The 57,671-nt window shown below is 54.9% G+C and carries 49 protein-coding genes, 1 tRNA gene and 1 pseudogene (2 of these 51 cut by a window edge); 22 read left to right on the top strand and 29 right to left on the bottom strand.

Annotation, left to right across the window (positions count from 1 at the left end):
• The 4 genes from FEM41_RS01135 to hemW all read left to right on the top strand — a co-directional run.
• Positions 1 to 216: the 3' end of a YggT family protein gene (locus tag FEM41_RS01135; RefSeq protein WP_138093589.1), read on the top strand. The gene continues 339 nt to the left of window position 1, outside the view; the window shows 216 of its 555 coding nt (coding positions 340-555); its start codon lies off the left edge, out of view; it ends in the stop codon at positions 214 to 216.
• On the top strand, positions 213 to 545 hold the full coding sequence (gene yggU / locus FEM41_RS01140) for a DUF167 family protein YggU (RefSeq protein WP_138093592.1): 333 nt from the start codon (positions 213 to 215) through the stop codon (positions 543 to 545). Before FEM41_RS01135 ends, yggU begins: the two co-directional genes overlap by 4 nt.
• Positions 546 to 642: 97 nt before the next feature.
• Positions 643 to 1,236, top strand: coding sequence for an XTP/dITP diphosphatase (locus FEM41_RS01145; protein ID WP_138093595.1), 594 nt, complete (start codon positions 643 to 645; stop codon positions 1,234 to 1,236).
• Positions 1,229 to 2,365 (top strand): radical SAM family heme chaperone HemW, encoded by a 1,137-nt coding sequence (gene hemW / locus FEM41_RS01150; RefSeq protein WP_138093598.1) that lies wholly within the window; start codon positions 1,229 to 1,231, stop codon positions 2,363 to 2,365. The genes FEM41_RS01145 and hemW overlap by 8 nt, the downstream gene beginning before the upstream one ends.
• Before the next feature lie 41 nt (positions 2,366 to 2,406).
• Here the strand turns inward: hemW and ansB are convergent, their stop codons facing one another.
• The gene (ansB, locus tag FEM41_RS01155; protein WP_138093601.1) at positions 2,407 to 3,453 is read right to left on the bottom strand and encodes an L-asparaginase 2; all 1,047 of its coding nucleotides are present in this window, start codon (positions 3,451 to 3,453) and stop codon (positions 2,407 to 2,409) included.
• A 78-nt stretch (positions 3,454 to 3,531) separates the two neighbouring features.
• Positions 3,532 to 5,409, bottom strand: a complete 1,878-nt coding sequence (locus tag FEM41_RS01160; protein WP_138093604.1) for a hypothetical protein — start codon at positions 5,407 to 5,409, stop codon at positions 3,532 to 3,534.
• 145 nt (positions 5,410 to 5,554) lie between these two features.
• Between FEM41_RS01160 and FEM41_RS01165 the strand changes: the two are divergent.
• Positions 5,555 to 5,913: pseudogene (locus FEM41_RS01165) on the top strand (endonuclease domain-containing protein); the annotation flags it as partial.
• Between the two features lie 406 nt (positions 5,914 to 6,319).
• Here the strand turns inward: FEM41_RS01165 and FEM41_RS01170 are convergent.
• From FEM41_RS01170 to trmB, 3 genes are all read right to left on the bottom strand, one after another.
• On the bottom strand, positions 6,320 to 7,036 hold the full coding sequence (locus FEM41_RS01170) for a YggN family protein (protein WP_138099074.1): 717 nt from the start codon (positions 7,034 to 7,036) through the stop codon (positions 6,320 to 6,322).
• A 61-nt stretch (positions 7,037 to 7,097) separates the two neighbouring features.
• Complete coding sequence (locus FEM41_RS01175; protein WP_138093610.1) at positions 7,098 to 7,424, bottom strand: YggL family protein; 327 nt, start codon at positions 7,422 to 7,424, stop codon at positions 7,098 to 7,100.
• Positions 7,424 to 8,143, bottom strand: a complete 720-nt coding sequence (gene trmB / locus FEM41_RS01180; protein WP_138093613.1) for a tRNA (guanosine(46)-N7)-methyltransferase TrmB — start codon at positions 8,141 to 8,143, stop codon at positions 7,424 to 7,426. Before trmB ends, FEM41_RS01175 begins: the two co-directional genes overlap by 1 nt.
• A 156-nt stretch (positions 8,144 to 8,299) precedes the next feature.
• Between trmB and mutY the strand changes: the two genes are divergently transcribed.
• From mutY to mltC, 3 genes are read left to right on the top strand one after another with little or no spacing between them, the layout of a single operon-like run.
• Positions 8,300 to 9,367 (top strand): A/G-specific adenine glycosylase, encoded by a 1,068-nt coding sequence (gene mutY, locus FEM41_RS01185; protein ID WP_138093616.1) that lies wholly within the window; start codon positions 8,300 to 8,302, stop codon positions 9,365 to 9,367.
• Between the two features lie 12 nt (positions 9,368 to 9,379).
• A complete protein-coding gene (locus FEM41_RS01190; RefSeq protein WP_138099075.1) occupies positions 9,380 to 9,652 on the top strand; it encodes an oxidative damage protection protein in 273 nt (90 codons plus the stop codon).
• A gap of 48 nt (positions 9,653 to 9,700) precedes the next feature.
• Complete coding sequence (gene mltC / locus FEM41_RS01195; protein ID WP_138093619.1) at positions 9,701 to 10,783, top strand: membrane-bound lytic murein transglycosylase MltC; 1,083 nt, start codon at positions 9,701 to 9,703, stop codon at positions 10,781 to 10,783.
• A gap of 35 nt (positions 10,784 to 10,818) precedes the next feature.
• Here the strand turns inward: mltC and FEM41_RS01200 are convergent, their stop codons facing one another.
• Positions 10,819 to 12,954, bottom strand: a complete 2,136-nt coding sequence (locus tag FEM41_RS01200) for an ornithine decarboxylase (RefSeq protein ID WP_138093622.1) — start codon at positions 12,952 to 12,954, stop codon at positions 10,819 to 10,821.
• Between the two features lie 407 nt (positions 12,955 to 13,361).
• Between FEM41_RS01200 and FEM41_RS01205 the strand changes: the two genes are divergently transcribed.
• Positions 13,362 to 13,437: transfer RNA gene (locus FEM41_RS01205), tRNA-Phe, on the top strand.
• Between the two features lie 190 nt (positions 13,438 to 13,627).
• Here the strand turns inward: FEM41_RS01205 and FEM41_RS01210 are convergent.
• The 3 genes from FEM41_RS01210 to FEM41_RS01220 all read right to left on the bottom strand — a co-directional run bounded on the left by FEM41_RS01210 (position 13,628) and on the right by FEM41_RS01220 (position 17,841).
• Complete coding sequence (locus tag FEM41_RS01210; RefSeq protein WP_241666554.1) at positions 13,628 to 13,792, bottom strand: helix-turn-helix domain-containing protein; 165 nt, start codon at positions 13,790 to 13,792, stop codon at positions 13,628 to 13,630.
• Positions 13,793 to 13,845: 53 nt separating this feature from the next.
• A complete protein-coding gene (locus FEM41_RS01215; protein WP_138093625.1) occupies positions 13,846 to 14,307 on the bottom strand; it encodes a hypothetical protein in 462 nt (153 codons plus the stop codon).
• Positions 14,308 to 14,625: 318 nt separating this feature from the next.
• Positions 14,626 to 17,841, bottom strand: a complete 3,216-nt coding sequence (locus FEM41_RS01220) for an RNA-directed DNA polymerase (protein WP_138093628.1) — start codon at positions 17,839 to 17,841, stop codon at positions 14,626 to 14,628.
• A 265-nt stretch (positions 17,842 to 18,106) separates the two neighbouring features.
• Between FEM41_RS01220 and FEM41_RS01225 the strand changes: the two genes are divergently transcribed.
• Both FEM41_RS01225 and FEM41_RS01230 read left to right on the top strand, forming a co-directional pair.
• Positions 18,107 to 18,889, top strand: a complete 783-nt coding sequence (locus FEM41_RS01225; RefSeq protein ID WP_196240475.1) for a type IV toxin-antitoxin system AbiEi family antitoxin domain-containing protein — start codon at positions 18,107 to 18,109, stop codon at positions 18,887 to 18,889.
• Positions 18,876 to 19,805, top strand: a complete 930-nt coding sequence (locus FEM41_RS01230) for a nucleotidyl transferase AbiEii/AbiGii toxin family protein (RefSeq protein ID WP_138093631.1) — start codon at positions 18,876 to 18,878, stop codon at positions 19,803 to 19,805. Before FEM41_RS01225 ends, FEM41_RS01230 begins: the two co-directional genes overlap by 14 nt.
• A gap of 618 nt (positions 19,806 to 20,423) precedes the next feature.
• Here the strand turns inward: FEM41_RS01230 and FEM41_RS01240 are convergent.
• From FEM41_RS01240 to FEM41_RS01250, 3 genes are all read right to left on the bottom strand, one after another.
• Positions 20,424 to 20,873: a lipocalin-like domain-containing protein gene (locus FEM41_RS01240; protein WP_138093637.1), complete on the bottom strand. Its 450-nt coding sequence runs from the start codon at positions 20,871 to 20,873 to the stop codon at positions 20,424 to 20,426.
• A 625-nt stretch (positions 20,874 to 21,498) separates the two neighbouring features.
• Positions 21,499 to 22,326, bottom strand: a complete 828-nt coding sequence (locus FEM41_RS01245) for a phosphoenolpyruvate hydrolase family protein (RefSeq protein ID WP_138093640.1) — start codon at positions 22,324 to 22,326, stop codon at positions 21,499 to 21,501.
• The gene (locus tag FEM41_RS01250; RefSeq protein WP_138093643.1) at positions 22,326 to 23,579 is read right to left on the bottom strand and encodes a Tm-1-like ATP-binding domain-containing protein; all 1,254 of its coding nucleotides are present in this window, start codon (positions 23,577 to 23,579) and stop codon (positions 22,326 to 22,328) included. Before FEM41_RS01250 ends, FEM41_RS01245 begins: the two co-directional genes overlap by 1 nt.
• 126 nt (positions 23,580 to 23,705) lie before the next feature.
• Here FEM41_RS01250 and FEM41_RS01255 point away from each other — a divergent pair, with 126 nt between their 5' ends.
• Both FEM41_RS01255 and FEM41_RS01260 read left to right on the top strand, forming a co-directional pair.
• The gene (locus FEM41_RS01255; RefSeq protein WP_138093646.1) at positions 23,706 to 24,320 is read left to right on the top strand and encodes a TetR/AcrR family transcriptional regulator; all 615 of its coding nucleotides are present in this window, start codon (positions 23,706 to 23,708) and stop codon (positions 24,318 to 24,320) included.
• 252 nt (positions 24,321 to 24,572) lie between these two features.
• On the top strand, positions 24,573 to 25,409 hold the full coding sequence (locus FEM41_RS01260; RefSeq protein WP_138093649.1) for an alpha/beta fold hydrolase: 837 nt from the start codon (positions 24,573 to 24,575) through the stop codon (positions 25,407 to 25,409).
• Between the two features lie 53 nt (positions 25,410 to 25,462).
• On the opposite strand, the gene FEM41_RS01265 is transcribed toward FEM41_RS01260, so the two are convergent.
• Positions 25,463 to 26,065: a TetR/AcrR family transcriptional regulator gene (locus FEM41_RS01265; RefSeq protein ID WP_138093652.1), complete on the bottom strand. Its 603-nt coding sequence runs from the start codon at positions 26,063 to 26,065 to the stop codon at positions 25,463 to 25,465.
• Positions 26,066 to 26,226: 161 nt separating this feature from the next.
• Here FEM41_RS01265 and FEM41_RS01270 point away from each other — a divergent pair, with 161 nt between their 5' ends.
• Positions 26,227 to 27,069, top strand: coding sequence for an alpha/beta fold hydrolase (locus FEM41_RS01270; RefSeq protein WP_138093653.1), 843 nt, complete (start codon positions 26,227 to 26,229; stop codon positions 27,067 to 27,069).
• Positions 27,070 to 27,125: 56 nt separating this feature from the next.
• On the opposite strand, the gene FEM41_RS01275 is transcribed toward FEM41_RS01270, so the two are convergent.
• A complete protein-coding gene (locus FEM41_RS01275; RefSeq protein ID WP_138093656.1) occupies positions 27,126 to 28,253 on the bottom strand; it encodes an FAD-binding oxidoreductase in 1,128 nt (375 codons plus the stop codon).
• A 323-nt stretch (positions 28,254 to 28,576) separates the two neighbouring features.
• Between FEM41_RS01275 and FEM41_RS01280 the strand changes: the two genes are divergently transcribed.
• The gene (locus tag FEM41_RS01280; protein WP_138093659.1) at positions 28,577 to 29,899 is read left to right on the top strand and encodes an aromatic ring-hydroxylating oxygenase subunit alpha; all 1,323 of its coding nucleotides are present in this window, start codon (positions 28,577 to 28,579) and stop codon (positions 29,897 to 29,899) included.
• A 154-nt stretch (positions 29,900 to 30,053) separates the two neighbouring features.
• Here the strand turns inward: FEM41_RS01280 and etfB are convergent, their stop codons facing one another.
• Genes etfB through FEM41_RS01310 form a run of 6 tightly spaced genes read right to left on the bottom strand, consistent with a single transcriptional unit; the run spans position 30,054 to position 37,791 of the window.
• Positions 30,054 to 30,857 carry an electron transfer flavoprotein subunit beta gene (gene etfB, locus FEM41_RS01285; RefSeq protein ID WP_138093662.1) on the bottom strand — a complete coding sequence of 268 codons (804 nt, stop codon included), beginning with the start codon at positions 30,855 to 30,857 and terminating at the stop codon, positions 30,054 to 30,056.
• Positions 30,847 to 32,085: an electron transfer flavoprotein subunit alpha gene (etfA, locus tag FEM41_RS01290; protein ID WP_138093665.1), complete on the bottom strand. Its 1,239-nt coding sequence runs from the start codon at positions 32,083 to 32,085 to the stop codon at positions 30,847 to 30,849. Before etfA ends, etfB begins: the two co-directional genes overlap by 11 nt.
• Positions 32,085 to 34,043 (bottom strand): (Fe-S)-binding protein, encoded by a 1,959-nt coding sequence (locus FEM41_RS01295; protein ID WP_138099077.1) that lies wholly within the window; start codon positions 34,041 to 34,043, stop codon positions 32,085 to 32,087. The genes etfA and FEM41_RS01295 overlap by 1 nt, the downstream gene beginning before the upstream one ends.
• 16 nt (positions 34,044 to 34,059) lie before the next feature.
• Entirely contained in the window at positions 34,060 to 36,123 is a 2,064-nt protein-coding gene (gene dgcA / locus FEM41_RS01300) for a dimethylglycine demethylation protein DgcA (RefSeq protein ID WP_138093668.1), read from the bottom strand.
• Between the two features lie 57 nt (positions 36,124 to 36,180).
• Entirely contained in the window at positions 36,181 to 36,711 is a 531-nt protein-coding gene (locus FEM41_RS01305; RefSeq protein WP_138093671.1) for a 4-vinyl reductase, read from the bottom strand.
• A gap of 21 nt (positions 36,712 to 36,732) precedes the next feature.
• Entirely contained in the window at positions 36,733 to 37,791 is a 1,059-nt protein-coding gene (locus FEM41_RS01310; protein ID WP_431810057.1) for a dipeptidase, read from the bottom strand.
• A 233-nt stretch (positions 37,792 to 38,024) separates the two neighbouring features.
• Here FEM41_RS01310 and vapB point away from each other — a divergent pair, with 233 nt between their 5' ends.
• Positions 38,025 to 38,255 carry a type II toxin-antitoxin system VapB family antitoxin gene (gene vapB, locus FEM41_RS01315; RefSeq protein ID WP_138093674.1) on the top strand — a complete coding sequence of 77 codons (231 nt, stop codon included), beginning with the start codon at positions 38,025 to 38,027 and terminating at the stop codon, positions 38,253 to 38,255.
• On the top strand, positions 38,252 to 38,668 hold the full coding sequence (locus tag FEM41_RS01320) for a type II toxin-antitoxin system VapC family toxin (protein WP_138093677.1): 417 nt from the start codon (positions 38,252 to 38,254) through the stop codon (positions 38,666 to 38,668). Before vapB ends, FEM41_RS01320 begins: the two co-directional genes overlap by 4 nt.
• 44 nt (positions 38,669 to 38,712) lie before the next feature.
• On the opposite strand, the gene gbdR is transcribed toward FEM41_RS01320, so the two are convergent.
• Together gbdR and FEM41_RS01330 are read right to left on the bottom strand one after the other, a co-directional pair.
• Positions 38,713 to 39,867, bottom strand: coding sequence for a choline metabolism transcriptional regulator GbdR (gbdR, locus tag FEM41_RS01325; protein WP_138093680.1), 1,155 nt, complete (start codon positions 39,865 to 39,867; stop codon positions 38,713 to 38,715).
• Between the two features lie 286 nt (positions 39,868 to 40,153).
• A complete protein-coding gene (locus FEM41_RS01330) occupies positions 40,154 to 41,530 on the bottom strand; it encodes an L-serine ammonia-lyase (RefSeq protein WP_138093683.1) in 1,377 nt (458 codons plus the stop codon).
• 287 nt (positions 41,531 to 41,817) lie between these two features.
• Between FEM41_RS01330 and FEM41_RS01335 the strand changes: the two genes are divergently transcribed.
• From FEM41_RS01335 to FEM41_RS01350, 4 genes are all read left to right on the top strand, one after another.
• Positions 41,818 to 43,473, top strand: a complete 1,656-nt coding sequence (locus FEM41_RS01335) for a BCCT family transporter (RefSeq protein ID WP_138093686.1) — start codon at positions 41,818 to 41,820, stop codon at positions 43,471 to 43,473.
• A 3-nt stretch (positions 43,474 to 43,476) separates the two neighbouring features.
• Positions 43,477 to 45,363 carry a DUF294 nucleotidyltransferase-like domain-containing protein gene (locus tag FEM41_RS01340; RefSeq protein ID WP_138093689.1) on the top strand — a complete coding sequence of 629 codons (1,887 nt, stop codon included), beginning with the start codon at positions 43,477 to 43,479 and terminating at the stop codon, positions 45,361 to 45,363.
• A 3-nt stretch (positions 45,364 to 45,366) separates the two neighbouring features.
• Positions 45,367 to 46,128 (top strand): 3'-5' exonuclease, encoded by a 762-nt coding sequence (locus tag FEM41_RS01345; protein WP_138093692.1) that lies wholly within the window; start codon positions 45,367 to 45,369, stop codon positions 46,126 to 46,128.
• A gap of 389 nt (positions 46,129 to 46,517) precedes the next feature.
• Complete coding sequence (locus FEM41_RS01350; protein WP_138093696.1) at positions 46,518 to 46,817, top strand: hypothetical protein; 300 nt, start codon at positions 46,518 to 46,520, stop codon at positions 46,815 to 46,817.
• A 133-nt stretch (positions 46,818 to 46,950) separates the two neighbouring features.
• On the opposite strand, the gene FEM41_RS01355 is transcribed toward FEM41_RS01350, so the two are convergent.
• The 4 genes from FEM41_RS01355 to budA form a co-directional block, all read right to left on the bottom strand.
• Positions 46,951 to 48,558, bottom strand: a complete 1,608-nt coding sequence (locus FEM41_RS01355) for a cholesterol oxidase substrate-binding domain-containing protein (RefSeq protein WP_138093699.1) — start codon at positions 48,556 to 48,558, stop codon at positions 46,951 to 46,953.
• 594 nt (positions 48,559 to 49,152) lie between these two features.
• Positions 49,153 to 49,923: a (S)-acetoin forming diacetyl reductase gene (locus FEM41_RS01360; protein WP_138093702.1), complete on the bottom strand. Its 771-nt coding sequence runs from the start codon at positions 49,921 to 49,923 to the stop codon at positions 49,153 to 49,155.
• Between the two features lie 20 nt (positions 49,924 to 49,943).
• Positions 49,944 to 51,623 carry an acetolactate synthase AlsS gene (gene alsS / locus FEM41_RS01365; protein ID WP_138093705.1) on the bottom strand — a complete coding sequence of 560 codons (1,680 nt, stop codon included), beginning with the start codon at positions 51,621 to 51,623 and terminating at the stop codon, positions 49,944 to 49,946.
• 25 nt (positions 51,624 to 51,648) lie between these two features.
• Positions 51,649 to 52,428, bottom strand: coding sequence for an acetolactate decarboxylase (gene budA, locus FEM41_RS01370; RefSeq protein ID WP_138093708.1), 780 nt, complete (start codon positions 52,426 to 52,428; stop codon positions 51,649 to 51,651).
• A 145-nt stretch (positions 52,429 to 52,573) separates the two neighbouring features.
• Between budA and FEM41_RS01375 the strand changes: the two genes are divergently transcribed.
• Positions 52,574 to 53,446 (top strand): LysR family transcriptional regulator, encoded by an 873-nt coding sequence (locus FEM41_RS01375; RefSeq protein WP_138093711.1) that lies wholly within the window; start codon positions 52,574 to 52,576, stop codon positions 53,444 to 53,446.
• A gap of 110 nt (positions 53,447 to 53,556) precedes the next feature.
• On the opposite strand, the gene FEM41_RS01380 is transcribed toward FEM41_RS01375, so the two are convergent.
• The 3 genes from FEM41_RS01380 to FEM41_RS01390 form a co-directional block, all read right to left on the bottom strand.
• Positions 53,557 to 56,301, bottom strand: a complete 2,745-nt coding sequence (locus FEM41_RS01380) for an autotransporter outer membrane beta-barrel domain-containing protein (RefSeq protein WP_168198749.1) — start codon at positions 56,299 to 56,301, stop codon at positions 53,557 to 53,559.
• Positions 56,302 to 56,746: 445 nt separating this feature from the next.
• Positions 56,747 to 57,220 carry a hypothetical protein gene (locus tag FEM41_RS01385; RefSeq protein WP_138093717.1) on the bottom strand — a complete coding sequence of 158 codons (474 nt, stop codon included), beginning with the start codon at positions 57,218 to 57,220 and terminating at the stop codon, positions 56,747 to 56,749.
• 5 nt (positions 57,221 to 57,225) lie between these two features.
• Positions 57,226 to 57,671: the 3' portion of a winged helix-turn-helix domain-containing protein gene (locus FEM41_RS01390; protein WP_138093719.1), read on the bottom strand. 406 nt of this gene lie beyond the right edge of the window; only the last 446 of its 852 coding nucleotides appear in the window; its start codon lies off the right edge, out of view — the gene reads right to left on this strand; the stop codon is at positions 57,226 to 57,228.

Raw genomic sequence — 57,671 nt, forward strand, 5'->3', positions numbered from 1 at the left:
ATCCTGATCCGCGCCATTATGAGCTGGGTCAGTCAGGGGCGTAGCCCGTTCGATTTCGTGCTGATGCAGCTCACTGAGCCGCTGATGGCGCCGATTCGCCGTATCCTGCCGGCTATGGGCGGTATCGACTTTTCCGGGATGGGGGTGATTCTGGTGCTCTATCTGCTGAACTACCTTGGCATGGATCTGTTCCCGGGGCTGTGGTATTTGCTGTGAGTGCCGTCAGTCAAACGGCGGATGGGCTGGTGTTAAGACTCTACGTCCAGCCCAAATCCAGCCGCGATGCTATTATCGGTGAGCATGGCGACGAACTGAAAGTCGCCATCACCGCCCCGCCTGTAGACGGCCAGGCCAATGCCCATCTGGTCAAGTATCTGGCAAAACAGTTTCGGGTCGCTAAAAGCCAGGTGGTGATAGAAAAGGGCGAAACCGGTCGCCACAAACAGATAGTCATCCACCATCCGCAACAAATCCCGACTTCCGTCGCGGCACTTCTCGACCATACCCAAAATAATTCGAGTTGCAGGAAGGCGGCAAAGGAGTGAATCCCCGGGAGTTTACATCAGTAAATGACCGGGGGAGCGAGTGCAGCCAACGCGCCTGCAACTCGAAGAATGAAGGGTATAATCACAGGATTACGCTATGCAAAACGTAGTACTCGCTACCGGCAATGCCGGAAAAGTGCGTGAACTGGCCTCGCTACTGCAGGACTTTGGTCTGGCGGTGGTGGCCCAGACCGAACTCGGGGTCGATTCCGCAGAAGAGACCGGCCTGACCTTTATTGAAAACGCCATTCTTAAAGCCCGCCATGCGGCAAAGGTGACCGGTCTGCCTGCCATTGCCGACGATTCCGGCCTGGCGGTGGATGCCCTGGGCGGCGCGCCGGGTATCTATTCCGCCCGTTACGCGGGCGTCGATGCCAGCGACGATCGGAACCTGAACAAATTACTGGAAGCGCTGGAAAAGGTGCCGGACGGTCAGCGCCAGGCACGCTTCCACTGCGTGCTGGTCTATCTGCGCCATGCCGAAGACCCCACTCCGCTGGTGTGCCATGGTAGCTGGGCCGGTGAGATTACCCGGGCCCCTGCGGGGGAAGGCGGTTTTGGCTATGATCCTGTCTTCTTCGTGCCCGATGCCGGTAAAACGGCGGCAGAGATGAGCCGCGACGAAAAACGCGCCCTTTCTCACCGCGGTCAGGCGCTCAAGCTGCTGCTGGATGCCATGCGCCATGGCTAAGCTGCCGCCCCTGAGCCTGTACATCCACATCCCCTGGTGCGTGCAGAAGTGCCCCTACTGCGACTTTAACTCTCACGCCCTTAAGGACGAGGTGCCTCACGACGACTACGTGGCGCACCTGCTGCACGATCTGGACGACGATATAGCGTACGTTCAGGGGCGTGAGGTGGCGACGATATTTATCGGCGGCGGCACCCCCAGCCTACTGTCTGGCGCGGCGATGCAGCAGTTGCTGGACGGCGTGCGCGAACGGCTGCGGCTGGCGGAAGATGCCGAAATCACCATGGAAGCCAACCCCGGCACCGTAGAAGCGGACCGCTTCGTTGACTATCAGCGCGCTGGCGTTAACCGCATCTCTATTGGGGTACAGAGCTTTAGCGAGCCCAAGCTCCAACGGCTGGGGCGCATTCACGGGCCGGAAGAGGCAAAGCGCGCTGCGCGTCTGGCCGCCGGGCTGGGGCTGCGTAGCTTCAATCTGGATCTGATGCACGGCCTGCCGGACCAGACGCCGGAAGAGGCGCTGGCGGACCTGCGACAGGCCATTGAACTTAATCCGCCCCATCTTTCCTGGTATCAGCTGACCATTGAGCCCAACACTCTGTTTGGCTCACGCCCGCCGGTGCTGCCCGACGACGATGCGCTGTGGAGCATCTTCGAACAGGGACATAAGCTGTTGACCGAAGCGGGCTACCGTCAGTATGAAACCTCGGCTTACGCAAAACCGGGCTACCAGTGCCAGCACAACCTGAACTACTGGCGCTTTGGCGACTACCTGGGGATTGGTTGCGGCGCCCACGGCAAGGTGACCTTCCCGGACGGGCGCATACTGCGTACCGCCAAAACCCGCCATCCGCGCGGCTATATGCAGGGCAACTATCGGGATCGTCAGCATGAGGTGGAAAACGTCGACAAGCCGTTCGAATTCTTTATGAATCGCTTCCGCCTGCTGGAGCCTGCGCCGCGCCGCGAATTCACGCTGTATACCGGACTGATGGAGTCAGTGGTACGCCCGCAGATTGACGAGGCCATCGCCCGGGGTTACCTGACGGAAACCGCGGAACAGTGGCAGATAACCGAACACGGCAAGCTGTTTCTGAATTCCCTTCTGGAGCTGTTTCTGGCGGAATAATGCCGGGCCGTGCGGGGCTTTGCTCCGCACGGCTCAGTCTCTTAATACTGGTCAAACATCGCCTGAATCTGCTGTGGATCTTTGGTCTGCGTTAAGGCCAGTTGCAGCAAAATCCTCGCTTTCTGGGGATTCAGCGTACCGGCGGCCACAAAGCCGTACTTCGCATCATCAACTTCAGCATCCCGGGTGGTAGCCCCCGTTGGCACCCGCGAAGAACGCACAATGGCAACGCCTTTATGGGCGGCGGTCGCCAGAGTATCAAACAGCGTTTTATACAGATTGCCGTTGCCGACGCCCGCGCTGACAATGCCTGCATAGCCATCATCGATCAATGCCTTAGCCGGAAGGTCAGACGCGTTCGCGTAGTTATAAACAATCCCCACCTTCGGCAGGCTGCTCAGTTGAGAGACGTCGAACGGCGTGGCGGTGGTGTGTTTACGGGCAGGCGTGTGCTGATAATCGATTTTGCCATTGTGAATATAGCCCAACGGGCCTGCGTTAACGGACTGAAAGGTAGCGACATTGGTGGTATTGGTTTTGGTGACATCACGGCCATCGAATACGCTGTCGTTCATCACCACCAGCACGCCGCGGCCTGCGGACGCTTTATCAACGGCAGTCACCACCGCGTTATAGAGATTAAAGGGGCCATCCGCGCTCATTGAGGTTGATGGGCGCATGGCGCCTGTCAGTACCACCGGCTTGTCGCACTTAACCGTCAGATTAAGAAAATAAGCGGTCTCTTCCATGGTATCGGTGCCGTGGGTGATCACGAAACCATCGGTTTTATCGCACCCGGCGTTAATCTTCTTCGCCAGGGTTAGCCAGACCCCGTCATTCATATCCTGAGAGCCGATATTCACCACCTGCTCACCTTTAATCACTGCAATATCTTTCAGTTGCGGAACGGCTTCCACCAGATTTTCGACGCCGACTTTACCCGCAGTATAGTTTGAGGCCGTTGCCGAATCGCCGCCTCCGGCAATAGTTCCCCCCGTGGCCAGCAGGGTGACATTCGGTAAGGCCAGCGCGGCACCGCTAAGCCCCATCATCAGTACCGCAAGGGCCGTTTTCCTGAAAATATCCATATGATTTCTCCGGACAGTTAAACTTCCTGCATTATCGCAACGCGACAAACAAATAATGTGATGCTATCCAGGTAACGGCTACGGCGTTAGCGTCACCGGCTGGAAGGTTTCACCTGCGTTCACATTGATAGTCCCCTGGACATCGCTTAGCCGCGCTCTGCCCTGCGCATCGGTTTTTACGGTCTGCCCCTTCGCCGTCACCCTGGCATTCTGTACCGGACGCACGTCGCCGTGAATATCGGCCTGAACGGTGACCAGCGTCTGCTGCCCTTCTGTCGCACGGGTCGCCTGAAGCGGCGTTTTCTGCGGCAGCCTGCTGTAGCAGGGCCCCACCACAGGCAGCCCCGAACGGGCAACGCCGTTATAGGTGCTCTGCCAGTCTCCCTGGAGGGAATTATCCAGTTGCTTCACAATATCCGCCTTCATACTGCCCTGATTCTCGCCGCTGACCCGGATATCAATATGGATCTGCGGCAGATTTTCCGCCGTGGGCCGTTGTGTCATCTGCGAGGTGACCGTGCCGTTAACGAAGGTTTTACCATCGTCGCTGAAGTCATTAAAGGTGGCATCCACTCCGCCGCTTATCAGATCGCCGCGCCAGGTAACCACCACGCTGCCAGATGCCCGGCCCGCCAGGGTTTCGGTGCGATCGTTAGCCATAGCGCCACGCCATTCGCTCACCGGCGGCGCCCAGTCGCCGATCGCCGTACTCACCGCAGGCTGTGGCTGGGTGGCGTCGCGATCGAGGCGAACCATCATGACCCGCGGCGGCACCAGCCCCTTGGTTTTTACCGCCTCGGAGTAGTCATCCGGCACCGGTTCGCGCAGGCGCCCCTGCAGCAGAATGCGCGTGGAGTCCGGGCTCCAGAACGGCAGCGCCGCCAGATTGTTGCCCGCGGTTTCGCTGTCGCTGTATACCCTTAGCGGCTGCCCCACCAGCTTGCCGCCGTTGTCGCCATCCCCCGGCAGCAGCCACGGCGAGAGATCGCACTGGAAGCCAGGCCAGGTGGAGATCCAGGAAACAAAGATATTGGTCATCAGCGGTAGCGCGATAAAGTTACGCAGTTGTGGAATGGCCGACGTCACCTCCAGCCGCTGGCGGGTTCGCCATGAATAAACCACCTCCATGCCGCCATCCGGGGAGATGGCGCCATCTTCGTCCCAGTCGCCGTAAGCGGTCATACGGGTCGCCTTGCCGGTAGCCAGATCTACCTTCCAGGGGTCGATATTGCTGTTAAGCTCCGCCACCACCAGCGCCGAACGGCCGCCATCGACAAAGGATTTAAGCTCCCACAGTTGGGATGCGTATTCGGCCCTGTCCACCGCGCTGTCCGGCCCCGGCGGATTAATCACCCGGATATCCTTTACCCGGTAGCGATCCGCCTGGCGCTCCAGCGCACCGACCAGCATTGCCGAACCATCCGAACGAATGTCTGTCCAGCCCAGGTGTACACCGTCTGGCGCCAGATGCCAGGTCCGGCGCATGAGCAGGCGCACGTTTTCCGGCATCCCCTCGCGGTCGCCCGCCATCTCGACAGGGATAAACTGATGGCTGTCGCAGCGGGTCAGCGACGGCTGGCACTCCAGCATCCAGCCGTCGAAAGCCGTTTGATCGTCGCTGCCGCCGATGGGGCTCAGTTCCCGGGTAGCAATGAAAAGACGCCGGTTATCCGCCAGCGCGTAACTAAAACCCGACTCCAGCGACTGTGGGCGATCGCTAAAATCGCAGGTCACGCAGTGCGGGGTTTTATCATTTAGCGCAATCCGCCAGATATTGCCGTCGTACTGGTTCTGGAACCAGACCGTCGCGCCATCGTCAGAAAAGGTGGGCAGCCAGGGCGCCACGCCTTGCGGCACAGGAATATCTTCGTAGTGGATGGGATACCAGGGAAGCGGTGCGGCAAGAGCGCCGGAAACCCACAGCGCCCCCAGTGTCAGAGCTGGAAACAGTTTCATGCTACTTCCTTATAGTTATTGGACTGTTATAGAGCGTAGCCAGCCCCGCTGGGTTTACCAGGTAAAAGAGCGTTTGTCTGAATATGGATTCCAGAACCGGCATCAGAAAGCGCAGGGCGGGATTTATTGTGGCACGATGGCCGCCATGAAAACCATCACCCACCACGCCCGGACGCTACGGCGCAGCCTTACCCGTGAGGAGCAACGGCTCTGGTATATGCTGCGTGACCGCCGTTTTGCGCGCTATAAATTTCGCCGCCAGCATCCGGTGGGGCGTTATATTCTCGATTTTGCCTGCTGCGCGGTTCGTCTGGCGATTGAACTGGATGGCGGGCAGCATGCTTGCCGGGTTGAGTATGACAGGCGCAGAGAGGCGTGGTTGAGAATGCAGGGGTGGCGAGTAATTCGCTTCTGGAATAATCAGTTGTGGGAGAATGAGGAGGCGGTGATGGAGGCGATTCTGGAGGCGCTGGAGATGCGGTGACCTCACCCCGGCCCTCTCCCAAAGGGAGAGGGGGAAAATCAGCGCCGACCTGTCATTTCTCCCGATATGCGCAGAGGGAAGGAAACCAGCGCCAGCCTGTCCCCTCTCCCGATATGCGCAGAGGGAAGGAAACCAGCGCCAGCCTGTCCCCTCTCCCGATATCCGCAGAGGGAAGGAAACCAGCGCCGACCTGTCCCCTCTCCCGATATGCACAGAGGGGGAAAATCAGCGCCGACCTGTCCCCTCTCCCGATATGCGCAGAGGGAAGGAAATCAGCGCCAGCCTGTCATTTCTCCCGATATCCGCAGAGGGAAGGAAACCAGCACCAGCCTGTCATTTCTCCCGATATGCGCAGAGGGAAGGAAACCAGCGCCGACCTGTCCCCTCTCCCTTTGGGAGAGGGTTAGGGTGAGGGTGAGGGGAAAATTACTTCAGCCCCTTCACCAGCGTCTGACGCTGCTCTTCCAGCGTGGTCACGCGGCTACAAACATCCTTGCCGAACTTCTGAAAATCCTTTTCCTGGTTTTTCCATTCGCTCTGAATGGCGCTCTGCAAACCGCCCAGATTCCCCAGGATGCCCTGCAAAGGGTTGCTGCCGCCAGAGCTGGTCGCCTTCGCGCCCATTTCGTTAATGCTGTCCTGCAGAATACCGCCCATGGTCTGATTGACCAGTTTCTGGCCGTCGGCACGCACCTGATCGATAGCCTTATAGTGGAAGGTCAGCCCATCCTGGCGGTGTTCGATAATACGGTTCATCTGCGCTTTAAGCTGGCTGTCCAGTTCGGTCAGACGCTTACGCATATTGCTGCTTTCACCCACCTGCTCGGTGATGATTTTATCCAGCGCCACCCGACCGCGCTCTACCCGGGTACGGGCGCCGTCATCGATCCACGGCAGCGCCTCGCGCAGTCCTTTCTGGTAGTCCTGAGCTTGCTCGCGCTGGGCGGCGCTAAGCTGTTGCGCCTTGCCGTTATAGTTTACGGCGCCGTCCGGCGCGATGGTCAGGTCACCATTCTCGCCCACTACCTGCACCGTCTGCGGTTTGATTACCACATCGTCCTTAGGCTGAACGCCGCATTTGTATTCCGCCTGGGCATGGGCGGCTGTAACCAGCAGCACTGCCATCAGCGCTTTACGAATTATCGCCATTCCTTTCTCCTGTAAAGCAGGCGGGCCGACTTACGCCGACCCGCAACGGATTAGATTAGTCCCACCAGACATCGAACAGGTCGCTCAGGCGCACCTCTTCGAGCTTGCGCGCTTCCAGCCACTGGCGGACCAGGGTGCGATGCCCTTCGGTACACTTGCCGATCTGCTGGGTGCAGATAAGCCCTTCCCAGGCCAGATAGCCGCTGCCATCATAAGCCAGACCATTCGGCTCGATGACCTCATTAATGAAGTCATCCACGGCCCGATCGACGGCCTGTTCAGAAGTGCCTTCCGGGAAGCGCCAGGCAACGGAAAAGCCCAGCTCCTGAAACTCTTCGATATGCAATTTCTTACGCAGACGACGGCTACGATTCTTCGCCATTATTTCACCCTCTCGAACATTAAGTCCCATACTCCGTGGCCAAGACGATGACCACGCTGTTCAAACTTGGTTACCGGGCGCGTCTCCGGGCGCGGCACATAATCGCCAGTCGTCGACTGATTGCGGTAGCCTTCGATGCTGGTCATGACTTCCAGCATATGCTCTGCGTAGGCTTCCCAGTCGGTCGCCATATGGAAAACGCCGCCCAGTTTCAGCTTGCGTTTTACCATTTCGGCGAAGGGGACCTGAACGATACGGCGTTTATTATGACGTGCTTTGTGCCACGGGTCAGGGAAAAAGAGTTGCACCATGTTCAGGCTGTTGTCCGGGATCATGGTTTCCAGCACTTCCACCGCATCATGACACATCACGCGCAGGTTCTTCACCCCGGCTTCGTGGGCCGAGCTCAGGCAGGCACCCACGCCTGGCGAGTGCACCTCAATACCTAAGAAGTTCTGCTCAGGCCGGGCCTCGGCCATCGCTACCAGCGAAGCGCCCATTCCGAAGCCAATTTCCAGCGTGACCGGGCCGTCGTTACCGAACAGCGCGCCCAGGTCCAGAGGTTCGGCGCAAAACTCAACGCCCATCTCCGGCCAGTAGTGATCCAGCGCATGCTGTTGTGCTTTGGTCAGACGCCCCTGGCGGCGAACAAAGCTGCGAATACGGCGCATGGCGCGGCCGCTTTCGTCAAATTCCGGTGAGACGACGTCATTATTCATGGTGAAAACCTGGCTGTTGTTGAGAATGAAAGCAAGCGGGCATTATCCAAAGTTAATACCCGGATGCAAGCACCGGAAACTTCCGGTTTACAGGGCTTATCGCTCTGTGCTGGAATCAGCCTCCAGGTAATTCAATGTGGGATGCCGTAAAAAAACATGCAAGCCCTTCAATTTTCACGCCGGGTACTCGACTGGTATGACAAATTTGGCCGTAAAACCCTGCCCTGGCAGCAGGAAAAAACGCCTTATAAGGTCTGGCTCTCTGAAGTGATGCTTCAGCAGACCCAGGTCGCTACGGTGATCCCCTATTTCGAACGCTTTATGGCGCGATTCCCGACGGTAACCGCCCTGGCCCAGGCGCCGCTGGACGACGTGCTGCATCTGTGGACGGGGTTGGGCTACTACGCCCGGGCCCGCAACCTGCATAAGGCAGCACAGCAGGTATTGGAGCGCCATGGCGGGCACTTTCCGGAAAACTTCGATGACATCAATGCGCTGCCTGGCGTAGGTCGTTCCACCGCAGGGGCCATTCTTTCCCTGTCGCTCGGCAAGCGTTACCCCATTCTCGACGGAAACGTAAAGCGCGTACTGGCGCGCTGCTATGCCGTAAGCGGCTGGCCCGGAAAGAAAGAGGTGGAAAACCGGCTGTGGCAGATTAGCGATGAGGTTACCCCCGCCAGCGGCGTGGAACGCTTTAATCAGGCGATGATGGACCTGGGCGCCATGGTCTGTACCCGATCGCGCCCCAAATGCGATATCTGCCCGCTGAATAGCGGCTGCGTGGCGTTCGCCAACGGCACCCAGAGCAGCTACCCGGGCAAAAAACCGAAACAGACGATCCCGGAGCGTACCGGTTACTTCCTGCTGATGCAGCACGGCGATGAGGTTTTTCTGAACCAGCGCCCGCCAAGCGGCCTGTGGGGTGGACTATACTGCTTCCCGCAATTCGAAGATGAAGCTGGCCTGCGCGCCTGGCTGGCCCGCCACGGCATTGCCGATGGCGGTCTGACGCAGCTTACCGCCTTTCGCCATACCTTCAGCCACTTTCATCTGGACATCGTGCCAATGTGGCTTTCCGTGTCCTCGATGGCGGCCTGCATGGATGAGGGAGCGGCTCTTTGGTATAACTTAGCGCAGCCGCCGGGCGTGGGTCTGGCAGCTCCCGTGGAGCGTCTGTTACAGCAATTACACCGCGATCCGGTCGATGCCGCTCGCGCTGTTTAAAGAGGATTAATGATGAGTCGCACAATTTACTGCACTTACCTGAAGCGCGATGCCGAAGGCCAGGACTTCCAGCTCTACCCTGGCGAGCTGGGCAAGCGGATCTACAACGAGATCTCAAAAGAAGCCTGGGCCGAATGGCAGAAGAAGCAGACCATGCTGATTAACGAGAAAAAACTCAACATGATGAATCCGGAACACCGCAAGCAACTGGAACAGGAGATGGTGAACTTCCTGTTCGAGGGCAAAGACGTACACATTGAAGGCTACACGCCGCCCGAGAAATAAGTGAGGGCTACGGCCCTTTAGCACACTAACAACAGCACTCCCGGAACAATGAAAAAACTCTTAGCGCTGGCCCTGGTGGCGCCGCTGCTGGTCTCCTGCTCTGGTAATAAGCCCAGGGAACCACTGCCCCCCGCCAAGGATACGAACGGTTTCGACATTCTGATGGGCCAGTTTGCCCATAACATTGAAAATATCTGGGGCTTCGACGAAGTGTTGATCGCCGGCCCCAAAGATTACGTGAAGTATACCGACGGCTTTATGACCCGCAGCCACATCAACTTTGATGAAGGGACCATAACCGTTGAAACTATCGCCGGGACCGAGCCTGCGGCGCGCCTGAAGCAGGCTATTGTCACCACCCTGCTGATGGGCGACGATCCCGGCACGGTCGATCTCTATTCCGACGCCGATGACATCAACATATCCAAAGAGCCATTCCTCTATGGTCAGGTGGTGGATAACACCGGCGAAGCCATTCGCTGGCAGTGGCGCGCCGATCGCTTCGCCGACTGGTTGCTGAACAATAAGCTCCAGCAGCGCCGAAGCAGCAACGGCCTGCGGATTATCTACAGCGTGACCATTAACCTGGTGCCGAACCACCTGGATAAACGCGCCCATAAATATCTGGGCATGGTACGCGAGGCTTCGCGCAAGTACGGCGTGGAAGAGTCGCTGATTCTGGCGATTATGCAGACCGAATCGAGCTTTAACCCCTATGCGGTGAGCCGTTCCGATGCCCTGGGGCTGATGCAGGTGGTGCAGCATACCGCCGGACTGGATGTGTTTCGCGCACGAGGCAAGTGGGGTAAACCCAGCCGCAGCTATCTGCTCGATCCGGCCAGCAATATCGACACGGGTACCGCCTACCTGGCGATGCTGGGCAACGTGTATCTTTCCGGTATCGATAACCCCACTTCGCGTCGCTATGCGGTGATTACCGCCTATAACGGCGGCGCAGGCAGCGTACTGAGGGTGTTTAACAGCGATAAAACCCGGGCCTTTAGCATCATCAACAGTATGGATCCGGGTGATGTCTATGAAACCCTGACCAACCGCCACCCGTCGGCGGAGTCGCGCCGCTATCTCTACAAGGTGAATACCGCCCAGAAGAGCTACCTGCGGGGAGGCTAAACTATCCGACGCCCCCGCAACCGGGGGCGTCAGTTTCAGCCTTTCAGCACATAGCCGTACAGCCGGGTTACACCGGCGTCATCGCACTGCGGGTAAACGCCCTGTAGCTCCGGCGCAAAGCCCGGAAGCTGGTTCAGAACATCCTCCAGCGCCAGGAAATAGCGCTGCGCGGCACCGCCCCACACTTCCCCCGGTACCACGCACAGCACCCCTGGCGGATAAGGCAGCGCCCCTTCGACCGCAACCCGGCCCTGGGCCTCGCAGAGCGCCACCAGTTCGGCATTACCGCGAATAAATTCATCGTGAGCCTGCTTCGCGCCCAGTTCGACCTGCGGCAGGCTTTCCAGACGGAACATCGCCTTTTGCAGCGATTTAATGTCGTGGCGCACGTAGAGCTGATGCATCTCCTGGCATAGCTGGCGCAGGCCGTAGCCGCGATAGCGCTGCGGATACTTCTGCCACAGACTCGGTAGCACATCCTGAAACGCCGCATCCTGCTCCAGCAGTTGTTCGAAGCGTACCAGCGCCGCCACCAGCCGCGCCATCTTTTCCGGGCTTTCCGCGGGGGTCAGCAGGAACAGGATCGAGTTGAGATCCGCTTTTTCCGGCACGATGCCGTTTTCCCGCAGGTAGTGGGCAAGGATCGCTGCCGGTACGCCGAACTCCTGATACTCACCGCTGGCGGCGTCGATGCCCGGCGTGGTCAGCAGCAGCTTGCAGGGATCCACCCGATATTCATCGCGTCCGTAGCCGCTAAAGCCGTGCCAGCCTGCATCCGGCTCAAAACTGAAAAAGCGGCGCTCCCGGGCAATTTGCTCAGTCGGATAGTCCTGCCAGGGGCGCCCTTCCACCACATCTGGCACAAAGGGGCGAACCATCCGGCAGCTCGCCAGGATCTGCTTACGGATTTCGATGCCCAGGGTAACGCACTGCGCCCATAGCTGACGCCCGCCCTCCCCGTCGTGGATGCGGGCGTTGACGTCCAGCGCCGCAAACAGCGGATAAAACGGACTGGTAGAGGCGTGCATCATGAAGGCGTTGTTCATGCGCTTGTAGGGGCAAAAACGCGCCTGACCGCGGATATGATCGTCTTTTTTGTGGATTTGCGAGGTCTGGGAGAAACCCGCCTGCTGCTTGTGCACCGACTGGGTCACGAAAATGCCGGGGTCGTTTTCATTAAGATCCAGCAGTAGCGGCGAGCAGTCAGAGACCAGTGGAATAAACTGCTCATAGCCCACCCAGGCGGAGTCGAACAGAATGTAGTCGCACAGTGGCCCAATGCTCTCCACCACCTTGCGGGCGTTATACAGAGTGCCGTCATAAGTGCCCAGTTGGATCACCGCCAGCCGGAATGGCCGCGGCGTATCGGCGCGCTCCGGCGCCACTTCGCGGATCCGCTCCCGTATCCAGCCTTCATCGAAGCAGTGGGAATCAATGCCGCCGATAAACCCAAAGGGGTTACGCGCCGCTTCCAGATAGACAGGCGTAGCTCCGGCCTGTAACAGCGCGCCATGATGATTGGACTTATGGTTGTTACGATCGAACAAAACCAGATCGCCCTGGGTCAGCAGCGCATTGGTCACCACCTTATTGGCCGCCGAGGTGCCATTCAGCACAAACCAGGTTTTACTGGCGTTAAACACCCGGGCCGCGTTTTTCTGCGCCTCTTTGGCCGAACCTTCATGAATCAGCAGATCCCCAAGCCGCACGTCGGCGTTGCACATATCGGCGCGAAACAGGTTATCGCCAAAGAAGTCGTAAAAACGGCGACCGGCCGGGTGTTTTTTAAAGAATTCACCGTGCTGATGGCCCGGGCAGGCGAAGGTGCTGTTGCCCATGGCCACATACTGGCTGAGAGTACCGAAAAACGGCGGCAGCAAAGCCTGCTCCCAGGCCAAAGCCGCTGCCTCCAGCGCCGGAAAATCCTGCTCGCCGCTTAAGTTCGCCGTAATGCCTTCCAGCAGCGTCTGCCGCGCATCGCTATACAGAAACACCGGCATACCGAAGCCGGTACGCTTAAGCAGCGCCAGAATGCCGCTGCGGCTATCGCTGAGGCTCAACACCACCGCCGCCACATCGGTAAAGTCGGTACTGTCCAGCGTGACTATCTCGCGCTGGCTGGCAATAAGGGGCAGCAACTCATGGCTGACGGCGATTTTTAACGGTTTCACAGATCCAGATCCCCCGGACAAAGACTAAACGGGTGCTGCGGCACAGCGCCTGAGCGGCGTGTACCCACTGCTGTCTGAAGAGTTCGGTCTGGGTTTCAGCTCCGACCGCCAGACATCAGTAAAAGCAGAGAGGCTCTGGTTTTACTGCTGTCCTGCGCTATACGTGCGATCCCCTCACCGCATAGTGAGCGATACGGCGCAGTGCGCGAAGAAAAGAGAATAGAATGTAGGCAGGTTCATGATACGGTCCCGCGTTAGCCCTGAACCAAAACGGCGCGATGGTGACAGCTTTTCGCCTGGCGCGCAACCAGTTGCCCCGCCATAGCGCACATAATTCAGTCAAACGCGCCGTAGCAATGACAAAGTCGTTGACGCCACAAGCGCTTTACGGTTTAATGCGCCCCGTTGCCCGGATAGCTCAGTCGGTAGAGCAGCGGATTGAAAATCCGCGTGTCCCTGGTTCGATTCCGGGTCCGGGCACCACAAATTAAAGAACCCAGCCGCCAGGCTGGGTTTTTGCGTTTTTGGGATCCAGATTCGATTACCTGTAATAGCCCCACCCTCAATACTCAGGGACTGTCAGATAAAAATGGCAAACTGCCACACTCTGCTTGCCTTCTCCCCACCTTCCGCCCGCAAATACAGACAAAAGATCGAGAGATTCTGTTTTGCTTTAGTGATATTCAGATCTGCGGTAGCGGGAAGGCCAGATTTGTTCTGGCGCAATACCCAACGCTTCGGCGATCAGCCTTTCGCCTTTGGGCCAGCGACGGGTAAGCGCGTTTGCCAGCGTGGAGGATGTCAGCCCTGATTTGCGGGAAAAGGCAGACAGTGACATTCACTGCTTTTTCAGCGCCGCGATAATGTCGGCGGAATGCCAGTCCGGTTGCATCATGCCGCCACCTCGTCGATAAACTTCACGCCGTCGGCGGTGCGCAGCCAGCGCGGGGCTTTCATTTCCGCCGCGAAGTGGTTGATCAGGTCATACAGCAGATAACTGAGCTGTTTCTCCTTTTCAGAAGAAAATCCCTGCTCCGCCAGCGTCTGCGTCAGGGCGAGGCAGTAGCTGCAAAGCTCAGTGCATTCCGGCCCAAACTCGGGGGAATTCGCCGGGAGGGTATCGACAGTCAGGCTTTCAACAAGATGGGGCGGGACGGGGTCTAACAGCGTGGGCTGGAGCAATGCCAGAGCGGCGTTGAGTCTGCCACAGAGCGCCATTTTCAGCGTGGGATCGTCGTTTTCAATCAGGGTTTCGGCGAAGTTTTCGCAGTGGCTGACAAGGACGGTAAAGTCCGTGGCGGCGTTGAAGGGAACGGCAAGTAACGGATGTGTCTGGATTGGGGTAGTAGCCATAAGGCAACCTCCGGTATGTGAATTTAAATTCCACCACCGAAGAGACCAATCTTCCGGGTGGTGAACTGAACGGAGTTGGTCTTACCGGCCATACCTACACCGGCGCACCTTGCGGTGCCCCCGCCCAGCCCACCATAGAGGTATAGCCGGACGCGCGACATAAAAAAGACGCTAACGCGTCATATGTCGCAGGTATGATATTCGGGAGACCAATCCCGGCACCTGAATTTGCAGGTGCCGGGCAAAGATACCGCTAAGGGTCGTGAACAGCAAGAATTTTCCCTTACATTCTCCCAAAATAACCTGAGCCACTAAATATTATTTTGGTGGTAGTTTTTTTCTATTTCTGGCCAAACGGAATCCTTCAGGTAATGGCTTGAATTTATCTCCTTCTTTAGTCCACCGCTTAGCCCTGCTCTGGAAAGCTCTTAAAGCATCAATGTTCAGCGTAGCCGCAACGACAAAATCATTATCTCCTCCCTTCACACGAGCAATATCACGCATAAAAGACTCTTTTGCCGGAGAACGCACACGACTGTCACCGTATTTACGGTTATTCACTAAAATAGTGTATGCGTGTACATCAAGTGCGGCTGATTCGATCAACGACGCAAAAGTTTCAAGATCTTTATTCCAGCTTAGTACCATCAGGGCATCAACAGCTCCCTGAAATCGTACTCTTGCCTTGCTATTCTGAAGTTCAGAACAAATCATTATGCCTAAATTAACGCCATGATGAATATAAACAGGCTTACGTTGTTTCGCACTGAGCGTCGAAAATGCCCACGATTTACCATACATTGAATGTAATGCTTCATCTTCCCCGACAGCAGGTTCCAGCTTAGGTTGCCATATTTTCACCGATGCAGGATATCCCAATCGGTTATCTGACAGGACGAGTACAGCCTCACTAAGTAGCTGATGATCATTAATATGGCGATATTCCGTACCGGCAATCAGACTGATGCCAGCCGAACTTAATCGCTCAGCAATGCTATTAACCCAGCGTAGCGGCACAGAAAGTTCGGGGAATAAAACATAATCAGGTTTAGGTGATAATTTTAGCGTTGCATTAACCAATTCGGATATACGCTGATATCGACTGCGTGATAGTTCTGATTTATTACAAGCCATTTTTGCCCAATCATCTTCATCGGTTCTGATATTGGTTAATGCCACAACAATTTTACGTTTTTTATCAGTGCCAATGTGGAGAAATTTCCGTGTTCGTGACGTTGTCGTTGCATCTTCCATATCCTGTTCTGTTGCAAGCAACGTTGGCTTTATCCACACTCCACGCAATGCTTGTGTATATTTAGCCCAGATAACGGAAGGCCGATCATCCAGCATTTTACCATCTGCGGTGGGTAACCCGACACATTCAGGCGCCAGTTCGGATATTTCAGCAGGCGTTAAAGGTCGCGTTGGGAAAACATACGGCAAGTAGCTCTCATTCTTGCGATCCCCTTTTTCCACTTTTTCAAGACGAGTGTTTCTGGTTGACTTCAGAAACGCTTTAAGAATGTCGATATCAATCAGCGATGCAGCATTTATTGATTTCAGAATTTTACTTTCCTTCTTACCATCACGCTGGCCTACGAGTTTTCCTGCTGACTGGCTTTGTAAGATTTTCTTATAAGGCTCTTTCGCTAGATCCGCCAGTGCAACTGACTGCGCCTTTTTATTAAAATCAGCAAAATCAAATCGTAAATTAGTTAATTCTTTAAATTGTACAAGGCTGTCGATCATCTGAGAAAGAAAGATACCTGATAAATGCTTTTCTTTTTTAGAGCGCTGACCAAGAAATAATTTATCAGGAGAATAAAAACGGGTTGCCGCATCAACAAATAACCAAGTCAGGGTACCTTTTGTGGAATGCCAGAGATTCTTTATTGCTTTGGTTTCACAACCATTGATCGTTATTTTTTCACCTGATTTGATAACTGAAGCCAGTCTATCTACTGAATGGTAGGCTTTAAGTACGATTTTTTCGACATGCTGCCATTCGTTCATACTGATAGCAAAACCAAGTAATCTGGGCAAATAGCTGAAATGTGCAAACAAGTTATCCGCCCGGAGAATATGGTTGTATGCAAACTGATAAAACTCTTCTCGTTGTTCTTTCCATTCACCGGGAGGCAGATCTCGCGCCAAGGTTTCAACATGACGCAATTGCAGAGACCATCCTAAGCGGCGGATAGTTAATCCATCCGCCCGACGCAACGTATCAGCATTTTCACCTACGCTACCGGCAGCAGAAAGAACTTTCGCGGCAGTAGAATCTTCCAGTTGATCCGGCGACGGCATCAGTCGGTGTTCACTGGAAAGTTCATAGATCTCTTTTTCGATGCTGTCCAAGAGGTCAATCCCGGCTCCTCCCTGAAGAATAAAAAGCTTTTGCTTATCAGACTGAAGTTGAATGGTTGTCTTAGCCTGAAACTTCTCACCTTGCTCTATTTGCCATACCTGCTCTTTATCTGGCACAGGTTTAATACAGTCTTTACCAAGCCGTTCCTGCAATAACGCCATAAATTCACGATTATTGGTAATTGCTCCAGTATCTCGTATCACCAGAAACATATCATCGACATAACGTCCGTAGTGAACCGGAGATAGCTTCTCAAGAATTAGTTGATCCCAGCGATGCAATAAAATATTCGATATGATTCGGCTAGCCGTTAGACCAATTACCAGACCACCAGTTATTACCACTTTTTTATTTGCAATCTGTTTTCCGAATTCTGATGCGCCATCAGACCAACGCTTTAATAATTTCGCTAACTGTAGATTGAATTCTTTTTCTTCATTAGTGAGTTTTACACTCAACGCAACATGGAGATCTTCAGAAATTATCGCCAGCGGATCAATAAAATGATAATAACCCTTTAAATCTAATGAGGCTGCAATAACATCACGATCTTTGTCTAATTCGTCACGTATGGCCTTTAAACCATCGCCACGCCATTTCTGATAGGGATGAAAGTAAGGTGAGAATGAACCAATTGCACTAATATGAAAGGGTTTATCCTGCTCATCGCTCAATATTTCTTCATTACGAATACGTTTTATACGAGCTCCATAGCAACAATTTTTCAGACCAGCATCAAATTGATGCCCTACCATATTAATCCATAAAGCAGAAATAATATGTGTATTCACTGGAAAATCGCCAATGATACGAAACTCAGGCGTCAGTTCGAAGTTATCAAATAAATGATCGGCAGCTCGAACAGGATTAGAAAAATGAACATGCCCATTTTTCTCTATATCCGGTCTTTTCTTAATCGATAATTTTTTTGGCAGCAGGCGAAATTCACCAATAAAATCGCTATTAGAACAAAAACCGTTATGACTCTGTAAACTATCTAAAAGTTTATTGAGATTGCCGAGAAGATCCTGTTCATATTCAGCAAATTTGATTGCTGTGGGAAAAGTATTCTCAAAGAAACAGTCAGCTTTTGCTTTCCGGTAAGCAACCACCAGATCTTCAATTGTCAACGCATCCCAGCCGGTAAAAATTGCCTGATATGCCATAAATCATTGTCCTTTGTCTAAAATTTAAACAAAATCAGTTCACTATGTCTACATGATAACTTTACGCCTATGTTACACGTTCCGCTTAAACTGACCGAATACATTTGGGTTTGCTTGTCTGTCGTAATTTCAGTTTTTTATTTTTTGTGATATGCCGATTGAAAGGCGACATATCACAAAATAATCAAACTCAAGCTTGTTATGTGTCATTGATGAATCTAAACTAGTTTAATAATTTTAAAAATTGTCCATCAAGAGGCGACATTTGCCAAACTATCTAAACTGGCTGATGCAGAACACCCTCCCCGGTCAGGTGTTGCTCCAGTCATGGCTTACCCGCAACGGCATAGATCGTAAGCTCTCTTACCTTTATGTCCAGAATGGCTGGCTCAGGCGGATCGCACACGGAGTTTACTGCCGGACGGGTCGAGAACCAGACTGGGTGGATGCGATTTACTGCCTGCAAACACAGTGGGAAAAACCGGTTCGCGTGGCGGGGCTGACCAGCCTTGCGCTACAAGGCCATGCCCACTATACCGAACCGGGCAGACAACAGATCTGGCTCGCGCTTCCAGCTTACGTCAAACTACCGGGATGGTTCGCCGCCTTTGAACAATCCGCGACGTTCGTCACGCTGTATACGTCGGGCCTCACCGTTGATGTAACGTCATTGACTACGAAACTCAATATCGATGGTCGACAGTTAACGGGCAGCGCTCCTGAACTAGCCGCGTATGAGATCGCCTGCGGCGTTCCTTCGTTGATCTCATTCGAACATGCCGATGCCCTGTTTCAGGGGATGAATCTTCTCAGCCCGCGAAAATTACAGGTTTTGCTCTGCGCCAGTCATTCGGTTAAAACCAACCGCGTGATGCTCTACCTTGCCCGACGCAATGAGCATCCTTACTTTCAGTACCTCGATCAAAGCGGTATAGAAACCGGCTCGGGAAAACGGCAAATCGTTCCCGGCGGTTGGCTGGAGCCGGATTATCAAATCACCGTTCCCCGCGCATTTAAACCGGAAGGAGTCGAAGATGGATCTGCGTGATATTTATGCCCGACAGGTCAGGCTATTAATTACTGCCCTGCCACATGTGGCGAAGGAGTCCTGTTTCGCCCTGAAAGGCGGCACGGCAATCAACTTGTTTGTGCAAGATTTCCCTCGCCTGTCGGTGGATATCGATCTGACGTATAAAACCGTTACTTATCGCGATACCGATCTGGCGGTCATCAATGACGCCTTGATGCGTATTACTGAATCGCTGAACGGCAGACCGGGGATCACGGCTATCCGGCAGGAGAATAAAGCGGATGAAAAGCGCATCATCGTTAACACCGCTGACGCGAAGATAAAGATTGAGGTTAGTCCGGTCTGGCGTGGACTACTATTACCACCAACAGAAATGCCGGTATGTGAACAGGTGGAAATGGAATATGGCTTCACCACCATGAATGTCGTCTCGCTGGCGGATCTTTACGGCGGTAAAATCTGCGCCGCGCTTGACCGCCAGCATCCGCGCGATCTGTTTGACGTGCTGAATATGCTGGAAAAGCCGGGCCTGACGCGCGAGATCTTTGACGGTTTTCTTTGCTATCTGGCAGGGCATCCCCGCCCCATTACCGAGCTGCTGGCACCAAACTGGGATACAGCGCGGATCGCTACCCTGTACGCACAGGAATTTTCAGGCATGACACAGCAGGAAACATCGCTGGAATCCCTTTTATCAGTAACGACTTTGCTGCCACAAGCGCTGAAATCGCATCTTACGGACAGAGATCGCCAGTTCTTGCTCAGCTATAAGCAAAATACCCCTGACTGGTCGCTGTATCGCTATCCTGAAATTCAACACCTACCGGCGATTCGCTGGAAGTCGCGTAACCTGGCGGTGCTGAAGGATAAGAATCCGGCCAAGTATGCGGCGGCGGTGAATAAGCTGGAGAGAGTTCTGGAGCAGTACCTTTAGCTCTGGTTCTGAGGGAATGAATTGAGCCATGATGTTCGGTTATCTCAACGGCCTCATGGCTATATCTCAAAAAAAGATTAAAATATTTATGTAATTCAATAAATAATAATCGACACTGTCAAATATTATCTCAAAAGTGCCTAACCCGACATATCAACTTACAGCTCAATGCAGGGGTGACGGATTAACACCCTGCGGGCAAGATAAGTATGTTTTTCACGCCGTTATGTGTGGAGCTAACTCCACACATAACGAAGCCTCATTCGCCAAATAACGATTTTTCGTGATAACCCTCACAAAACCAAAGCGATTTTTTATGGGGGCCTTCGTGGGGGCGCTATTTACAAAAAATACCAATAAAATCAATAACAAACAGCACGTTAATCGTGGATATGATTCCGGGTCCGGCACCAAATTCATATCAACGGACCTCCACGGAGGTCCGTTTTTCGTTTCTGCACCCCGCCAGAATCAGCCCTTTCCAGAGTATTGCTTCAACCAAATTCTACCCACATCAACATCCTTGCGGGGGTACCGTTGAGGGCATAAGGGCAAGACCTTTCTGCCCACAGTAATTCAGGCCGCGCTACGGTTGGTTGTTGCTTCGCCATACGGATTTCAGTTAGGTGTGGCCCTGTGCCATTCAAGATATGACATAACCTCAACACCTCCTGACATAATCGGTGATGCTGAACTCAGTTTTAGTACACCATCATGTATCTCGACTACCCGTGGTTGTGTCTGACCAGTCCAGTTAGGAAACAGAGAGACATACATATTGTGTTGTAACGTCTGTTCCTGTTCATTCACAAAGAATTTGCCGCTGTAGGCAATATAGCTGGTCGCCTCCTGACAATACTCTTCTGAAGTAGCATTAAACCAGTCTCCTGATTTAAAGTTAATTCGTCCAGGCAGCATTAATTGTGCCGACATATACCCGTCTGGCGTATATATAATCAATCCTTTAGGGGATTCCCCTAATCTTTTAATCGGGGGGGTACCGTTGGTGGGGATTTCAACATAAGAGAATAGCTCCCAGGCTCCAACTAATTTCTCACGTAACGTCATGATAATTTCCTTAATTTGATAGTTACTTTAGGTACTTAACCACATATCAAATATATTGATTAGTCAAAACATGCTAACTTTCCACTTTATCTATCCAGTGGTGTAAGTCACGATAGTTAAGTATCTTCTATCTGTATGACAAAATAGGCAGAGAGGTGAGCCTAAGCCGTGTTCTGTACTTTTTATTTTAATGCTTGCCATCCTGCTACCGCATGTGCTCCTCGGGTATCCGCCCTACGCGGAAAAATATACAGCCATTGAGCACACAAATTTACCTGCGAGTACCGGATCTATGACGATTACCAGTTTGAGCTCTACCTGTTGCGATTCAATAAGGGCTGGCGAATCTATAATGTCTTTTATCTGCAAAGGCATAGAGAGTCCTCTGGCTGAAAAACGCTCACACAAGAGGAGGGCGGAGCTTTAGCTGTCACAATCTTTAAGCCGTTTTTTAGCGCCGCTGCGCGTAGACCTGCCCAACACCACTGCGATTTTAGATAAAAAAAACCATGAAATAGTCACCTGAACTCCTCGTTCATGCAGACTAATTCATGGTAATGCCTTTTATTAATTTTATATCGCGGCCAGATATATTGTTGTTATTATTTAATCATTAGCTAACGCCTTAATGACGTTTGATTTTCTTAAAGACTTCAACAGTATTTTTAATCGCTTTTTCAGTCGGCAGACGCTCCATTGAGCTGGCTCCGTAGAATCCATGACAATCCGGGCAATGAGCCAGAATATACGCGGCATCTTCAGGCTCAGCGATAGGTCCCCCGTGGCACAGCACTATCACATCGTCTCTCACCGCTTTCGCTGCCTGGGCGCAGTCATTGATAACAGGTATACAGGACTCAAGGTCATGCGCCGTTTCAGCGCCAATATCGCCGCCGGTCGTTAACCCCATATGCACGACAATCACGTCCGCCCCTGCCTGAGTCATCGCCACGGCATCTTCCGGGTTAAAAACGTAAGGCGTTGTCAGCATTCCCTTCTCATGCGCCAGGCGGATCATATCCACCTCCAGGGCATAGCCCATGCCCGTCTCTTCCAGGTTCTTGCGGAAGTTACCGTCGATAAGGCCAACGGTCGGGAAGTTCTGCACGCCCGCGAATCCCTGAGTTTTTAGTTCATCAAGGAACGGCGAGAGATTGCAGAATGGATCGGTACCGCACACACCGGCCAGCACCGGCGTTTTTTTAACGACAGGCAGTACCTCGTTTCCCATCTCGCGCACTATCTGGTTGGCATTACCGTACGGCATCAGCCCGGCCAACGAACCGCGGCCCGCCATGCGGAATCGACCTGAGTTATAAATCACAATCAGATCCACTCCGCCTGCCTCTTCGCTACGTGCAGAGAGGCCGGTGCCGGCACCAGCGCCAATAACAGGTTCATTACGGGCGACTTTTTGCTTCAGACTTTCGACAAGTATTTTATAGTTTTGCATTAGTGTTCCCCCAAACCGGGTGGTGGGCAGTTTCCCTGGTGTTGCATGACGATATTGAGCTCTTCAATCACAAGAGCTGCAAATTCAGGTGCGTTAATATGGTGAGGTGTTTTTATAATTCGCCGCTGGCTCGTCTGTAGCACAACCGACTCTAACCCTTCGGCAAAAGCCTGCCTTGCCTTAGGATCAAAGAATGGCTGGCCTGGAGCATCAAGCGCGGAAAATCCACCTTCTGGAATAATAAAACTTACCGGTCCGTTACACAGATTGAGCTTGCGACCAATCCACTTCCCGAGCTGGTAGTTTTCCTCTGGTGTGGTGCGCATTAGCGTCACCTGAGCGTTATGTTCGACAAACTGCCGCTGAGCATAACGCTCAGGTATGCTGCCTGGTTCACCGAAATTGACCATATCCAGTGCACCGGTACTGCCCACCCACGGCACTTCAGTCTGAGCGATACAGTCCAGCCGCGTTTCCGGGCACGCCAGAACGCCGCCAAACAGCAGGTCCGCGATCTCAGTCAGCGTAATATCCAGCACGCCAACGATCTCGCCATTTTCAACCAGCCGTTCCATCGAAGTACCGCCGTTGCCCGTTGCATGGAATACCAGCGGGTCATAGTGATGATTCAGCCTGGCGACCAGTTGGTTGATTCCGGGCGTGGTCACACCAAACATAGTCAGCCCGAGTACCGGCTTTTGTGCCCGATTAGGTGCAATAACGTGATTAACCGCGCCGGCAATCATGTTGGCGGCATTGGAAAGAATGGAACGGGAAAGATAATTGAGACCACTGAGATCGGTAACGGTATACAGCATGGCGATATCCATACCACCGACATACTCGCTGACATTACCGGAAGCCATTGTCGATACCATCAGTTTGGGCATGCCAATCGGCATCGCCTTCATGGCGGGTGATATCAGTGCAGTACCGCCAGAGCCGCCTATGCCGAGCAACCCCGAAATATCCTCAGACTGACTGCGCAGAAAACGGGAGAGAGCCACCGACATGGCCGTCACCGCCCGGCCGCGCTCATTGCAGAAAACCGCCGCGCTACCTTCCGGGTGATATTCCGCAACTTGCGTTGCCGGAATATCTATCTTGCTGTTTTCACTTAACTCTGCGGGGGTTCCGGTAGACACATCAATAATACGGGAATCCACGCCAGCCGCATGCAGACAGGACTTCAGCCAGACCAGCTCTTCCAGCTTGGTGTCTGCGGTACCAATGACATACACATACCTGGCCATACCGCTCACTCCGTGGTGGGGGTGAAAGATTAATTGATCTCGTGCAATATAAAGCTAGGATAATATTTTATAACCTTCAAGATATTTTTATCTCACATGATATTTTTCCTTGAAGCGAGACAAAAAATGCAGCTTTTTGATGAAGATAACCTGTCTCCGGTACGTCGCAGAACCCTTGAGCGACTCACTCATGCAGCCCTGAAGCTGTATCAGGAAAATAAATTTCCGTCACCGGAAGAGATCACCCGCGAGGCGGAGTACGCGAAAGTCACGCTCAGGAGTTACTTCTCCACCCATAGCGAGTTCGTGGAGTACGTTGTAAAAAGGGTTATTGGTGCCTTTGAAAAACCGAAGATGACAGCCGATCCCGAAGAGAATATCGCCAGGTTGCTAAGCTGGGGATACGGAGAGCTTTTCTCCCATGAAGCGCTGATGCGCGATGCCATGCGGATAGCGCAACACCGCTGGCAAACCCGCCAGGAAGAAGGATCTCATGAAGGAGAAAGTTTTCTTAAAAAGAGCAACCGTCGTGAAGCGCTCGCGGAAGCGCTGGCTCCCCTTGAATCGCAACTCCCGCCAGAAAAGGTGCAGAAACTGATCATGCTGATGTCGGTTTTGTATGGCACTGAAGCATTGACGGTACTCAAGGATACTTTCGGCCTGGAACAGGAAGAGATTGTCGAACTGACGACCTGGGGAGCTAAACTGATGCTTCATCAGGCACTGCAAGAGGAAACATAAAGCGCCACAAGAGCTTGTACATCAGTTCGTGTCACGGCCTGACTCACCCGGAAGTCAGGCCTCTTCCCGCCCGAAATACCCACACCCATAACGTGAAAATTCCTTCTACACTGATAGTGGGTTCCACCTGAAACGAGGCAACAATGCCTCTTCAGATGCCGGAACAGGGGGCTTCGACGCTCTGCTATCGCAGGTGCCGGGCCCGTTGGTTGTCAAAAACGTTTCGTCTCATTACATGCAGGAGACCAGTCCATGCCATTCGTAACTACAAAAGACGGTGTTAACATTTTCTTTAAAGACTGGGGTTCAAAAGACGCACAACCAATTGTTTTTCATCATGGTTGGCCACTGAGCGCCGATGACTGGGATGCTCAGATGCTATTTTTCCTGGCTAAAGGCTACCGCGTTATCGCACTCGATCGGCGCGGGCATGGCCGTTCCGATCAGGTCAGCGAAGGGCATGATATGGACCACTACGCGGCCGATGCCTCGGCCGTTGCTGAACATCTCGATCTGAAGAATGCTATCCACGTGGGTCACTCCACCGGCGGCGGCGAGGTGGCGCGCTATGTGGCCAAATACGGTCAGCCCCAGAACCGGGTGGCGAAAGCGGTGCTGGTTAGCTCAGTGCCGCCGCTGATGGTGAAAACACCCGACAACCCGGGTGGCACGCCCATTGAGGTGTTCGACGGTTTCCGCTCGGCGCTTGCCGCTAACCGCACCCAGTTTTATCTGGATGTCGCTTCCGGTCCTTTCTATGGCTACAACCGTTCCGGCGCGGAAGTCTCCCAGGGGATTATTCAGAACTGGTGGCGTCAGGGCATGATGGGCAGCGCCAAAGCCCATTACGAAGGCATTAAGGCGTTCTCAGAAACCGATCAAACTGAGGATCTCAAAGCCATTACCGTTCCAACGCTGGTCATTCAGGGAGATGACGATCAAGTGGTTCCCTATCAAAACGCCGCGCTGCTTCAGGACAAACTGCTGGTCAACAGCACGCTGAAAGTATATCCGGGCTATCCTCACGGTATGCATACCAGCCAGGCCGACGTCATTAACGCCGATATTCTGGATTTTATTAGCAAATAACAGATTGCATTCACGTGCTTAATGGAGGGGTAATCCCTCCATTTTTTTCACCCTTACCCATCCTGTAACAGCACAGGCCAGAGCCGCATTGCCGATTTAGCCGTAGTTTCCAGCTCGTCTGTCGTTTCACCATCCCGGGCCCGGGTGACCATCCCCTGCTGAAGCGTAAAGTAAAACCGGGCAGCGGCCTCGCAGTCCGCACGCGCTGAAATTTCGTTTTTTCCCCGGGCAGCCAACAGGCAGTTTTCCAGCCGGATCAACATTGCATGGCGACGGTGCATAAGTTCATTGCTCAAACTCTCTGATAAACCGCCTTCCATCCCCGACAGCGAAAGCAGGCATCCTTTAGGCGATTTTTCTCTGGTCAGATAGCGCGCCGTATTTAACAGTAAGTTTTCGACTGCATGGTATGCGGGCCCGTCACGCAGCAGCTCGCCCCATAATTTTTCACCGATTTCCAGGCTGTAGCGCTCCAGAACATCCAGATACAGCGCCTCTTTGGAGCCAAAAGCGGCGTAGAAGCTGGGTGGATTAATCTTTAGCGCCGATGTCAGATCGCTCAGTGAGGTGTTGGTAAACCCTTTGGCCCAGAAAATCAGCATCGCCTGCTCAACAGCGGCTTCCCTGTCAAACGTACGTGGTCTCCCCCGTGCCATATGAATTCCCCCAGCGAATAGATAGCTTATGAATATGTATTGATTATTACACAATTCTTCTGACCATCCCAGGTAACGGCATCAACCGCTGCTCATCTATTATTGACATTAATGTATTGATCACTACAAAATAAAAATGACATTCACTATGGAGAGAAGCGATGACCGAACTCAAACATGAAATTGCCGTTGTTAACGGCGTAAGGCTGCACTACGTGCGCGGCGGCGCAGGTGAGCCGGTGCTGCTGGTTCACGGCTGGCCGCAGACCTGGTACGAATGGCATCGGGTGATTCCCCGGCTGATAGCCGGAGGCCATGAAGTTATCGCTGTCGATATGCGCGGCTCAGGGGATTCAGATAAGCCTGATACGGGGTACGATAGCAATACGGTGGCCGACGATCTGCACGCGCTGGTTGCCCATCTTGGCTTTCAGAAAATCCGCCTTGTCGCCCACGATAACGGCGCACGCGTCGCCTACGCTTATGCCGCGAACTACCGGCAGGAAGTCAAAAGCCTCGTATTCCTGGAAAGCAAAATTCTGGGCATTGAAAGCGAGGATGACGCAGAGAAAGAGTACTGGCACTTTGGCTTTCACCAGGCCCCAGACCTGGCGCAGCTGCTGGTTACCGGGCGCGAGCGTGAATATCTGAGCTACTTTTTCAAAACCTATGCTTACAATCCGCTGGCGGTTACCGAATCAGACATTGATGAGTTTGTAAGATGCTATTCGGCGTCGGGTGGTCTGCGCGCAGGCTTTGAATTTTATAAGGCTTTCCCGGAATCTGCCCGCCAGAGTCGTGAGCTGGCGGCCCATAAACTCGACATTCCGGTGATGGCATGGGGCGGCTCGCACTGTATGGGCGAGATCAGCTTTCGCAGTATGCAGCAAGTTGCTCACCACGTTGAAGGGGGCGTAATACCGGAATGCGGACACTGGATCGCGGAAGAAAAACCAGACTTTATTGCCGCAGAAATACTGAAGTTCCACGGCAAGCACGCCTGAGTTTTCCGGACAATAGCCGGGCGCGACAGGAGGGGGCCAGCCCCTCCTTTTTCACCTTAATACTCCACCACCACATCCCCGGTCGGTACGCTACAGCAGGAGAGGATATACCCCTCTTCGACATCCTCGTCGGTAATACCGCCGTTATGGGCCATTTCGACCTCCCCTTCCAGCCGCTTCACCTTACAGGTACCGCAGATGCCCATCCCGCAGGCTTTGGGGATATGCAGGCCCAGCTTGGCAGCGGCGGCATGCACGGTTTCGCCAGGCGCTATCTGTACGCTCTTACCGGTGCTGGCGAAGAAGACCTGGAGCAGGTCGGAACGCGGTATCGCTTCGGCCACTTCGGCCGCCTGTTCGGCATCCTGCTGCGCCTGCTCCTTCACCGGCTCCGGCGTTGCCCCGAACGACTCTTCATGGTAGCGCGCCATATCGAATCCGGCTTCCCGCAACATATTACGCACGGCGTTCATATAGGGCGTGGGGCCGCAGCAGTAAACTTCGCGCTCCATGAAATCCGGAGCCATCATTTCAAGCATCGGGCGATTAAAGAAGCCGCGATAACCGCCCCAGTTCTGGCCGGATTCGTAGCGTTCACACACCAGGTTCAGCTTAAAGTTGGCGATACGTGCGGCCATGTTTTCCAGATCGCGCTGGAAAATAATGTCGCGCGGCGTGCGGGCGCTGTGAACGAACACCATATCGACATCGGCGTTGGTGTCGAAATACCAGCGCGCCATCGACATCACCGGGGTGATCCCCACTCCACCGGAAAGAAACAGCACCCTGTCGCTGGGGTAGTCGATACAGTTGAACTGGCCAACCGGCCCGTGCACCGCCAGCTCCATCCCTTCGCTCATATTGTCATGCAGCCAGTTAGATACCCTGCCCCCCGGCACCCGCTTCACCGTAATCGAAAAGCTGTACGGCACCGACGGCGAACTGGAGATGGTGTAGGAGCGAAACACCTGTTCGCCGTCGATCTCCAGCTCCAGGGTGACGAACTGGCCCGGCTTAAAGAAGAACATCACCGGTTGTTCGGCCATAAAGCACCAGGTTTTCACATCCCAGGTTTCCTGAATCACCTTGACGCAACGCACAGCATGACGACCGTTGCTCCAGGTCTGAGTGGTTACGGGCTCAAAAGCGCCGGTATTTACTACCGAAATAGTCTGGTTGGTCATACGGAATGCTTCCTGTGGGCCAGGGTCGATGGATAGCTCGCGACGGTTTGGCGCGGCCGGATACAGGCTGAATTTTCAGTTCAACTTCGCTTCGCCATTTGTTTATTCACGACATCGGGATGTCTGAAAAAACCACCGGGCAACAATGCGTTCCTCCCTGCGTCTCTAACGGAGGGGATCGATGTCGCTGCCAGAACATTCCTCATTCACAACCGGGTGCAGCATCTTGTCTGACAGTGACCCCTGTCTGTAATGGGAGCCAGCTATCGGGATGTGCCCGCGCGCGGGCGCGACACTTTGATCTGAATGAGAAGAGCACCACCATGAGTCATAACGATCTGCTGAATATCACCTGCGCCAGCATTATCGATGCTCGCGACCAGATGACTGACTTGCTCAAGCGGCGCCAGCCAAACTATTCGCTGCCACAGCCGCTGTATAACGACCCGACGATGTTTCGTATTGATATGGAAGAGGTCTTTCAGAAGGAGTGGCTGTTCGTTGGCATGACCAGCGAGATCCCGAAAAAGGGCGACTATTTTACCCTTGAGATCGGCCAGAATCCGGTGCTGGTGGTGCGCGACGCCGACGGCGCGGTCAACGCTTTCCATAATACCTGTCGTCACCGGGGTTCACGACTGTGCCAACAGCAGCGCGGCAAGGTGGCGAATCTGGTATGTCCCTATCACCAGTGGACCTACGATCTGAAAGGCAATCTGCTGTTCGCGGGCACCAATATGGGTGGAGATTTCGACAAAAGCCTGCACGGTCTGAAACCCGCGCACTGCCGGACCGGCGGCGGGTTTATCTTCGTCTGCATCGCCGAACAGCCGCCAGAGTCCGACTTCGATAACTTCCTGGCGACGCTTGAGGAGTACATGGAGCCGTATGATGTGGAAAACACCAAGCTGGCGGCGGAATCCGAGATGTATGAAAAGGCCAACTGGAAGCTGGTGCTGGAAAATAACCGCGAATGTTACCACTGCGCGGGCAGCCATCCGGAGCTACTGAATACCCTGCTGGAGTGGGACGACACCAACGATCCGCGCGCTACGCCGGAGTTTATCGACTACTACAATCAGCAGGCGGCTCAGTGGGATCAGGAAGGGATCCCGCACCTTCACAGAAGCTTCGGTCAACGCAATCGCATCGTGCGTATGCCGCTAAAGCCAGGCGCCAGCGTGATGACCATCGACGGTAGCGAAGGCTGCACTAAGCTGCTGGGACGTATTAAAAACCATCAGTTGGGCTCGATGCGCATTCTGCACCTGCCCAACTCCTGGAACCATATGCAGAGCGATCACTTTATTGTGTTCCGGGTGCTGCCCATTTCGGCTCAGGAGTCGCTGGTCACCACCAAATGGTTTGTGCACAAGGATGCCGTGCCGGGCGTGGATTACGATCCGGAGCGTCTGCGCCAGGTGTGGGATGCCACCAACGATCAGGACAGAATTCTGGGGGAAGAGAATCAGCGCGGCATTAACTCCATTGGCTATCAGCCCGGTCCCTATTCAGAACCCTATGAGTTTGGGGTGATTAATTTCCTGGAGTGGTACAGCGATACCCTGTTGAAGAATCTGGGCGGTGGCGATAATAGCGAGCTTTATCCGGTCGGCGTTCCCGATATTGAACGGCAGTATGGGTGATCTTCCCTCTTTTTAACCCTCATCCCGGCCCTTTCCCCTCACCCTCTCCCCATAGGGGAGAGGGGACCAGGCTGGCGCTAATTTTACCCTTCTGCCCAAAGGGGAGAGGGGACCGGGCTGGCGCTGGTTTTCCCCCTGGCCGGAGTGAGGAAGCTCAGCGCCCACTACGTACCACCCCCTCTTCCAGCAGCAGATCAAATATCGCCTGCGCCATTTCGGAGGCCGGTTTATCACGCAGAATCCGGCCGCCGTCGCCCTGAGACTTCGCGGTCGCCGCCCTGAATCGATCGGCGGCGGTTTTCGCTTTAACCACCTGCAAACGCTTCGGTCGCTTGCGGGCTGGCGCTTCACGCCACTGCTCCCTGACCTCATCGCGACACTCAATGTCCGCCTTCTGTCCCACCAGTTGCGCCCGACTGGCGGGGCCAAAAGCGCTCTGGCGCGGGGTGGGCGCCGCCATATCAACGCTTGCGATAAACGGCAGCGCCACCTTCAATGCCCGACGCTGACCGCGCGGCAGCGCCTGTAGCAGATGCGCCTCGCCGCGCTCGATACTGACGATACCGGCAATACCGGTCACCACCGGCATTCCCAGCGCTTCTCCCAGCAGATAAGGCACCATGCCGGACGATTCGCCGCTTTCGGCCCGCACACCGGTCAGAATGATATCCGGCTTGTTCTGGCTCAGATAATGCTCCAGAGCGGGGACCACGTCCGCCATCTTATTCTGTTCCAGAACCCGCAACGAACTCAGCCCCATTCCCGCATAGCTGCGCAGCGCCTGAGCGTGGGGATCGCCCGCATGAAGCACCTCCAGCCCCTGGGGCGCCAGAGTTAACCCCAGCTCAACCGCCCGGGCATCCTGACCGGCGCGACGCTCGCGTCCGGAATCGGGGTGTTGCCCCACCGATACCAGCGCGGTAACCCGCAGGCTGGCGTTACGCTTTTCAGGCCGCATGTTCAAACTCCTCCTGACGATGTTCCCTGACCAGCCGGATAAGCTGGATCATAATCTCGCCGCTATCGCCTATCGCGCTCAGAGCGGCGCGTTTCACCATGTCACAACCGGCATCGGTGTTAATGGCGATCACCTTGTCGCACTGGCCGATGCCCTGCAAATGCTGAATCGCCCCGGAAATCCCCACTGCCACATAGACCCTGGCGGTCACCCAGGTGCCGGTGGCGCCCACCTGACGCTGGCGCGGCATATAACCATCGTCCACCGCTACCCGGCTGGCCCCTTCCGTAGCACCGAGCGCTTCGGCGCACTGATGGAACAATTCCCAGTCCTGCACGCCATTGCCCGCCGACAGAATAAATTCCGCCTCTGCCAGCGCTACCGCGTTGGGATCCACCGCTACCTGGCCGCCGTCGTGAATGCGCGGCTTCACGCTTACCGTCTGGCGTAGCTGAACCGGCAGCGCTTCGTGCCGGGTTTCGTCGATGGGGTCGGCACACTCCGCGGCCAGCAGCAGCAGACGCGGCGTGGCGCGGGTGATATCGATGCTGCCTCCGGCGCCGCGACACAGGCTCTGCTGCGCATCCACCCGCCAGGCCTGAGTCGCCGGGCGCTCGCCCAGCCGGGCCGCCAGCCGACATCCCAGTTCAAAGCCCCCCGCCACGCTATCCGGCAGCAGCCAGTGGCGCGGCGAAAACTGGTTGTCGACCTCATGCAGCGCGGCAACGCGCAGCTCCGGCGCATATTCCTGATATCCGGCGCCGTTCAGCGCCAGCAGCCTGTCGACACCCGCGGTATCGAACGACGGCTCGCGATGTTCGCCGAATACAATGGCAAGCACCGCCCCGGCGCCGCCCATCTCACGGATCAGCGCATGAGCCTGGCCCAGCACATCCCGATCGTGTTCGCTCAGCCGACCACCCACCATATCGGGCACCACGGCGATGTAGTAATCCACCTGCTCCACCCGATGCAGCGGCAGCGTCGCGGTTTTCACGGCGCTCACCGCCCGGCGTCCAACCATGGCTGCCGGGCCGCTGACGTTCATCCGGTCAATGCGACGAATGCCATTGGGGCCGATAAAGCCCACCGCATGAGGGTTACGGCGAATCAGCCCGGACGGCCCCCGGGATTCACCTGCGGGCATCGTCGTGGCCGCATGCTGCGGATGCAGGCGGTTACGCGCAATCCACTCGGCGCGCGGATCTCTGCGCACAATGTCGCTCATCAGGCTACCTCCATCGCGGGTTGTTCGCTCTTACGCCGGGCTGGCTGCGGCACGGTGGGTTCCACCAGGGCTTCGGCCACCAGTTCGGCGATATCCTTCACTTCCGGGCGCGGCTCCACTACCCCTTCAAGCATCGCGGTGCACTGCTGGCAGCCGACCGCCACCACCTCAGCCCCGGTGGCCCGGACGTCTTCCATGCGCATATCGGCAATCCGCCGTTCGCCGGGAATATCGGTAATCGGCGCGCCGCCGCCGCCGCCGCAGCAGCGGGAACGAAAGCCGGAGCGTTCCATCTCGACCGGCTGAATTCCCAGTTCGGCCAGCAGTTCACGGGGGGCTTCGTACTCGCCGTTATAGCGCCCCAGATAGCAGGGGTCGTGCCAGGTGACGCTGCCGCCCTTGTAGTCATTCAGGTTCAGCAACTGCGCCTTAACCAGCTCATTAATAAAGGTGGTGTGGTGCAACACGTCGTAGTCCGGTTCCGCCCCTTCGGGATAGAGATCCGGGTACTCGTTTCTCAGGCAGTGAAAGGCGTGCGGATCGGTGGTCACAATCCGGTTGAAACGATACTTGCCCAGGGTGGCGATATTGCGCCTCGCCAGCCTCTGGAAGGTGGCGTCGTCTCCCAGACGGCGCGCCACGTCGCCGCTGTCCAGCTCTTCGTCGCCCAGTATCGCGAAGTCCACCCCCGCCGCTTTCAGGATCTTCACGAAGGCGCGCAGGATCCGCTGGCTGCGCATATCGAACGCGCCGTCAGACACCCAGAACAGCACATCCGCCTGTCCCACCTCTTTCATCACCCGCAGGTTTTGATCCGCCGCCCAGTGGGTGCGGCTGCGGGGGTTAAAACCGTTGGGGTTGTCAGTGGCGATCAGGTTGTCCAGCACCTCGGCACCTTTATTCGGCGTGGCGCCTTTTTCCAGGGTCAGGAAGCGACGCATATCGACGATGGCGTCCACATGCTCGATCATCATCGGGCACTCTTCCACGCAGGCGCGGCAGGTGGTGCAGGACCACAGAGTCTCCGGGCTGACCAGCCCTTCGGTAATCGGTTGATGCGGTGAGCCGGTCGCGTTACCGACTTCGATACCCGGATAGGGGCTACCGGCAAAGCGGGCATCCGAACCACCGGCCAGCCCAACCACCATATCCTGAATCAGCTTTTTTGGGTTGAGCGGCTGCCCGGCGGCAAAGGCCGGACACATCGCCTCGCACCTGCCGCACTGCACGCAAGCGTCGAAGCCAAGCAACTGGTTCCATTTAAAGTCGACGGGCTTTTCCACCCCCAGCTTAGGCGCATCCAGATCCACCGCCTTCAGACCGGTGGAGCGCCCGCCGCCAAAGCGTTCCGGGCGTCGGTGAAACGCCAGATGCAGGGCGCCGGCGAAGGCGTGCTTCATCGGCCCGCCCCAGGCCATGCCGAACACCAGCTCCCCCAGCCCCCAGACGATTCCGGCGACCAGCACCGCCGCCAGCAGCCAGCCGCCGCTGCCCTGCGGCAGAATCCCCGCCGCAGGCAGCGTGGCGATAAAAAAGCTGGCGGCGAAGGCCAGCAGACTCTTCGGCAGCCACATCCACGGCCCTTTCGACAGGCGGGCAGGCGGATTGCGGCGACGCCGCCAGACAAACAGCGCCCCCACCAGCATCAGCGCCAGCGACCCCAGCAGAGCCGCGGCCAGCCAGCGGCTATGAATGCCGAACAGGTGAACCGCCAGAATCAGCGCCATCGACAGCACAAAGCCGCCTGCGGTCGCCACGTGGGTATTCGACATCACCTTGTCCCGCGCCACCACATGGTGAAGATCCACCAGATAGCGGCGCGGCATGGCCATCAGCCCGGCAAGCCCGGCCGTTTTTTCCGGCTGACCGGCACGCCACAGGCGGATTCGTCTGAGAGCACCCACCAGCGCCAGCAGCAGCGCCGCGCCCAGCAACACCGGGAGTAATCTGTCGAGTATCATGCGGCCCCCTTTGTTACAGATCCTTGCACAGACGTAATGCGTCGTAGATAGCCGCGTGCACATTGCGTTGGGAAACGCAGTCACCCAGTCGCCAGAGGATCATGCCGTCTCCTGCCTGCGCCAGAACCGGCTGAGGATGGGCGGCAAACAGCGCCTCGTTATCTATTTGCCCCTTATTACGCGACTCCGCTTTCAGCTCGTAATAAAGTTCTTCGTTGGGTCGGGTGCCGTTTTCGATCACCACCTGATCCACCACCCGCTCCTCTTTCTGGCCGGTGTATTCGTTTTCCAGCACCGCCACCAGCTTGTCGCCTTCGCGATAAACCGACTCCAGCGCCAGGTCCGAGGTCATGATCACCGCCTTTTCATACAGGCTGCGGTAATAGGTCGGGAAAGTGGTGCCGCCGATACCGACGCCGGGCTTGATGTCGTCGGTCACCAGCTCGACCAGCGCCCCTTTGGCCGTCAGGTAGTCGGCGGTGGACATGCCGGTAAATTCGCAGATGGTGTCGTAAATCAGCACGTTTTTACCCGGCTCCACCGCGCCGGTCAGAATGTCCCAGCTGGCCACCACCCGGCCATCGTCAGCGCCCCACTCCGGGTTCTGCTCAAGGAACGGACGGCCGCCGGTCGCCAGGATACAGACGTCCGGCCTCATATCGCGCACCATGGCGGCGTCTGCGCTGGTGTTCAGTTGAATTTCTACCCCCAGCCGTTCCAGTTCCATCGCCAGCCAGCGGGTAATACCAGCCATCTGATCGCGCTGCGGCGCTCTGGCGGCAATGGTGACCTGCCCGCCCAACTCTGAAGCGCGCTCCACCAGCGTGACCTGATGACCGCGTTCGGCCGCCACCCGGGCAGCTTCCATGCCACCAGGACCGCCGCCCACCACCACCACCCTGCGCCGGGGGCCATCGCTCTTTTCAATCATGTGCGGCAGCCCCATATGTTCGCGGGAGGTGGCCGCATTCTGAATGCACAGCACATCCAGCCCCATATACTGGCGATCGATGCAGTAGTTGGCCCCCACGCACTGGCGGATCTGATCCACCTGATTCAGTTTGATCTTGGCAATAAGGTGCGGATCGGCGATATGGGCCCGGGTCATGCCCACAAAGTCGACGTAGCCCTGTTCCAGAATGCGCTGGGCCTGGTTGGGATCCTTGATGTTCTGAGCGTGGATCACCGGCACCGAGACCACCTCTTTGATTCCGGCGGCCAGATGCAGGAACGGCTCCGGCGGGTAGCTCATATTCGGAATCACGTTCGCCAGGGTGTTGTGGGTATCGCACCCGGAACCGACCACGCCAAAATAATCGACCATGCCGGTAGCGTCGTAGTAAGCGGCGATCTGCTTCATATCTTCATGGCTCAGGCCATCGGGGTGGAACTCATCGCCGGTAATACGCATGCCCACCACAAAGTCCGCTCCCACCGCTTCCCGCACCGCTTTCAGCACTTCCATGCCAAAGCGCATGCGATTTTCAAAGCTGCCGCCCCACTCGTCGGCGCGTTTATTCACCCGCGGCGACCAGAACTGATCGATCATGTGCTGATGCACGGCGGAAAGCTCCACGCCGTCCAGCCCGCCCTCTTTGGCGCGCACCGCCGCACGGGCGAAGTCGCCAATCACCCGCCAGATCTCTTCTACTTCGATGGTTTTACAGGTGGCGCGGTGTACCGGCTCGCGAATGCCTGACGGCGACATCAGGTTAGGCCAGTTTTCGCCGTCCCAGCGCGAGCGGCGCCCCATATGAGAGATCTGAATCATGATTCTACCGCCGTGCTTATGCACCGCGTCGGCCAGGTTCTGGAAATGGGGAATGATGCGATCGGTAGAAAGGTTTACCGAGCTCCACCAGCTCTGGGGGCTGTCGATGGAAACCACGCTGGAGCCGCCGCAGATACAGAGGCCGCAGCCCCCTTTGGCCTTCTCTTCGTAATATTTGACGTAGCGATCGGTGGTCATGCCGCCATCGGTGGCATAGACCTCGGCGTGGGCGGTACTGACGATACGATTACGGATGGTCAGCTTGTTGATATTCAACGGCTGGAACAGAAGATCAAACTGAGACATGGCTACACCCTGATTCAATGCAAAAACCCTGACCGCCCGCAGGCGGCCAACGCGGACTTACAGCGGCGAAACCTCAAAAACGCCGTAATCACTTCCCTCTTCGGCGGCGCTCCGGGTCTGGACTGCCCGGGTTCTGACCGCATAGCCCAGACTCTGGGCCACCTGATCCATGGCGCCTGCAAACCAGCCGGTAAACATGTAATCGACCTTGCGATTCACCTTGCCGTACTGATAAACGAACGCCGAGTGTTCCAGGCGAATGCGGGCGGTGCCCTGCGCCAGGTCGAGCGCTTCAATGATGAACAACCCCCAGCCGCGCTGGGAAAGCCGCTTCATATAGTGTTCAAAGACTGCGGCGCCGGAGATACCGTGGGCTTCGGCCTCTTTTTCGCACCAGTAGTACGCGGATTTATAGCCCGCTTTGTAGAGGATCCCGGCATAGCGTTCGGCGCCGATTTCCTCTTCGATCGCCATATGGTTATTGACGAAAAAGTGGCGCGGCACGTAGAGCATTGGCAGCGCATCGGTGGTCCAGACCCCGGTTTCATCGTCAACGTTAATCGCCATTTCAGGCGCATGTGAGCTCATCAGTTTCTCCCTGGTCATCAGTTATTCGCCCCATACTTCGGCCAGAACGCGCACCCAGTTCTCGCCCATAATTTTGCGTACCTGATGTTCGCTGAACCCGTGGCGCAGCAGGGCTTCGGTCAGATTGGGGAATTCGCCAAGGGTGCGGATCCCTTCCGGGTTGATTATCTTGCCGAAGTCGGTCAGATGACGGGCGTAGCCTTTGTCATGGGTGAGCCATTCGAAAAAGGCCTGATCCTGGCCCTGGGTAAAGTCAGTCCCGATACCTATCTGGTCTTCACCCACCAGGTTGAAGATGTATTCGATGGCTTCAACGTAGTCGTCAATGGTGGAGTGAATGCCATTTTTCAGGAACGGCGTAAACATAGTGACGCCGACAAAGCCACCGCGATCGGCAATAAACTTCAGTTCGGCATCGGACTTGTTGCGCGGATGATCCTTCAGGCCGGAAGGCAGGCAGTGGGAATAGCAGACTGGTTTTTCAGAGGCCAGGATCACCTCTTCAGAGGTTTTGGCCCCCACGTGGGAGAGATCGCACATGATGCCCGCGCGGTTCATTTCGGCCACCACCTCCCGGCCATAGCCGGAAAGCCCGCCGTCGCGCTCGTAGCAGCCGGTGCCCACCAGGTTTTGGGTGTTGTAGGCCATCTGCACAACGCCGATCCCAAGATCCTTAAAGATCTGAACGTAGCCAAGCTGGTCTTCAAAGGCGTGAGCGTTCTGAAAGCCCATCAGCACGCCGGTTTTCCCTGCCGCTTTGGCACGGCGAATATCGTCGGTGTTGCGCACCTTAATGACCAGATCGGAATTCTGCTCGATCAGCGCGTTCATCGCGACGATGTTGTTCACGGTGCTCTGGAACCCTTCCCACACCGATACCGTACAGTTCGCTGCGGTCAGGCCGCCGCGGCGCATATCCTCAAAAAGCTCGCGGTCCCACTTCGCGATCACCAGGCCATCAATGACGATGGCGTCGTTGTGCAACTGTTCTGCGTTCATCTCTCCACCCTCTGTCTGTAACACCATGATGTCCGACAGCATAGGGTTATCAACGACGGGAAAGTGTTCTGAAAGCGTCACCTGGCTGACCCGGAGCGCAGCCCGCCGCCGGTGAAAAAATGTCGAGGCGTCCCGGGCATTTCGAATCAAACTCTCGCGCCGAAGAAAATTTAGTGCACCATAAAACCACCTTTAAACCAGGGCTATCGTCAGAGTGGAAGAAAAGCATATGCCAGACCTATACAGAATGGGAATTCAGGCATATACTCGCCATATGCAACAGGGCACTCTTTTACCTGGCGGGGACCATCACGATGAGAACGGTATCTGTGTTTAAAAACGGCAATAACCGCGCGATCCGCTTACCCAGGGATCTGGATTTTGAGGGCGTTAACGAACTGGAGATTACCCGTGAAGGCGACACTATCCTTCTGCGGCCGATCAAACCGAGCTGGGGATCGTTCCTGCTGGAAGAGAAAGCCGATGCGGACTTCATGACGGAACGTGAAGAGATTGTGAATGACGAGGGGCGCGTTAAGCTATGACCAAAACCTATATGCTGGACACCTGTATCTGCTCTTATATCATGCGTGAGCAGCCGGAAGCCGTGATTCGGCGTCTGGAGCAGGCGGTCATGCAGCGTCATCGCATTGTGGTGTCGGCTATTACCTATGCCGAAATGCGCTTCGGTACCCTCGGTAAAAAAGCGTCGCCGCGCCATGCGCAGCTGGTAGAGGCCTTCTGTATCCGTCTTGACGCTGTTATGCCGTGGGACCGCGCCGCAGTGGATGAAACCACTGAGCTGAAAGCAACGCTTACCGCCGCCGGTACGCCCATCGGGCCCAACGATACGGCCATTGCCGGGCATGCCATCGCCGCTGGCGCCATCCTTGTCACCAATAATGTGAAGGAATTTGAGCGGGTGCCGGGATTAACCCTGGAAGACTGGGCCGCATAGCCCCGCCATGCCGCCTGCCCCATACGGGCAGGCGGCCGCAAACCTCAGGGCGGCGAAGTCCAGCCCAGCGCCACCGAGCCGTAGGTAGGTTCGAAGCGCGCCTCGCTCAGGGCACGTACCGCCACCGCAGTGGCGGAGCGCTCTTTCTTACCGTTCAGACCGGGCAGTGCGGTGGTCACCAGCTGCGGCACGGTTTCGCTCTGCTCCTGGCTGCGTATGCCGCGCCGCTCTTCGCGCGGTGGAATGCCGATATGTTCGCGGTAGCATTTGCTGAAGTGCGGCGTTGAGACAAAACCGCAGGCCAGGGCTATCTCGATAATCGACATCGAAGTCTGCTTAAGCAACTGCCGGGCCCGAAACAGGCGAAGCTTCATGTAGTAGCGGGAAGGCGAGCATTGCAGGTACTTCTGAAACAGGCGTTCAAGCTGGCGGCGGGAAAGCCCCACATAGGCGGCCAGCTCATCCAGTTCTATCGCTTCTTCGATATTCGCTTCCATCAGCGACACCGCTTCCACCAGATTCGGCTGGGCGGTTCCCAGCACGTGGCGCAGCGGTATGCGTTGATAGTCAGATTCGTTGCGTACCCTATCGCAGATAAACATCTCCGAGATCGCCGCCGTCAGCTGATAGCCGAAGTCGCGTTTGATCATGCTCAGCATCATGTCCATCGGCACCGTACCGCCGCTACAGGTCATGCGGTCGCGCTCGATGACGAAAAGCTGGTTGGTGCATCGTACTTTGGGCCAGGCTTCCTGCATGGAGGCAATACATTCCCAGTGGGCGCTACAGTGATAGCCATCCAGCAACCCGGCGGCCGCCAGCACATAAGGGCCGGTACAAACGCCGCCGATCAGAATATGTTTGCGCGCCATCATCTGCAGCCAGCTAATCTGGCGGCGGCTGTAACTGCGGGTAATGTTTACTCCCCCCACCACAATCAGCACATCCAGCGCGCTGGAGTCAGCCATGGAGCAATCCGGGGTAATGCTAATGCCATCGCTGGCCATCACCGTATCACCGTCTTCACTGATGGTATGCCAGTCATACAGCTCGCGGCCGCTTAACTGGTTCGCCATACGCAGCGGCTCTACCGCCGTTGCCAGCGCCATCATGGTGAAGTTATTGACCAGTAAAAAACCAACGGTACGTGTCTTGTAATTATCGGTACAACCCTGGGGTGATTCATTTGTTTCAGACATATGCTCTTGCCTCTGTTGTCTCTCAGTCAGGAGAGGGAACAAACGGGTCTGATACCTCTTAACTTCCACAAACAACAATAAAGCAACATATGTACCACTTCCTTTTTACATTAAAAATATATGCGCAATCTCCCGATAATCATTCATCGGGAGTGATATAGCGCCGCTGTCGGAATCATAAAAACAGAGATGGCACGTTTCGTGCTGAGCAGGGTAATCGCCTGTTTCTATATGCTTTTTTGGTGCGTCTGCCCCGGATCAGGGCAGACATCAGTTCAGGATGGCATCAACACTCAATCGCATTCACCGCCAGTCCCCCACGTGAGGTTTCCTTATACTTATCCTGCATATCCCGCCCGGTATCGCGCATGGTACGAATAACTTTATCGAGTGAAACAAAGTGCTGACCGTCCCCGCGTAGCGCCATCTGGGCGGCGTTGATCGCCTTCATGGCGGCGATAGCGTTACGCTCGATACAGGGCACCTGTACCAGCCCGGCCACCGGATCGCAGGTCAGCCCCAGGTTATGCTCCAGCGCAATCTCGGCCGCGTTTTCCACCTGCTCCGGGGTGCCGCCCAGCACGTCGGTCAACCCCGCGGCGGCCATCGCGCAGGCGGAGCCGACTTCGCCCTGGCAGCCCACCTCGGCCCCCGAGATCGAGGCATTTTTCTTACACAGCGCCCCAACCGCTGCCGCCGCCAGCAGAAAGTCCACCACGTCATCATCCCCGGCCCGCTCGCTAAAACGCATGTAATACATCAACACCGCCGGAATGATACCGGCAGCGCCATTGGTAGGCGCCGTGACCATGCGCCCACCCGCAGCATTCTCTTCGTTAACCGCCAGCGCATAGAGGTTGATCCAGTCCATGGCCGATAGCGTAGTGCCGATCACATTCGCTCCGGTGGCCTGCCGCAGGGAGCGATACAGACCCGGGGCCCGCCGCTTCACGTTCAGCCCGCCCGGTAATACGCCCTCGTTTTCCAGCCCCTGAGCGATGCACGCCTGCATCGCCTGCCAGATACCGGCAAGCCCGATGCGAATCGCCGTTTCGTCGCGCCACACCTTTTCGTTTTCCAGCATCAGTTCGCTGACCCTTAACCCCTGCTCCCGGCAGTGCGCCAGCAGTTCAGCGCCGGAGTTAAAGTCGTAAGGCAGAACCACCTGGGGTACCAGATGGGCGGTGGCGGTGGCTTCACTCTCATCCAGCACAAAGCCGCCCCCCACCGAATAGTAGGTATTGGCATAGACCACGCCCCGGGCATCGAAGGCGGTCAGACGCATGGCGTTGGGGTGATAAGGGAGCACCTCATCAACAAAATGCAGATCGCGATTCCAGTCGAACTCCACGCACTCGCCCCCGGCCAGGGTCAGAAAGCCGGTTTCGCACACCGCCCGAATGGCGGGCTCGATGGTTTGGGGGTCGACCGTTTCCGGCGATTCGCCCATCAGCCCCATCAGCGTCGCCTTATCGGTACCGTGCCCCACGCCGGTGGCGCTCAGGGAGCCGAACAGATCCACCGTGACGCGTCGCACCGCCTCACGCACGCCCTGGTCGCTTAATTGTTGGACAAACCGCTGCGCGGCCCGCATCGGTCCCACGGTGTGTGAACTGGAAGGGCCGACACCAATCTTGAACAGATCAAAGACGCTGATACTCATCCTCTTCTCCCGGGAGCCTGAATGAAATGTCAGCCTTCATTATTACGGCAAATGGACGCCAGAAAATGCCAAATCACGACGCTTCAGGTCATCAGACCGACCGGAAATCACCGCCAGACCTTGCCCGGGCCGGATGTCGCAAATCAACCCCAGTAAGACGTTGCCAGGCATTTCGCAGCGCGACAGCACCGTTATTATCCGTCCGGAATGGGCTGACTGATCGGAAGCTGTGGCCAGCCCCACGCAGGCTTCAGGCAATCACCAACCATTCCCTGGGAGGAATCACTATGACGGATTCAAAAGATCCGATGGTACCCGATGGTGAGGTTAACCCCTACGACACCGACTATCAGGTGGGCCAGGACAATATCGTGGTCAGCGTCGGCCCGTTCGGGCTGGATATCCATAACCGCGTTTTTGTTATCTCCGGCATGTCGGTCGTGATTTTCGTCGTGCTGACGCTGGTGTTTCATAACCAGGTCGAACCTGTCTTCAAAAGCGTACTCACCTGGCTGACCACCAACCTGAGCTGGTTTTTTCTGAGCACCGGCAATATCTTCGTGATTCTCTGTCTGGGACTGGTCTTTTCCCCTTTGGGCAAGGTCCGGTTGGGCGGCACCCTGGCCAGGCCGGACTATAGCTATCTGAGCTGGTTTTCCATGCTGTTCGCCGCCGGGATGGGCATCGGGCTGATGTTTTATGGCGTTTCTGAACCGCTGTCGCACTTTTCCAGCTCGCTGGGAGGAATCAGCGTTGAAAACGGCGTTCGCACTGACGCCGCGCCGCTGGGCGCGGCGGCCGGCTCCCCGGAAAGCGCCCGCCATCTGGCTATGGCGACCACCATCTTTCACTGGGCGCTCCACCCCTGGGCGATTTATGCCATTCTGGCGCTGGGACTGGCGCTATTCTCCTTTAATAAGGGCCTGCCCCTGACCATGCGTTCGGTGTTTTATCCGCTGCTGGGGGATTCGGTCTGGGGCTGGCCCGGGCATATCATCGATATTCTGGCGGTGCTGGCCACGCTGTTTGGCCTGGCGACCTCCCTGGGATTAGGCGCCGCCCAGGCGGCTTCCGGGCTGAATTACCTGTTCGATATCCCGATGGGCCAGACCACACAGATCCTGCTGGTCATTGGCATTACCGCCATTACTACCGTGTCGGTGGTGGCCGGGCTGGAAAAGGGAGTACGTCGGCTCTCTGAAATCAACATGATGCTGGCGGCTCTGCTGCTGCTGTTCGTTATCATCGTCGGCCCTACGCTTGCGCTGTTGACCGGCTTTTTCACTAACCTGGGGGCTTATCTGCAATACCTGCCCGCGCTGTCTAACCCTTTCGGGCGCGAAGACAGCAACTTCGTCGCCAGTTGGACCGCCTTCTACTGGGCCTGGTGGATCTCCTGGTCGCCGTTCGTCGGCATGTTTATCGCCCGCGTTTCCCGTGGCCGGAGCGTGCGCGAGTTTATTATCTCGGTGCTGATCGTTCCATCACTGGCCTGCGTGATGTGGATGACCATTCTGGGCGACACCACTATCTTCCAGTATTTCAATCAGGGATATCAGGCCATTGCCGACGCGGAGCTGCCACTACAGCTGTTTACCATGCTTGATACCCTGCCGCTGGCGAAGGTAACCTCGCTTATCGGCATTCTGCTGGTGGTGGTGTTCTTCGTCACCTCGTCGGATTCCGGCTCGCTGGTTATCGACATTATCTCGGCGGGTGGCAAAGTTAACGCCCCCACACCGCAGCGGGTATTCTGGTGCAGTTTTCAGGGGGTGGTGGCGATAGCCCTGCTGCTGGGCGGCGGCCTGGTGGCGCTGCAAACCATGGTGCTCTCTACCGGACTTCCGTTCGCCATCGTCCTGTTGATTGCCGCATTTTCAGTGCTTAAGGGACTGGCCTCGGAGCCGCGCTATCGCTCCGCCCCAGGCACGGAGCAGGGCTAAAAAATGCAGGCCGAACATCAGGAAATCATCGCCTTTCTGCGCAGCTACCCACCGTTCGACGCGCTGCCTGACGAGGCGCTGGCCCAGGTGGCCGCCGGGATCGAGGTCAGCTATTTCAAAGCGGGCACCAGGATCCTGACTTTCGGCCAGCAGGTGGACGCCTGGTACGTGGTGCGCAGCGGCGCCGTTGAAGTCTACCGGCGTAACGGCGAGCTTTATAATCGCCTCAGCGCCGGAGGTTATTTCGGCCAGTTCGGCCTGCTGCGCGAAAGCAGCGTGCGCTTCCCGGTCACCGCCCTGGAAGATACTTTGGCCTGGCTGATACCTGCGCCGGTATTCCATCAACTGTTTGCCCAATATGAATCCTTCGCCGACGTGGTCGAGGTGGAGGATCGCACCCGGCTGCGCCACACCGTGGCCCGTACCGAAGACGCCAACGAACTGCTCACCTCGCCTATCGATACGCTGATTGGCCGTAAACCGGTAACCATCGAAACCTCCGGCAGCGTTCGGGAGGCCGCCACGATTATGAGCGCCGAAGGGGTTTCTTCCCTGCTGGTGATGCACCCAGGAGTACCGGAAGGCGCTATGGGCAACGCCGCACGAATGGCCGGTATGCTCACCGATCGCGACCTGCGAACCCGGGTTATCGCCAGAGGCCTGAGCGTTGATACCCCGGTCGGCGAAATCATGACCCCGGAGCTGATTCACTGTGAACATCACCAGATGGTATTCGAGGCCATGCTGACCATGATGCGCCACAACGTGCACCATCTGCCGGTACTGAAACAGGGACAACCCATCGGGGTGATATCTCAGTCGGATATTATCCGCTACGAGTCCCAGAACAGCCTGTTTGTGGTCAGGCGCATCTTCCACGCCAACAGCGTCAGCGAACTGAGCGCCCTGAGCGGCGAAGTTCGCGACTGCTTCCGGCGCATTGTGCGTGAAGATGCCAACTCGAAGATGATCGGCAGCGCCATGGCAGTGATTGGCCGCAGCTTTACCCAGCGGCTGCTGGAGCTGGCGGAACAGCAGTTTGGCCCACCGCCGGTGCCCTACTGCTTTCTGGCGCTGGGCTCGATGGCGCGTCAGGAGCAGCTTATCGTCACCGACCAGGATAACGCGCTGGTGCTCGACAACCGCTTCGATCCCGCTCGCCACGACGGCTGGTTTCTTCAACTGGCAACCTTTGTGAGCGATGGTCTGGCGGCCTGCGGCTACCGCTACTGCAGCGGCGGAATTATGGCGACCACCGCCCGCTGGCGTCAGCCCCTTGCCGTGTGGGAAGGCTACTTCGCCGACTGGATCGGTCAGCCCACGCCACAGACGCTGCTTGAGTGCGCCATCTTTTTCGATCTCGACGGCGTGTGGGGGAAAACCGAATGGGCCGATCGCCTAAATCAGACCGTTACCCGGCAGGTGCGCCATAATGCCCGTTTTCTGGCCTGCATGGCGCGCAACGCGCTGCTACGCACGCCGCCGCTCGGTTTCTTTAAGGGATTTGTGATGGAGCCTTCCGGTGACCACAGCCGTTCCATCAATATGAAACGGCGCGGCACCGCCCCGCTGGCGGATCTGATCCGGGTACATGCCCTGGCGGTCGGCTCCCGGGCCCGCAACTCCTTTGAACGGCTACAGGATATTATTGAGGCCGATATTCTGCCCCACGGTCGGGGCCAGGATCTGCGCGACGCGCTGGAGTTTATCTCGATGGTTCGCATTCGCCATCAGGCGCTGGATCTGGATGCCCGACGCCCGCCCGACAATAATATCGAGCCGGAAAAGCTGTCGGATTTCGAACGCAAAAACCTGAAAGACGCCTTCCAGATCCTGAGTAACGCCCAGAAATTCCTGAAATACCGCTATCAGGCGGGCCGAATACGCTGAGGCATGGTGTTTTATATAGGCAAACATCCGCTAAAAGCGGCGCCGCGACGATCCGGCGTAGAGAGTGAATCCCAGGACTGGGCTACCCGAATGGCCGCCCTTGCCCGCCAGGCGCGACACCCCGCGCTACAGGCGTTCTACCAGGCGGGCGCCGTTCCCTCTGATACCGCCATCGACCAGGTGCCGTTACTGGCTATGGACTTTGAAACCACCGGCATCGACGCCCGACGCAATGATATTGTCAGCATCGGCCTGGTGCCGATGACCCTTCAGCGCATTCGCCTGCTGCACAGCCAGCACTGGCTTCTGAAGCCCCGGACGGCGCTGCGCGACGAATCCGTGGTGATTCACGGCATCACCCATTCCGAGGTGGCGAAAGCGCCGGATCTGAACGCCCTGTTTATCACGCTACTGGAACGGATGGCCGGTCATGTGCTGGTGGTCCACCATCGTGGAATAGAGCGACAGTTTCTGGATGCCGCCCTTAAGCGCCGCATCGGCGAAGGGATCGTCTTCCCCTGTATCGACACCCTGGCGCTGGAAGCCCGCCTGCACCGTCACAGCTCTGTTAGTCTGGCGGCACGACTGCTCATGGGCCGGAAACGGGTATCGCTGCGCCTGCCGGAAAGCCGCGCCCGCTACAACCTGCCCCACTACCCGGCGCATAATGCTTTGACCGATGCTCTGGCCTGCGCCGAACTCCTTCAGGCCCAGATCGCCTGGCACTATGACGCAAAGACGCCGGTTGAAGCGCTATGGTGTTAAACATCAATTTCAGAAAATTTCTCACGCTGAAAAAAAACACAAAAAGAAATAATTAATTTTCATCACAAAAACCTTATCACAGATATTCACAACCCACTAATTACGTTAATAACCAGCATTATAAAAAACTACCCCCATCATTAATCAGGAATAATAACCAGGAATAAATAGAGGTATAACAATATAAAATAAGAACTATCCTTGAGAATATTTTTCATTTTAAAAACAGGTCTGGATACGATGAAGAAATATTATTTGACCGTTCACCAAGCCGGTGCTTTAAATATTAAAAAGGATTCAAGTTCCTTAGTCCCACTTGATTGAGCATAAGGAAAAGCGCGCGACGTTGACGCATCGCGTATGAACATGAGAGTCAAAGGAGTTTATCTATGAAAGAACTAACCGTTAATGAAATTGAAATGGTTGCTGGCGCCGGGATTATTTCTGACACCCTGGGTTTTGTCGGAGACACCGTCGTGGATGCCGTTAAGGTTTCCAACGATATTCTGAATACCCGACTGGTTTCTTCCGTAGGCCAGACGTTCAACGCAGTTGGCCTGGGGGGGATTCACTATCTGGCAGACTCCTTAGGATATGCGGCATTCAAGACCGTTGCCGACGTAGGCGGCCTGCTGGGCGGCGACACCAGCCGCATTGATTATCACTTCGAGGAGGAGTGGGGGGCCTGATAACGATAAAACGTCCTGACTGACCAGGCAAACCGATAAAAGCCGCCTGAAATATCAGGCGGCTTTTATTATTTTTTCGCGTCAAAATAATAAAGCCACCGGATGGTGGCTTTAGTCTAAGAAAAAACAGAGTTTACTTCTCTGAATTAAAGAAGGTGTTGATCAGCGGCGATGAAAAAAGATAGTGAGGATCGTATTTATCCAATACATCCCGGGCATGTTGCCAACTGCCACCAAAGCTTTGAGGGATTTCTTTACTCATCACTTCGTCAGCGGCCCATGCGGCCTGGTCGGTATAAGCCCAGCCTTTACTCCACTCGACCCTTACGGTAGCGTAATCACCGCTAAAATGGCTATAAATCCATGTTTCCATTTCGTGATAAAACTTATTTGCGTCCGGAGTATCCGGCATGGTTAAAATATCTAACCAGATAGCGGTATCCCATTCAGGTTTATCATCCACCGGACGTATCGCCGAGAGATCGGCCGTGACGGCGTTCGCTACCGTACTGTCCCGGGCCTTATCCAGTCCGGTAACGCGTACTTCAATCGGGCCATTCATCGGATAAGAGTTTCTCTCTTTATAACGGCTGACCATCTCTTCATACTTCACGGCGAAATCATTCAGCACCCTTTGTATATTGTCACGGCGGGTAATAATCGCGTAACCGTTGGCCGTGACCCGCAGCGTACTCGGCTTAACATACAACAGTAAATCTTTGCTCCAGCCCCAGAGATCGCCGGAAAGCGTTGCCCCCAGCCCGATGCTCACCAGCTCCATCTGCGCCTTGCCCAGATCCGGCGTAAACTCCGGTGCACCGTTATTGATCTTTTTAATCAGATCGGAAATCTGCACGGGCAGATTATCTGAAAACGGATAGTTAAACGGTGCGTTTACCGGCTTAGCGGTTACCGGATAATGATCTTCCAGCGTCCATATTTTTAACCAGGGATTTTCGGTAAAGGGGAACCAGATGATCTCGGCCCGCCCGCACTGTTCCAGAAAGTGAGTGAACGTGCGCTGGCCGGAATCCTCCGCGGCGAAAAGCTCTTTAGCAGGCACATTGACATAACTCTGGCAGCGCAGGCGCCGGTTGCGCGGAACCTGGAGAGTGGCCTCAAAAATCAGCGCGCGACCGACATGTACCATAAAGGCCGCGATTTCCGCGTCGTCACGCTTAAAGGTTTTAAGTTCATATTCGCCGGACTGCGCATTCCACACTACGGCGCTAAGAGACACAATGCTGTTGCTTACTGAACCATAGCTTCCCCCTTCCGCCAGTGCCTCTTCGGCTGCGGGGATGCAGGTGCCGTGACCACCGATAGCCAACACCCCGCCCAACGTCAGATCTCCTGGCGCTGGTGTGGCGTAAAACCCCAGCTTCTGCTTTTCCAGCTCCGTCATCAGCGTCTGCATGGCGATTCCGGTTTGCGCCGTAACAAAACCATGTTCTCCCTCTTTAGTAATAGAAACTTTGGTCAGTTTCTTCGTTAAATCCACCAGCAGCACGCTACTGTTATTATCACCGTTAGCAATCGTCAGGGTAGACCAGTTATGTTTCATTCCCACCGGACGAACATGATAATTATTTTTATACGCCCAATTGACCACCGCCAGCAATTCCTGCTGGTTGGCCGGCGCACAGGTGAGAATATGACTACCAGTAACCTCTTTTGACCAGTTAGTGAAATCAGAATAAGAATATGAGACAGGGAAAGTTTCCAGAATATGACTATCCATAATATAACTCCTGTTATGTTGCATAATGCCAGACAATAGTTGCTCCGGTAAAATTAATTGTCAATGAGGCAAAATTCTTATCAGTCATCAACGCCAGGAGGTAATTATCGATAATCGGCCATATAACTCCACCATCACCTGAAAATAACACAAGACAAAAATCACATCCAACCAATTGATTTTAATGTAATTTAAATAATAAAGAATGATCGCGCCATAAGTAATATCACAACTCCTGTCTCTTCAGGATATGGCCATATAAAATTTAATATCGCCGTTCACCAGGAATCCTGAATAAGAATTCATGACAAATACATGATAATGAAAAAACCAGTTACACATAGCCAGGAATATGCCATAAAGTTCAACAAAACTAAGAAACCCTCTCGTTTTAGTAATTTTTATGGAAAAGAGAGTTGGAGACATCAAAGATACTGAATCAGGCAGATTATTCTATACAACATTGTTAATGCCACTGATCTCTTTCATTATTTACCAGAGTAAAAATATTTTGTTGCCAATTATTATTACTGATAAAAAAGCTCCTACCGCAATGCGACAGGAGCACAGGCCATGTCAGAGCCTAAACCACTATTAGTTAAAAACCATACCACCATCGATAAGCAGTGACTGACCAGTCATATAATCCGAATCCGGCCCCGCCAGATAAGAGACGCAGGCGGCCACATCTTCCGGTTCTGACAGACGGCCCAGGGTAATACGTTTGGCAAACTCTTCGGTGCCATAGCCCAGAGGCTTACCAGCGGCCTCTGAGATCTGACGATCGATCTCCGACCACATTGGCGTTTTAACAATCCCAGGGCAGTAACTATTCACAGTAATGCCTAAAGACGCCAGCTCCCGGGCCGCAGTCTGAGTCAAACCGCGAACCGCGAATTTACTGGAGCTGTATACCGCCAGTTCCGGGTTACCCACATGGCCAGCCTGAGAACAGGCGTTAATGATTTTTCCGCCGTGGCCTTCCACTTTAAAGGCTTTCACCGCGGCCTGAATCCCCCAGATAACGCCTTTAACGTTGATGTTATAAACCTTATCGACTACCTCCGGCGTTATGGATTCAATGGGCGTAGAGGGGGCTATCCCCGCATTATTGACGATAACATCAAACCCTTTTAGTTCCCGGCGCACCTCTTCCACGGCGGCTAACACCCGCTCGCGATCTGATACGTCTACCGTTACGGCCATAGCCTCACCGCCATAGCCTTTAATCTCCTGCGCAACGGCATTCGCAGTTTCGCTATTATAGTCAGCAACAGCGACGGCAAAGCCGTCTCTGGCCAGGCGCAGGGCGATGGCTTTACCGATCCCCTGACCGGCGCCGGTGACCAATGCAACTTTTTTCATTACACAATCCTTCTGGTTACTCATAGAATCTGACTGAGATGGAGCTGGCCCATCAGTCGCGGGTTATCACTGTAATCCACTGGAATCGCGACCACCGCGGGGCCCTGAACGTCCATCGCGGTACGCAGAGTAGGCTCAAGGCTTTCCGCGCTTTCCACGGCGAACCCTCTCGCCCCAAAAGCCTCTGCATACACTTTGAAATCCACCGGGCCGAAGTCGACGCCAGATAACCGCTGATATTTTTTCTGTTCCTGAATCGCCACCATGTTGTAGCCGTTATCAACCCAGATAATGTGCAAAATATTGGCACCGAGCCGCACGGCCGTTTCCAGCTCCATACTCGATTGCAGAAAGCCACCATCTCCGGAAACAGAAACCACTTTACGATCCGGGTTCACCAGCCAGGCACCAATGGCCCAGGGTAGCGCCACCCCCATGGTCTGCTGACCATTGGAGATCATCATTTGACGGGCGCGGAAGCTGTACAGGTAGCGAGCGATCCAGATATGAAAGCTACCCATATCCACCGTCAGGGTGACATCGCTGTTCACGATATCCTGCATGGCGCGCACGATACGCAGCGGGTGCAGAGCAAACTGATTAAGCTGCGCACCCTTACGATTCAGAAGATCGCGCTGATGGCGTCGATCCAGCAGGATCTCGGCAGCCCGGGGCGACAGCGTCAGGGGCTTTTCAATATGCCCGGCCAGCTTACCCAGGGTACTTGCGATATCCCCCACCAGCTCAATGTCCGGAATGTAATTACGCTCTTCATAGGCGGGCATGACATCGATATGCACCAGAGTGGCGTCACCGGTATTCCACATCGACGGTTCATATTCCACCGGGCTATAGCCGATGCAGATAATCAGATCCGCCAGTTGCAGCAATCGATCGCCAGCCTGGTTATTGAACAGTCCGACGCGCCCGGCAAAATGAGTGAAATTTTGCTGATTCACCGCCCCGGCCGCCTGGTAGGTACTGGTCACCGGAACGCGACTCTTTTCCAGCAGTTGATGAAGAGTGGCGCTGTTTTCCCGCTGACTGGCCATTAACCCGAGCAGAAATACCGGGTTTTTAGCCGAAGCGATCATCCTGGCCACCCGGGCGATATCCGCGTCCGGCGCAGCGCCGGAACGCGGGACGCCATTGGCGGGCAGAATTCTGCCGACCGCGGGTTGATCGACGATATCCTGGGGAAGGCTGACGAATGCGCTGCCGGGACGCCCCTGTTCGGCAACGCGAAACGCGTTAGAGACGACTTCGGCAATCGCGTCGGAGGAGGTAACTTCCACTGCATACTTGGTTACCGGGCTGAACATCGCCACGGTGTCCATGCTCTGATGAACCAGTTTAGCTTTATCTGAACGTTTGACCGCTCCCCCCAGCGCAACGACCGGGTCGCCTTCTGAATTTGCCGTCGCCATCCCGGTAATCAGATTGGAGCAGCCAGGTCCGGACGTTACCAGCGCCACACCCGCGTTGCCGGTAATTCGGCCCACAGCAGCGGCCATAAAGGCCGCATTGGCCTCATGACGGACGGGCACGAGCTGAATGGACGAATCGAGAAGGGAATCAAAAACCTTATCGATTTTAGCGCCTGGTATCCCGAAAACGTGCTTTACCCCCTGGGCCTCAAGCTGACCAACGACCATATCAGCGCCGCAGGCCCATTGCCGGGTATGGTTTTCATTATCCATGATGACTCCTCCTTCAGATATAGAGTTAGTTCTCTACCGCGCGGATAGCGGCATCAAGATTGTCGGGATGCAGATTTGCATTCAGGAAAGCGCTGTCTTTCGGCAGATCGATGACCAGCTTGTGAATTTCGCCGAAGGTCAGTACGCCATGTTCGAGCTGGTAATCCAGGAGGTGCCCGCCCCCCTGACGATCGTCGGTAATAAAGTGTTCGTGGTAGCCAGCGACGTTAATCCCCTGCATATGCTGCGGCGTACGGAATCCCACCAGAACCCCATGCCGGCCGTTAAAGCGAAATACCGGCTGGTCGTCGAGCACGTCGGTCATAGCCCGGTATGGTGGGGTCTGTCTTGGTACAGTACGGGTATGCGCGTGGCGGAAATGCCCGTCGATGCGTAGTGCGCAAAAGATGTTATCGGATGGGATCCGGGCGTCGATAATGTCATGCAGTTTTTGTCGGCTGATAGTGCGATCGATCTGTAACCGATACTGAGGCCTGAACCAGGTCATCACGGCGAAAGGGGTTTTCTGATCCGGCAGCGCCACGCGCGCGCTTCCGTCGGCGCGTAGCTGGTATACCTCCTGGCTAAAAGCGATCAGCTCGCCGTCCAGTTCGTTAAAGGTACCCAAGCCGAAGTCCCCCCGGGTCATCAGTTGCGCGATTGTCGTCTCGCCTTCGTACACGCCGCTGAGTAGCGCGCTCATTAGCGAGGTCTGATATATCACGAGCTCTGGGTTATCCTCTGAAAAACCCAAAATCATTTGAATCAGGTTTTCCTCGCAAGAACAATTGGTTGCATGAGTCATGCCTTGTTCCCTCGTTTTAAAAACAGGTTGGAAAGACGATTAATTATTGACTCGTTTCAGCAAACAGTTCCAATATACAGAACATACGAATTCAATTTATTTCTGATATAGAGCCAAAGACCGTCAGGATGAGGGAGGTTTTTATATGGAGCTTCGTTATCTCCGCTATTTTATCGCCGTAGCACAAAATAAAAATTTTTCCAGGGCTGCTGAATCTTTAGGAATTTCGCAACCCCCGCTTAGCCAGCAAATTCAAAGATTAGAAAGAGAAGTCGGTACTCCACTGCTGCACCGGCTGACCCGGAGTGTAGAATTGACTGAAGCGGGAAGAAACTTTTATGAGGATGCCTGTAAGATAATTGCGCTAAGCGATGCGGCCCTTGAAAAGGCGAAAGGTATTGCCCGCGGCGTTAATGGAAAATTGTATCTGGGTGTAACCAGTTCCAATGCTTTTCATCCCAAAATATTTTCCACGATTTATCAGTTTCATAAAGATTATCCGAACGTTGCGCTTTATCAGAAAGAAGCGAACATGGCGACACTGATGCATGAACTGGACGAAGGCAGGATTGACGCCGCTTTTGTGCGCCTGCCCTGCGACAGTAGTCAGTTTTTTAATCTGCGGATGATTGCCAGGGAACAGATGCTGGTTGGATTGCATCACAGCCACCCCTTAGCCAGGCAGGCTGAACTATCGCTTGATGAATTAACGGGAACACCTGTCATTATATTTCCACAGGAAGTGGCACCAGGGCTTTACGAGCTGATCTATCAGACCTGCCAGCAGGCAGGGATTAATATGGATAACAAAATCCAGGCGTCTCAGTTTTCTTCATCTATAAGTATGGTCGCAGCCGGTTTTGGTTTCGCATTTATTCCGGAGTCCATGACATGTTTTCAACATCCACATATCACCTTTCATCAAATAAAAAAAAGCAGATTAAAAACCGATGTAGCTTTAGCCTGGAGAAAATTCGAACGTTCACCTACGGTAAAACAATTCATTGGCAACTTTTAAATACAATCGTCATAATCTTTGAGAGTCTGAATTCGTGCCGTATTCAACCCGATTGATTATCATTATGCCGGTTCTCCCTATACCAACCGGGAAGAACCGGCAGCAGTAAATCAGAAGCTGTAGCGATAACCCAGATTCGCCTGGCGCTGATTAAACTGGTACCCCGTCGAACTGTCTACATCAAAATAGAGAGTATGATGTTGCTTAAACTGCGCGCTGAAGCCCAGACCATTATTCCACCAGCCGCCGCGAAAGCGATGTTGTTCCTGCGAGCCATTAAGTTGGTATCCAGCATCGCCTTTAAACTCATGCAAATAACCGCTCTTCAGGTAAACATTCAGCGCGATATCGCGATGGTCGACTTCATACCCTAACAGCATACTGGCACGCCCGAGCAATGACTCATAGCTGCCCAGATCAATTCGCAGTCCATTACTGGCGCGAAGATGCGAAGCGTTCTGGTGGCTCCACGTCAGCTGAGCCTGCGGCTCCAGGTAAAAACCGTTTCTCAACGCCTTACCACTCAGGGAAAATTTTCGCCCCGCTTCCACAGACAGACTCACGCCCCCCGAATTCCCCTGGCCTCCAACGCCCCGCCCTTCGGAATCCAGAACGTTAAAACTGTTTTTCAGATGCGTATATTTCAGCACAGTGTCACTGTAAAAGCCGTTCACCGCTACCCAGGAACCATAAACCCCCACGCTGTGGGCCTTCACGCCCCCATCACCGCTGCGGTAATCGGAACTGCCGTGAGTCATACTCATAAAAACCCCGGTATAAAGAGGGATATCGTCAAAAAATCTCTTGTCCGCCCCGAACTGGGTACCACTATAGTCCAGCGTAAACTGGCTCAGCTTACCGCCAGAAAAGCTGTCAAATCGTCCGGCATAACCGCGAATCCACATATTGCCGCCACGGCGACTCTGCCTCAGATCCCCTATTCGCTGCATCAAAGTCTGGATCTCCGCAAAATTGAGCAAATAGCCGATATTCAGGAAGCTGGCTCCGGCATCCGCCGTGCTGGTTATCGGCCCGGTCGGAGTCTCCGGCTGTCCGTTATTATTATCTTCCGGCGTATCCGGCGTTACATCATCCCCATCGTTCGGCGGTATTTCGGGCGTATCGGGCGCAGTTGCACGAAGAACCCAGTCGGTTCCCTGCTTATGCAATTCGTACAGATAACCCCCCAGCTCAACATTATGCGTACCGGTAAATGTGGCTTTGCCGTCCGGCGTTTCCACCACGGTGAGACGTTCATTACCGTTCGTAGCGGCGCTACCCTGATTAGCGAAATCCAACAGATGATTTCCGGCGCTGGCCCCGGTCACCACGAGTTTATCGCTATGGTTATTCACTCCGCCGCTCACGATATCAGTCTTCAGCGCAAAGCGGCCGCTTCCGCTTAATCGGCCTACGGTCAGCGTAGTTCCCGGCCGCTCTGACGCGAAAGAAACCAGACCACCGGCCATTTGAAGCGTACTCACACTGGAATCCCCGGTCATATTCCAGCGGCTACCGGTCATAGCCACATTTAACATCGCACCGTTTTCGCTCGCCGTAGCGGAGGCTCCCGTCCAGACAGAGCCTGGCTGCATCACCATATCGATGGAGCCAGTGTCGGCCTTCACGCCGCCCAGCAGGTCGATCACACCGCTGGCGCGGATACGCCCGGTTCCTGAACCGTAATCCTCACTGCTGTCCGTCATTATGGCGATCTCATCCGCCCCCGCCATCGCAACTGACAGAGAATCCGTTAGCGTAATTTCACCACCTGAAGTCGCATAAACCCCACGGTTACCCAACGCGCCCTGAATTGTCAGCGCTTCTCCGTTTATACGGCCACCGGTAATGGCCCACAGCCCATAACCCGGTTTATCAGGTTGATGTCGTCCCGTTACGGCGATTTGGGTATGCGCCAGATTAAGCTCGCCCCCGGACTGAGCGGATGCCCCCACCCCCGCAAGGGAGGTCACAATATTCCGGTGGCTTTTATCGCCGTGATAACTGACGACGGTTCCCGTTTCCACAGAGACCAGTCCTATCCCTCTGGCGGAAAAAAGCTGGCTCCCGGGGCCGATATCGACCTGAGCGCCATATCCAGCTTCCAGGGCACTGGCACCTGCACCCTGGGTGTTTATCGCCAGCGCTTCCCCCCGCATCTGTAAGTGCTCCCCCACGGCCCAAACCCCAATCGCGTTGGCACCGCCAGTCATTACGGAACTACCGCTGCCCAACTGTACGTCCGCACCGGCCTGAATATTGATGCCGTAAGCATTATCCCCGGAGGTATGAATGTTCAGACGGGAAGCGGTCAAAGAAGACTGACCGTTTTGCGGATCGCCATTGGCACCAAAGATATAAATACCGGCGCTGTTCCGCCCGGCCGTAGTGATGCTGCTGCTCTCTCCCAGGTTCGCCCGGGTACCTTCATTCTCAATATGCAGCCCTTCGGTATTATTGCCGTCTGTGGCAATAGACAGCTCATTCGCCATCAGTTGCGAATTGCCCCGCAGGTAAATCCCTGCAGCCTGGACAGGATCGCTCTGACTGATTACGTTAATTCGGCTGCTGGAACCTAATTCGACCTGAACATCATCGCCATTAACGGCAATGCCTTCGGCAAAAGCACCGCTGCTATTCACAACCAGACGATCGGCACTGAGGGAGCTGGCATCACCGTTCATCATGATGCCGCGGGACCAGGGAGCACCATTATTACTGGTTACGGTCACATCCCGGGAAAGTGAAAAACGGCCGCCACGTTCTTTATTCAGAACCCCATAACCCGTTCCTTCTGTATCGCTTAATGTCGCAACTACGGAATCGCCCGGATTTACGCTAAAACCTGGCTGCATAAAGTCAGTATCATTCAGGCTATTGAGCGTAGCGGCGTAAATACCAAAGTGAAACGCTAACAGACCGGTACCAATAAAAGGAAAAACATATATCCTACGCCATTTCGCAAATATGCGCGGCGGATATTTTAGGGCAGTTTGATGTAAACGCCATGGTTTCATAGTTTCGTTCCCTGAGAAGATAACGATTGCTCTATGTAAAAGCAAAGTTGCACAACAAAAGCCGCGTAGCTTTTAGTGGATTAACTGTTACTTTATACGACCTGGCGATTTTATGGTCATGTGAAGTTTTATTTATTTTTATTCACCGCAGCTTCACAAGCCGCAAAGCATACCAACCGCAATATTATCCGCGATGCAGAAAACCAGCCCCCGTTCGATATTGCATTATTTCCAACCCAAAAGCGGAACGATAGCCGAAGACGCAGAAACCCGTCACACAATTTCAGAGGGCGAGCTTACAGTTATACATCGGTATTGGATCCAGAAAAAATAGATAGTTATTGCTCCCGTTAGGCAAAATTTTCAAGACTATTTCCTGAGAATCTTTCAGATAAAATGAAGGGATATATCTGTTGAGCATCATGGTATCCGCATTATCATTCGGAAACCTGGTGGTCCGTACCGATTTTAAGAAATAAATGTTTTCTTCACGGTAGTACTGAAAAATGACCCGACGATCTAGTGACCATATCTTTCCCGTTTCATCTGTCGCTATACCGGTCAGATTGATGATGCCGTTTCTGGCGCCAAAGGTGTAACTGACCATCATATTTATACGAAATCCTTTGCTGTGTTGTATGTAACTCGCGATACAAGAGAAACCATCATCGGTCTCTTCTCTGACATGTATCTCTATCACCAGCATAGCAGCTACAATGGAAAACACGACACAAGCTATTATCATCACTCGCTTCATTAGTATTACTCTACAAAATACTCAGATATGCACTCATTGTTTTTATTGATCTCTTTATCACAACGTATCACGGAGACACGGGGTAATATTTCATATTTATCTATATAGATATAAGGATGGATAGCGCAATCGGAAGAAAACTTCATGCCCCAGTTAATCACTTCGTTTTTGAAGCTTTGAGTTTTAAGAAGATGGTAAGCATAAATTTTGCATCCCTTTCCCTGGTAGATAAACTGGTAATTCGAGTAGTAATTTTTTTGCGTATGATGCTGTGTCCACCAGAAGAAAAGAACCCCCGCCACCAGGCATAAGATACCAGGAGAGATACAACCATTAAAATGAGCGCGTGGTATTCTGGCTTCAGTGAGCGGGGGAGAGCCGCCTATGACCGTGGGTTGTGGTTTCTCTGAAGATATCTCAAGTATGCTGTTCTGAATGTTGCTATCGGGAC

The organism is Jejubacter calystegiae, from assembly GCF_005671395.1.
GTDB classification, from domain to species: domain Bacteria; phylum Pseudomonadota; class Gammaproteobacteria; order Enterobacterales; family Enterobacteriaceae; genus Jejubacter; species Jejubacter calystegiae.

Coding starts and splice junctions, on each gene's coding strand:
- FEM41_RS01145 (WP_138093595.1), top strand. CDS start 643: ATGCAAAACGTAGTACTCGCTACCGGCAATGCCGGAAAAGTGCGTGAA.
- hemW (WP_138093598.1), top strand. CDS start 1,229: ATGGCTAAGCTGCCGCCCCTGAGCCTGTACATCCACATCCCCTGGTGC.
- ansB (WP_138093601.1), bottom strand. CDS start 3,453: ATGGATATTTTCAGGAAAACGGCCCTTGCGGTACTGATGATGGGGCTT.
- FEM41_RS01160 (WP_138093604.1), bottom strand. CDS start 5,409: ATGAAACTGTTTCCAGCTCTGACACTGGGGGCGCTGTGGGTTTCCGGC.
- FEM41_RS01175 (WP_138093610.1), bottom strand. CDS start 7,424: ATGGCGAAGAATCGTAGCCGTCGTCTGCGTAAGAAATTGCATATCGAA.
- trmB (WP_138093613.1), bottom strand. CDS start 8,143: ATGAATAATGACGTCGTCTCACCGGAATTTGACGAAAGCGGCCGCGCC.
- mutY (WP_138093616.1), top strand. CDS start 8,300: ATGCAAGCCCTTCAATTTTCACGCCGGGTACTCGACTGGTATGACAAA.
- FEM41_RS01190 (WP_138099075.1), top strand. CDS start 9,380: ATGAGTCGCACAATTTACTGCACTTACCTGAAGCGCGATGCCGAAGGC.
- mltC (WP_138093619.1), top strand. CDS start 9,701: ATGAAAAAACTCTTAGCGCTGGCCCTGGTGGCGCCGCTGCTGGTCTCC.
- FEM41_RS01210 (WP_241666554.1), bottom strand. CDS start 13,792: ATGTCACTGTCTGCCTTTTCCCGCAAATCAGGGCTGACATCCTCCACG.
- FEM41_RS01215 (WP_138093625.1), bottom strand. CDS start 14,307: ATGGCTACTACCCCAATCCAGACACATCCGTTACTTGCCGTTCCCTTC.
- FEM41_RS01220 (WP_138093628.1), bottom strand. CDS start 17,841: ATGGCATATCAGGCAATTTTTACCGGCTGGGATGCGTTGACAATTGAA.
- FEM41_RS01230 (WP_138093631.1), top strand. CDS start 18,876: ATGGATCTGCGTGATATTTATGCCCGACAGGTCAGGCTATTAATTACT.
- FEM41_RS01240 (WP_138093637.1), bottom strand. CDS start 20,873: ATGACGTTACGTGAGAAATTAGTTGGAGCCTGGGAGCTATTCTCTTAT.
- FEM41_RS01245 (WP_138093640.1), bottom strand. CDS start 22,326: ATGCAAAACTATAAAATACTTGTCGAAAGTCTGAAGCAAAAAGTCGCC.
- FEM41_RS01250 (WP_138093643.1), bottom strand. CDS start 23,579: ATGGCCAGGTATGTGTATGTCATTGGTACCGCAGACACCAAGCTGGAA.
- FEM41_RS01255 (WP_138093646.1), top strand. CDS start 23,706: ATGCAGCTTTTTGATGAAGATAACCTGTCTCCGGTACGTCGCAGAACC.
- FEM41_RS01260 (WP_138093649.1), top strand. CDS start 24,573: ATGCCATTCGTAACTACAAAAGACGGTGTTAACATTTTCTTTAAAGAC.
- FEM41_RS01265 (WP_138093652.1), bottom strand. CDS start 26,065: ATGGCACGGGGGAGACCACGTACGTTTGACAGGGAAGCCGCTGTTGAG.
- FEM41_RS01270 (WP_138093653.1), top strand. CDS start 26,227: ATGACCGAACTCAAACATGAAATTGCCGTTGTTAACGGCGTAAGGCTG.
- FEM41_RS01275 (WP_138093656.1), bottom strand. CDS start 28,253: ATGACCAACCAGACTATTTCGGTAGTAAATACCGGCGCTTTTGAGCCC.
- FEM41_RS01280 (WP_138093659.1), top strand. CDS start 28,577: ATGAGTCATAACGATCTGCTGAATATCACCTGCGCCAGCATTATCGAT.
- etfB (WP_138093662.1), bottom strand. CDS start 30,857: ATGCGGCCTGAAAAGCGTAACGCCAGCCTGCGGGTTACCGCGCTGGTA.
- etfA (WP_138093665.1), bottom strand. CDS start 32,085: ATGAGCGACATTGTGCGCAGAGATCCGCGCGCCGAGTGGATTGCGCGT.
- dgcA (WP_138093668.1), bottom strand. CDS start 36,123: ATGTCTCAGTTTGATCTTCTGTTCCAGCCGTTGAATATCAACAAGCTG.
- FEM41_RS01305 (WP_138093671.1), bottom strand. CDS start 36,711: ATGAGCTCACATGCGCCTGAAATGGCGATTAACGTTGACGATGAAACC.
- vapB (WP_138093674.1), top strand. CDS start 38,025: ATGAGAACGGTATCTGTGTTTAAAAACGGCAATAACCGCGCGATCCGC.
- FEM41_RS01320 (WP_138093677.1), top strand. CDS start 38,252: ATGACCAAAACCTATATGCTGGACACCTGTATCTGCTCTTATATCATG.
- gbdR (WP_138093680.1), bottom strand. CDS start 39,867: ATGTCTGAAACAAATGAATCACCCCAGGGTTGTACCGATAATTACAAG.
- FEM41_RS01330 (WP_138093683.1), bottom strand. CDS start 41,530: ATGAGTATCAGCGTCTTTGATCTGTTCAAGATTGGTGTCGGCCCTTCC.
- FEM41_RS01335 (WP_138093686.1), top strand. CDS start 41,818: ATGACGGATTCAAAAGATCCGATGGTACCCGATGGTGAGGTTAACCCC.
- FEM41_RS01340 (WP_138093689.1), top strand. CDS start 43,477: ATGCAGGCCGAACATCAGGAAATCATCGCCTTTCTGCGCAGCTACCCA.
- FEM41_RS01345 (WP_138093692.1), top strand. CDS start 45,367: ATGGTGTTTTATATAGGCAAACATCCGCTAAAAGCGGCGCCGCGACGA.
- FEM41_RS01350 (WP_138093696.1), top strand. CDS start 46,518: ATGAAAGAACTAACCGTTAATGAAATTGAAATGGTTGCTGGCGCCGGG.
- FEM41_RS01355 (WP_138093699.1), bottom strand. CDS start 48,558: ATGGATAGTCATATTCTGGAAACTTTCCCTGTCTCATATTCTTATTCT.
- FEM41_RS01360 (WP_138093702.1), bottom strand. CDS start 49,923: ATGAAAAAAGTTGCATTGGTCACCGGCGCCGGTCAGGGGATCGGTAAA.
- alsS (WP_138093705.1), bottom strand. CDS start 51,623: ATGGATAATGAAAACCATACCCGGCAATGGGCCTGCGGCGCTGATATG.
- budA (WP_138093708.1), bottom strand. CDS start 52,428: ATGACTCATGCAACCAATTGTTCTTGCGAGGAAAACCTGATTCAAATG.
- FEM41_RS01375 (WP_138093711.1), top strand. CDS start 52,574: ATGGAGCTTCGTTATCTCCGCTATTTTATCGCCGTAGCACAAAATAAA.
- FEM41_RS01380 (WP_168198749.1), bottom strand. CDS start 56,301: ATGCAGCCAGGTTTTAGCGTAAATCCGGGCGATTCCGTAGTTGCGACA.
- FEM41_RS01385 (WP_138093717.1), bottom strand. CDS start 57,220: ATGAAGCGAGTGATGATAATAGCTTGTGTCGTGTTTTCCATTGTAGCT.